This is a genomic window from Streptomyces sp. NPDC002754, assembly GCF_053592315.1.
The window spans coordinates 1-56,139 of sequence record NZ_JBSFVM010000039.1; the positions used below are offsets into that span (position 1 = coordinate 1).

The 56,139-nt window shown below is 71.3% G+C and carries 52 protein-coding genes (1 of these 52 only partly in view); 15 read left to right on the top strand and 37 right to left on the bottom strand.

The genetic code is table 11. The features are described from left to right. Window positions 1–144 precede the first annotated feature (144 nt). The 8 genes from ACWD2L_RS37155 to fes form a co-directional block, all read right to left on the bottom strand. Entirely contained in the window at window positions 145–4,041 is a 3,897-nt protein-coding gene (locus ACWD2L_RS37155; protein WP_351345561.1) for an amino acid adenylation domain-containing protein, read from the bottom strand. Further along, a complete protein-coding gene (locus ACWD2L_RS37160; RefSeq protein ID WP_351345558.1) occupies window positions 4,038–4,274 on the bottom strand; it encodes a phosphopantetheine-binding protein in 237 nt (78 codons plus the stop codon). The genes ACWD2L_RS37155 and ACWD2L_RS37160 overlap by 4 nt, the downstream gene beginning before the upstream one ends. Beyond that, window positions 4,271–4,912 (bottom strand): isochorismatase family protein, encoded by a 642-nt coding sequence (locus ACWD2L_RS37165; RefSeq protein ID WP_351345555.1) that lies wholly within the window; start codon window positions 4,910–4,912, stop codon window positions 4,271–4,273. Before ACWD2L_RS37165 ends, ACWD2L_RS37160 begins: the two co-directional genes overlap by 4 nt. 15 nt (window positions 4,913–4,927) lie before the next feature. Then, window positions 4,928–6,562, bottom strand: coding sequence for a (2,3-dihydroxybenzoyl)adenylate synthase (locus ACWD2L_RS37170; protein ID WP_351345552.1), 1,635 nt, complete (start codon window positions 6,560–6,562; stop codon window positions 4,928–4,930). Next, window positions 6,559–7,749, bottom strand: coding sequence for an isochorismate synthase (locus ACWD2L_RS37175; RefSeq protein ID WP_351345549.1), 1,191 nt, complete (start codon window positions 7,747–7,749; stop codon window positions 6,559–6,561). The genes ACWD2L_RS37170 and ACWD2L_RS37175 overlap by 4 nt, the downstream gene beginning before the upstream one ends. A gap of 181 nt (window positions 7,750–7,930) precedes the next feature. After that, a complete protein-coding gene (locus tag ACWD2L_RS37180) occupies window positions 7,931–8,740 on the bottom strand; it encodes a 2,3-dihydro-2,3-dihydroxybenzoate dehydrogenase (protein ID WP_351342408.1) in 810 nt (269 codons plus the stop codon). Then, complete coding sequence (locus ACWD2L_RS37185) at window positions 8,737–9,720, bottom strand: ABC transporter substrate-binding protein (RefSeq protein WP_351342406.1); 984 nt, start codon at window positions 9,718–9,720, stop codon at window positions 8,737–8,739. Before ACWD2L_RS37185 ends, ACWD2L_RS37180 begins: the two co-directional genes overlap by 4 nt. Before the next feature lie 68 nt (window positions 9,721–9,788). Then, on the bottom strand, window positions 9,789–11,129 hold the full coding sequence (gene fes / locus ACWD2L_RS37190; protein WP_351342404.1) for an enterochelin esterase: 1,341 nt from the start codon (window positions 11,127–11,129) through the stop codon (window positions 9,789–9,791). A 72-nt stretch (window positions 11,130–11,201) separates the two neighbouring features. On the opposite strand from fes, the gene ACWD2L_RS37195 reads away from it, so the two are divergent. After that, window positions 11,202–12,254, top strand: coding sequence for a FecCD family ABC transporter permease (locus tag ACWD2L_RS37195; RefSeq protein WP_351342403.1), 1,053 nt, complete (start codon window positions 11,202–11,204; stop codon window positions 12,252–12,254). 2 nt (window positions 12,255–12,256) lie between these two features. Next, window positions 12,257–13,336, top strand: a complete 1,080-nt coding sequence (locus ACWD2L_RS37200; RefSeq protein WP_351342412.1) for a FecCD family ABC transporter permease — start codon at window positions 12,257–12,259, stop codon at window positions 13,334–13,336. Between the two features lie 67 nt (window positions 13,337–13,403). Here the strand turns inward: ACWD2L_RS37200 and ACWD2L_RS37205 are convergent, their stop codons facing one another. Together ACWD2L_RS37205 and ACWD2L_RS37210 are read right to left on the bottom strand one after the other, a co-directional pair. Further along, entirely contained in the window at window positions 13,404–17,045 is a 3,642-nt protein-coding gene (locus ACWD2L_RS37205) for an ABC transporter ATP-binding protein (protein WP_351342401.1), read from the bottom strand. A 6-nt stretch (window positions 17,046–17,051) separates the two neighbouring features. Beyond that, window positions 17,052–18,203: a glycosyltransferase gene (locus ACWD2L_RS37210; protein ID WP_351342399.1), complete on the bottom strand. Its 1,152-nt coding sequence runs from the start codon at window positions 18,201–18,203 to the stop codon at window positions 17,052–17,054. A gap of 202 nt (window positions 18,204–18,405) precedes the next feature. Between ACWD2L_RS37210 and ACWD2L_RS37215 the strand changes: the two genes are divergently transcribed. Continuing rightward, window positions 18,406–19,536 carry an alpha/beta hydrolase-fold protein gene (locus tag ACWD2L_RS37215; protein ID WP_351342397.1) on the top strand — a complete coding sequence of 377 codons (1,131 nt, stop codon included), beginning with the start codon at window positions 18,406–18,408 and terminating at the stop codon, window positions 19,534–19,536. 4 nt (window positions 19,537–19,540) lie between these two features. Here the strand turns inward: ACWD2L_RS37215 and ACWD2L_RS37220 are convergent, their stop codons facing one another. The 4 genes from ACWD2L_RS37220 to ACWD2L_RS37235 all read right to left on the bottom strand — a co-directional run bounded on the left by ACWD2L_RS37220 (window position 19,541) and on the right by ACWD2L_RS37235 (window position 24,897). Beyond that, on the bottom strand, window positions 19,541–21,598 hold the full coding sequence (locus ACWD2L_RS37220; protein ID WP_351342395.1) for a beta-galactosidase: 2,058 nt from the start codon (window positions 21,596–21,598) through the stop codon (window positions 19,541–19,543). 39 nt (window positions 21,599–21,637) lie between these two features. Further along, window positions 21,638–22,984, bottom strand: coding sequence for an ABC transporter substrate-binding protein (locus tag ACWD2L_RS37225; protein ID WP_351342410.1), 1,347 nt, complete (start codon window positions 22,982–22,984; stop codon window positions 21,638–21,640). A gap of 75 nt (window positions 22,985–23,059) precedes the next feature. After that, on the bottom strand, window positions 23,060–23,995 hold the full coding sequence (locus ACWD2L_RS37230; protein ID WP_351342393.1) for a carbohydrate ABC transporter permease: 936 nt from the start codon (window positions 23,993–23,995) through the stop codon (window positions 23,060–23,062). 5 nt (window positions 23,996–24,000) lie between these two features. Beyond that, complete coding sequence (locus tag ACWD2L_RS37235) at window positions 24,001–24,897, bottom strand: carbohydrate ABC transporter permease (protein WP_351342391.1); 897 nt, start codon at window positions 24,895–24,897, stop codon at window positions 24,001–24,003. A 227-nt stretch (window positions 24,898–25,124) separates the two neighbouring features. Between ACWD2L_RS37235 and ACWD2L_RS37240 the strand changes: the two genes are divergently transcribed. Beyond that, window positions 25,125–26,114, top strand: coding sequence for a LacI family DNA-binding transcriptional regulator (locus tag ACWD2L_RS37240; RefSeq protein ID WP_351342389.1), 990 nt, complete (start codon window positions 25,125–25,127; stop codon window positions 26,112–26,114). Between the two features lie 15 nt (window positions 26,115–26,129). Here the strand turns inward: ACWD2L_RS37240 and ACWD2L_RS37245 are convergent, their stop codons facing one another. The 4 genes from ACWD2L_RS37245 to ACWD2L_RS37260 all read right to left on the bottom strand — a co-directional run bounded on the left by ACWD2L_RS37245 (window position 26,130) and on the right by ACWD2L_RS37260 (window position 29,651). Further along, window positions 26,130–26,690 (bottom strand): YbaK/EbsC family protein, encoded by a 561-nt coding sequence (locus tag ACWD2L_RS37245; protein WP_351342387.1) that lies wholly within the window; start codon window positions 26,688–26,690, stop codon window positions 26,130–26,132. Window positions 26,691–26,733: 43 nt separating this feature from the next. Next, window positions 26,734–27,306 carry a helix-turn-helix domain-containing protein gene (locus ACWD2L_RS37250; protein ID WP_351342385.1) on the bottom strand — a complete coding sequence of 191 codons (573 nt, stop codon included), beginning with the start codon at window positions 27,304–27,306 and terminating at the stop codon, window positions 26,734–26,736. Between the two features lie 275 nt (window positions 27,307–27,581). Then, the gene (locus tag ACWD2L_RS37255; protein WP_351342383.1) at window positions 27,582–28,883 is read right to left on the bottom strand and encodes an MFS transporter; all 1,302 of its coding nucleotides are present in this window, start codon (window positions 28,881–28,883) and stop codon (window positions 27,582–27,584) included. 24 nt (window positions 28,884–28,907) lie between these two features. Next, a complete protein-coding gene (locus tag ACWD2L_RS37260; protein WP_351342382.1) occupies window positions 28,908–29,651 on the bottom strand; it encodes an acyltransferase in 744 nt (247 codons plus the stop codon). 140 nt (window positions 29,652–29,791) lie between these two features. Between ACWD2L_RS37260 and ACWD2L_RS37265 the strand changes: the two genes are divergently transcribed. Next, on the top strand, window positions 29,792–30,319 hold the full coding sequence (locus tag ACWD2L_RS37265) for a gamma carbonic anhydrase family protein (RefSeq protein WP_351342380.1): 528 nt from the start codon (window positions 29,792–29,794) through the stop codon (window positions 30,317–30,319). A 113-nt stretch (window positions 30,320–30,432) separates the two neighbouring features. Here the strand turns inward: ACWD2L_RS37265 and ACWD2L_RS37270 are convergent, their stop codons facing one another. After that, window positions 30,433–31,083 (bottom strand): DedA family protein, encoded by a 651-nt coding sequence (locus ACWD2L_RS37270; protein ID WP_351342378.1) that lies wholly within the window; start codon window positions 31,081–31,083, stop codon window positions 30,433–30,435. A 196-nt stretch (window positions 31,084–31,279) separates the two neighbouring features. Next, a complete protein-coding gene (locus ACWD2L_RS37275) occupies window positions 31,280–31,732 on the bottom strand; it encodes a DUF4442 domain-containing protein (RefSeq protein ID WP_351342376.1) in 453 nt (150 codons plus the stop codon). A 147-nt stretch (window positions 31,733–31,879) separates the two neighbouring features. Between ACWD2L_RS37275 and ACWD2L_RS37280 the strand changes: the two genes are divergently transcribed. Next, window positions 31,880–33,175, top strand: coding sequence for an MFS transporter (locus ACWD2L_RS37280; protein ID WP_351342374.1), 1,296 nt, complete (start codon window positions 31,880–31,882; stop codon window positions 33,173–33,175). Here the strand turns inward: ACWD2L_RS37280 and ACWD2L_RS37285 are convergent. The 3 genes from ACWD2L_RS37285 to ACWD2L_RS37295 form a co-directional block, all read right to left on the bottom strand. Continuing rightward, window positions 33,162–34,013: a spermidine synthase gene (locus tag ACWD2L_RS37285; protein WP_351342372.1), complete on the bottom strand. Its 852-nt coding sequence runs from the start codon at window positions 34,011–34,013 to the stop codon at window positions 33,162–33,164. The genes ACWD2L_RS37280 and ACWD2L_RS37285 overlap by 14 nt on opposite strands. An 89-nt stretch (window positions 34,014–34,102) precedes the next feature. Beyond that, on the bottom strand, window positions 34,103–35,275 hold the full coding sequence (gene tuf / locus ACWD2L_RS37290) for an elongation factor Tu (RefSeq protein ID WP_351342782.1): 1,173 nt from the start codon (window positions 35,273–35,275) through the stop codon (window positions 34,103–34,105). A gap of 280 nt (window positions 35,276–35,555) precedes the next feature. Further along, window positions 35,556–36,263: a DNA alkylation repair protein gene (locus ACWD2L_RS37295; protein WP_351342784.1), complete on the bottom strand. Its 708-nt coding sequence runs from the start codon at window positions 36,261–36,263 to the stop codon at window positions 35,556–35,558. 87 nt (window positions 36,264–36,350) lie between these two features. On the opposite strand from ACWD2L_RS37295, the gene ACWD2L_RS37300 reads away from it, so the two are divergent. After that, on the top strand, window positions 36,351–37,064 hold the full coding sequence (locus ACWD2L_RS37300; protein WP_351342786.1) for a TVP38/TMEM64 family protein: 714 nt from the start codon (window positions 36,351–36,353) through the stop codon (window positions 37,062–37,064). On the opposite strand, the gene ACWD2L_RS37305 is transcribed toward ACWD2L_RS37300, so the two are convergent. After that, complete coding sequence (locus ACWD2L_RS37305; protein WP_351342788.1) at window positions 36,994–38,223, bottom strand: MFS transporter; 1,230 nt, start codon at window positions 38,221–38,223, stop codon at window positions 36,994–36,996. The genes ACWD2L_RS37300 and ACWD2L_RS37305 overlap by 71 nt on opposite strands. A 181-nt stretch (window positions 38,224–38,404) precedes the next feature. On the opposite strand from ACWD2L_RS37305, the gene ACWD2L_RS37310 reads away from it, so the two are divergent. The 3 genes from ACWD2L_RS37310 (at window position 38,405) to ACWD2L_RS37320 (ending at window position 41,467) form a co-directional block, all read left to right on the top strand. After that, complete coding sequence (locus ACWD2L_RS37310) at window positions 38,405–39,394, top strand: ArsR/SmtB family transcription factor (protein WP_351342790.1); 990 nt, start codon at window positions 38,405–38,407, stop codon at window positions 39,392–39,394. 156 nt (window positions 39,395–39,550) lie between these two features. Continuing rightward, window positions 39,551–40,426, top strand: a complete 876-nt coding sequence (locus ACWD2L_RS37315) for an undecaprenyl-diphosphate phosphatase (protein WP_351342792.1) — start codon at window positions 39,551–39,553, stop codon at window positions 40,424–40,426. A 120-nt stretch (window positions 40,427–40,546) separates the two neighbouring features. Further along, window positions 40,547–41,467: an NADP-dependent oxidoreductase gene (locus ACWD2L_RS37320; protein WP_351342794.1), complete on the top strand. Its 921-nt coding sequence runs from the start codon at window positions 40,547–40,549 to the stop codon at window positions 41,465–41,467. A gap of 12 nt (window positions 41,468–41,479) precedes the next feature. Here ACWD2L_RS37320 and ACWD2L_RS37325 read toward each other — a convergent pair whose 3' ends face one another. After that, a complete protein-coding gene (locus ACWD2L_RS37325) occupies window positions 41,480–42,187 on the bottom strand; it encodes an SDR family NAD(P)-dependent oxidoreductase (protein WP_351342796.1) in 708 nt (235 codons plus the stop codon). Between the two features lie 101 nt (window positions 42,188–42,288). Between ACWD2L_RS37325 and ACWD2L_RS37330 the strand changes: the two genes are divergently transcribed. Both ACWD2L_RS37330 and ACWD2L_RS37335 read left to right on the top strand, forming a co-directional pair. Continuing rightward, on the top strand, window positions 42,289–43,140 hold the full coding sequence (locus ACWD2L_RS37330) for a helix-turn-helix transcriptional regulator (RefSeq protein WP_351342798.1): 852 nt from the start codon (window positions 42,289–42,291) through the stop codon (window positions 43,138–43,140). A 128-nt stretch (window positions 43,141–43,268) separates the two neighbouring features. Beyond that, entirely contained in the window at window positions 43,269–43,442 is a 174-nt protein-coding gene (locus ACWD2L_RS37335; protein ID WP_351342799.1) for a hypothetical protein, read from the top strand. A 23-nt stretch (window positions 43,443–43,465) separates the two neighbouring features. On the opposite strand, the gene ACWD2L_RS37340 is transcribed toward ACWD2L_RS37335, so the two are convergent. Both ACWD2L_RS37340 and ACWD2L_RS37345 read right to left on the bottom strand, forming a co-directional pair. Next, on the bottom strand, window positions 43,466–44,206 hold the full coding sequence (locus tag ACWD2L_RS37340; protein ID WP_351342801.1) for an SDR family NAD(P)-dependent oxidoreductase: 741 nt from the start codon (window positions 44,204–44,206) through the stop codon (window positions 43,466–43,468). 69 nt (window positions 44,207–44,275) lie between these two features. After that, window positions 44,276–44,944, bottom strand: coding sequence for a hypothetical protein (locus ACWD2L_RS37345; RefSeq protein ID WP_351342803.1), 669 nt, complete (start codon window positions 44,942–44,944; stop codon window positions 44,276–44,278). A gap of 100 nt (window positions 44,945–45,044) precedes the next feature. On the opposite strand from ACWD2L_RS37345, the gene ACWD2L_RS37350 reads away from it, so the two are divergent. After that, complete coding sequence (locus ACWD2L_RS37350; protein WP_351342805.1) at window positions 45,045–45,521, top strand: nuclear transport factor 2 family protein; 477 nt, start codon at window positions 45,045–45,047, stop codon at window positions 45,519–45,521. 107 nt (window positions 45,522–45,628) lie between these two features. After that, window positions 45,629–47,197, top strand: a complete 1,569-nt coding sequence (lnt, locus tag ACWD2L_RS37355; RefSeq protein WP_351342807.1) for an apolipoprotein N-acyltransferase — start codon at window positions 45,629–45,631, stop codon at window positions 47,195–47,197. A 101-nt stretch (window positions 47,198–47,298) separates the two neighbouring features. Here the strand turns inward: lnt and ACWD2L_RS37360 are convergent, their stop codons facing one another. Then, window positions 47,299–48,201, bottom strand: coding sequence for a Gfo/Idh/MocA family protein (locus ACWD2L_RS37360; protein ID WP_351342809.1), 903 nt, complete (start codon window positions 48,199–48,201; stop codon window positions 47,299–47,301). Beyond that, the gene (locus ACWD2L_RS37365) at window positions 48,198–48,641 is read right to left on the bottom strand and encodes an FAD-dependent monooxygenase (protein WP_451193321.1); all 444 of its coding nucleotides are present in this window, start codon (window positions 48,639–48,641) and stop codon (window positions 48,198–48,200) included. The genes ACWD2L_RS37360 and ACWD2L_RS37365 overlap by 4 nt, the downstream gene beginning before the upstream one ends. On the opposite strand from ACWD2L_RS37365, the gene ACWD2L_RS37370 reads away from it, so the two are divergent. Beyond that, window positions 48,640–49,239: a TetR/AcrR family transcriptional regulator gene (locus tag ACWD2L_RS37370; RefSeq protein ID WP_351342811.1), complete on the top strand. Its 600-nt coding sequence runs from the start codon at window positions 48,640–48,642 to the stop codon at window positions 49,237–49,239. The genes ACWD2L_RS37365 and ACWD2L_RS37370 overlap by 2 nt on opposite strands. Window positions 49,240–49,422: 183 nt before the next feature. Here the strand turns inward: ACWD2L_RS37370 and ACWD2L_RS37375 are convergent, their stop codons facing one another. The 8 genes from ACWD2L_RS37375 to ACWD2L_RS37410 form a co-directional block, all read right to left on the bottom strand. After that, on the bottom strand, window positions 49,423–49,968 hold the full coding sequence (locus tag ACWD2L_RS37375) for a hypothetical protein (protein ID WP_351342813.1): 546 nt from the start codon (window positions 49,966–49,968) through the stop codon (window positions 49,423–49,425). 141 nt (window positions 49,969–50,109) lie between these two features. After that, on the bottom strand, window positions 50,110–50,793 hold the full coding sequence (ung, locus tag ACWD2L_RS37380; RefSeq protein ID WP_351342815.1) for a uracil-DNA glycosylase: 684 nt from the start codon (window positions 50,791–50,793) through the stop codon (window positions 50,110–50,112). Between the two features lie 94 nt (window positions 50,794–50,887). After that, a complete protein-coding gene (locus tag ACWD2L_RS37385) occupies window positions 50,888–52,465 on the bottom strand; it encodes an ABC transporter substrate-binding protein (RefSeq protein WP_451193324.1) in 1,578 nt (525 codons plus the stop codon). Between the two features lie 162 nt (window positions 52,466–52,627). Continuing rightward, window positions 52,628–53,395 (bottom strand): SDR family oxidoreductase, encoded by a 768-nt coding sequence (locus ACWD2L_RS37390; RefSeq protein ID WP_351342817.1) that lies wholly within the window; start codon window positions 53,393–53,395, stop codon window positions 52,628–52,630. A gap of 17 nt (window positions 53,396–53,412) precedes the next feature. Next, entirely contained in the window at window positions 53,413–54,174 is a 762-nt protein-coding gene (fabG, locus tag ACWD2L_RS37395; RefSeq protein ID WP_351342819.1) for a 3-oxoacyl-ACP reductase FabG, read from the bottom strand. 158 nt (window positions 54,175–54,332) lie between these two features. Next, a complete protein-coding gene (locus tag ACWD2L_RS37400) occupies window positions 54,333–54,716 on the bottom strand; it encodes a DUF3037 domain-containing protein (RefSeq protein ID WP_351342821.1) in 384 nt (127 codons plus the stop codon). Beyond that, window positions 54,713–55,522 (bottom strand): HipA family kinase, encoded by an 810-nt coding sequence (locus tag ACWD2L_RS37405; RefSeq protein ID WP_351342823.1) that lies wholly within the window; start codon window positions 55,520–55,522, stop codon window positions 54,713–54,715. Before ACWD2L_RS37405 ends, ACWD2L_RS37400 begins: the two co-directional genes overlap by 4 nt. 487 nt (window positions 55,523–56,009) lie before the next feature. Continuing rightward, window positions 56,010–56,139: the end of an SDR family NAD(P)-dependent oxidoreductase gene (locus tag ACWD2L_RS37410; RefSeq protein ID WP_351342827.1), read on the bottom strand. Its footprint extends 608 nt past the window's final position; the window shows 130 of its 738 coding nt (coding positions 609–738); the start codon falls outside the window, past its right edge; the stop codon is at window positions 56,010–56,012.

Genomic DNA, 56,139 nt, shown 5'->3' on the forward strand with positions numbered 1-56,139 from the left:
TGTTTCACCGGTGGCGAGGATGACGGTGTAGCCGGTCACCAGGTCTTCGATGCCGCCGTAGTACGAGGAGAACTGGCCGGTCGCGAGTGTCGCAGTTATACGTATGACTGCGACACCATTCCGAGCAGACACCCCTCTGCGCGGTCAGTCCCCCAGTTCCTTCAGGCGCAGCGCGAGCGCCTCCGCGATCCGCTCCACGTGCTCCTCCTTGAGCAGCTCCGGGTGGGTGCAGGGCAGGTCGTGGTTGGTGATGCGGCCCGTGATGTGCGGGCGCCAGGCCTCGCGGGTGAGCCAGTTCTCCGGGCGCGGGGCGGCTGCCGTGAAGAACAGGATGTCGCCCTCGTAGCGGCGGTGTTGGTGGGCGCGCATCATGCGGGCGTGGTTGGGGACGATGTCGACGATCCGGGAGAGCGTGCTGTCGTCGAGGCCGGCGAGGGGGCTGCCGGCCTTGCGCAGGGTGGCCAGGACGTCCTCGCGGGTGGCCTCGTCGGTGCGCTCGAAGCCGGCCATCCGCAGGACGGCGGTGAGGGCGTCGCCCTCCTCCGGGGCGGGACGTTCGCGCCACTGTTCGGCGGGGAACGCGTCGAGCAGGGCGAGGAGTTCGACCTGTTCGCCCGCTTCCTGGAGCAGTACGGCGACCGTGTGCGCGAGGATGCCGCCGACGGACCAGCCGATGAGCCGGTACGGGCCGTGCGGCCGGATCCGGCGGATCTCGTGCACGTAGTCCGCCGCCTGCTCCCACAGGGTGCCCGGCAGCGGGTCGTCCGAGGTCAGTCCGCGCGCCTGGAGGCCGTGCACCGGCTGGTCCCGGTCGAGGCGTGCGGTCAGGCCCGCGTAGCACCAGGAGATGCCGCCTGCGGGGTGGATCGCGAAGAGCGGCGGAAGGTCGCCCTCGCGGCGCAGTGGGAGTACGACACCGAGGGCGTCCGTGGACGCCGGTGAGGCGTCGTCGATGCGGGCCGCGAGCGCCGCCGGTGTCGGGGATGCGAAGAGTGAGCCGATGGTCAGCTCCGCGCCCAGTTCCTCGCGGACCCGGTTGACGAGGCGCACGGCGAGCAGTGAGGTGCCGCCCAGGTCGAAGAAGGCGTCGTCGGGGCCCGCCCCTTCGGCGTCGAGCACTTCGGCGAAGAGGCGGGTGAGCGTCTCCTCGCGCGGGTCCGCGGGGGGCCGGGCGCCGCCGCCTCCGGTGAACACGGGTGCCGGGAGTTCGCGGCGGTCCAGCTTGCCGTTGGGGCTGAGCGGGAACGCGTCGAGCGGCACGATCGCCGAAGGCACCATGTGCTCGGGCAGGGTGTGGGCGAGCGCGGCGCGAATCTTGGCGGGGTCGGGCGCGGCTCCGGTCACGTATCCGACGAGGCGGTCGTCGAGGACGAGCGCGCACGAACCGTCGACGCCCTCCTGTGCCGCCAACTCGGCCTCGATCTCGCCGAGTTCGATGCGCTGGCCGCGCAGTTTGACCTGGTGGTCGGTGCGGCCGAGGTATTCGACCTCGCCGTGTTCGGTCCAGCGTGCGAGGTCGCCGGTGCGGTACATGCGAAGGCCCTCGTACGGCGTGAAGGGGTCCGGCACGAAGCGTTCGTCGGTCAGCTCGGGGCGGTTCAGGTAGCCGTCCGCCAACTGGCGTCCAGCGAGGTGCAGTTCGCCGATGATGCCGGGTGGGCACGGTTGCCCGGCCGGGTCGAGGACGTACAGGCGGGTGTTCCACACGGGGCGGCCGATGGGCACGGGGCCCGCGCCGGACGGCTCGCACGCGTGGTACGTGACGTCGACGGCGGCCTCCGTCGGACCGTACAGGTTGTGCAGTGCCACGCCGGGGAGCGTCCGCGCGAAGGCGTTCGCCGTCTCGCGGGGCAGGGCCTCGCCGCTGCAGAAGACGCGGCGCAGCGAGCCCGCGCAGGAGCCGGCGTCGGCTTCCGCGAGGAACACCTGGAGCATCGACGGCACGAAGTGGCAGGTGGTGACGGCCTGTTGGCGGATGATGCGGGCCAGATAGGCCGGGTCCTTGTGGCCGCCGGGTTCGGCGACGACGAGCGTCGCGCCCTCGCGCAGTGGCCAGAAGAACTCCCACACCGACACGTCGAACGAGGACGGTGTCTTCTGCAGGACGACGTCCGCCGCTCCGATGCCGTACTCGTGCTGCATCCAGCGCAGCCGGTTGTCGATCGCGGAGTGCGGTACGACGACACCCTTGGGCCGGCCGGTCGAGCCGGAGGTGTAGATGACGTACGCGGGGTGGGCGGGTGTGAGCGCGCGGGCCGGGTCGACGGTGGCGTACGCGGAGAGGTCGAGCCCTTCGAAAACAACCAGCGGGGTGCCCGCGTCGGCCGGGAGGCGGTCCGCGACGTCGGTGACGGCGCAGACGGGTTCGGCGTCCCGCAGCATGTACGTGAGGCGCTGCTCGGGATAGTCGGGGTCGAGCGGCAGATACGCGGCGCCGGACTTGAGGACGGCGAGGAGTGTCACGATCAGCTCGGCCGAGCGCGGGACGGAGACCGCGACGAGACGGCCGGGGGCGGCGCCCAGCGCTTGCAGGTGGCGTGCCAACCGGTTGGCTCGCGCGCTCAGTTGCGCGTAGGTGAGGACCGTGCCGTCGTAGATGAGCGCGGTCGCGTCGGGGGTGCGGGCGGCCTGTGCCTCGATGGGGCCGATGAGGGTAGTGGGCGGCAGGGCACGTTCGGTGCGGTTGAACTCGTCGAGGACGAGGGCGAGTTCGGCGGTCGTGGCGATGGTGTGGGTGGCGAGCGGAGCCTGCGGGTCGGTTTCGGCGAGGCGGCCGAGCAGGTCGAGGAACCTGGTCTGGTGCGCGGCGAGATCCTCGTCCTCGTAGAGGGCCGGGTTGCCGTCGTGGTCGATGCGCAGGCCGCGGCCGTCGGCACGGTCGTAGATGTTGACCGTGAGGTCGTCGACGGGCCCTGCCGACAGGTTGTGGGCGCGGGCCGGGACGCCCGCGAACTCGGCGCCGTAGTCGAACGGCATGACGTTGACGAGGGGCCCGACGAGGCCGCGGCTCTCGCCGAGCAGGCCGAGGTCGCGGCGGATGTCCTCGTAGCGGTAGCGCTGGTGGCGGCGCACCTCCCTGACGCCCAGGACCACTTGGCGTACGAGCTGCGCGAAGGTGGCGTCGGGGGTGACGGTCAGGCGCAGTGGCAGCACGTTCATCACCATGCCGGGGACGCGCAGCGCGACCGAGCCCATGCGGCCCATCATCGGCAGGCCGAGGACGACGTCCGCGCGGCCGGTCGCGCGCGACGTGTAGAGGGCTTGTGCGGCGATGAGGACGTCGGGCCAGGTGGCGCGGGTGCTCGCGGCGAGTTCCTTCAGCCGCTCGGTCGTCTCCGGCGCGATCCGTGTCGTACGGCGGTGGAAGGAACGGGACGGCAGCGCGCCGCGCCCCGCGAGCCGGGGCACCTCCGGGCGGTCGGCGAAGGCCGCTCCCCAGTGCGCGCGGTCGGCGGCGAAGGTGTCGGACGCGCGGTACTCGGCGTCGACGGCCAGCAGGTCGGCGAGCGTTTCGAAGGCGCGGGGGCCGGGGTCCTCGCCGCGTACGAGTGCCGTGTAGATCGCGGCGGTCCGGCCGACGAGGAGGGAGTAGCCGAAGCCGTCGATGACGAGGTGGTGGATGCGCTGGTACCAGAGCCAGCGCCGCTCCCCCACGCGGAACAGGGCGTGCCCGAACAGTGGCCCCTTCGCCAGGTCGCAGGGTTCGGCGAGGTCGGCGCGCATCCAGGCCAGGGCCTCGTCCTCGCTCAGGTCCTCGCGCACCGTCAGCGGCAACTCGACGCTGCCGCACACCCGTTGGCGCGGCCCGTCGGCGGTGTCCTCGACGCGGACGCGCAGCGCGTCGGCCTCGGCGACGACCCGGCGCAGCGCCTCCGCGAAGACCTCGGGGTCGATGTCGCCGTCGATCTCCAGGTACTCGGCGGTGTTCTGCGCGGGGCTGAGCGGGTCGAGGGCCTGCGCGAACCACATGCCGGACTGGGCGGAGGTGAGCGGCAGGACCAGGTCGGGGGCCCGGGTGGGCTCGCTGATCAGTGCGGTCATGAGGCGGCCACCCCCAGGAGCTTCGCCCAGGCCTCGATGGCCGGCTGCTCGGCGAGGTCGACGAACGAGGCCTCGGCGCCGTGGTCCCTGCGCCAGCGCTCGAGGAGGGTCATGACGCGGACGGAGTCGAGCCCGTAGTCGACGAGGTTCTCGTCGAGGGGGATCTCGGCGGGGTCCTCGCCCAGGCAGTCGGCGACGTCCTCGCGGATCTTCCGAACGGTGAGGGTGGTCATGCGGCCCGTACCTCCTCGATGAACGTGTCCGTGGTGGTGACGACGGCGCAGCGGCCCGCGGCCCAGCGCAGCGCCATGTCGTGGTCCTCGCGGGTGAAGTCGGCGACGGCGTCGGCGACGACGAAGGCCTGGATGTCCCGCATCCACGCGTCGGCGGCGCTGATCATGACGCCGATGTGCGCGTACACGCCGACGATCACCAGCTGGTCGCGGCCCGACTCCCGCATCAGTTCCTCGAGTTCGGTGCGGACGAACGCGCTGTACTTCCACTTGGTGAGGACCGTGTCGCCGTCCTCGGGTGCCACGGCCGCGGGCATGGCGAGGGCAGTGGGGTCGTCTGCGGCGCCGGGTCCCCAGAAGTCGAGTTGCAGCCCGCGCTCCTCGGGGGTCTGGCCGCCGCGCTGCGCGGAGTAGTACACGGGGATGCCGAGGCCGCGGCTCTCCTTGAGCAGCCGGGCGATGTTGTCGAGCATGCCGGTCAACGGCTGTTCGGCTTGCGGGTACTTGGCGAGGAAGTGGTGCTGGAGGTCGTGGACGAGCAGCACGGCGCGGGCCGGGTCGACGGTCCAGCGGACCCGGTTCTCGGGGAGTTCTGCGGGGGTCGGGAGCGGGTAGGCGGCGATGGCGGGCAGGGCCATGGTGGGGGGAACCTCTCAGTGCTGCTCGGCGGCGGACCGCTGGTGCTTCTTGCTGATCTTGCCGATGCCGGTCTGCGGGAAGGCGTCGACGAATTCGACGAGGTCGGGCACCTTGTACGCGGCCACGCCCCGTTCCCGTACGAAGCGCTTCACGGCGACGGACCTCAGGGATCCGGCGTCCGCGCGCAGGATGACGTAGGCGAGGGAGCGTTCGCCGAGGAACTCGTCGGGGACGCCGACGACGGAGACGTCGTGCACGGCGGGGTGGGCGAGGAGGATGTTCTCGATCTCTTCCGGGGCGATCTTCTCGCCGCCCCGGTTGATCTGGTCCTTCGCCCGGCCCTCGACGACGATGTGCCCGGTCGGGGTGCGCCGCACGATGTCGCCTGTGCGGTAGAAACCGTCGGCGGTGAAGGAGCGGGCGTTGTGCTCGGGGGCGCGCCAGTAGCCGCGGATGGTGTACGGGCCGCGGGTGAGCAGGTGCCCGAAGCCGCCGTCGGGGACGTCCTGGTCGGCGTCGTCGACGACGCGTACCTCGTCGTCCGGGGAGATGGGCAGCCCCTGCGTGGCGACGATCGTCTCCGGATCGTCGTCCAGACGCGTGTAGTTGACGAGGCCTTCCGCCATGCCGAAGACCTGCATCAGGCGGCAGCCGAGGGCGGGTTCGAGGCGGCGGGCTGCCTGTTCGCTGTATTTGGCGCCGCCGACGAGGACGAGTTCCAGGGTGGAGAGGTCGTGTGCGGTGTCGGCCGCGGAGTCGGTCCAGACGAGGGCGAGCGGCGGGACGAGCCCGGTCATGGTGATCCGCTCGCTCGCGACGAGCGGGAACGCGGTGTCCGGGTCGGGCGCGGGCGCGAGCACGACGGTGCCGCCGGCGTACAGGACGCCGAGCCAACCCGGGCTGCTCATCGGGTAGTTGTGGGCGGCTGGCAGCACGACGAGGAAGCGGGTATCGGCGTCGACGCCGCAGATCTCGTTCGAGCCCCACAGCGAGTACATGTAGTCGTCGTGGGTGCGCGGGATGAGCTTGGGCCGGCCGGTGGTGCCGCCGGACAGCTGGAGGAAGGCGAGCTCGTGCGGCTGCGGCCCGTCCAACTCCCCCGGCTCGTGCGGTACTTCGGCGAGTGAGGTGTGCTCGCCGGGGTTCTCCCCGACCACGAACACGTGCTTCAGGCTCGGGGCTCCGGCCCGGACCTTGCTCGCGAGCGCCCGGTGGTCGAAGCCGGCGTGCCGTTCCGGGATCACGTAGGCGACGGCCTCGGTGAAGGTGCAGAAGTACGCGATCTCGCTTTCGCGGTGCGCGGGCAGCGCGTACACGGGGAGCGCGCCGATGCGGAACAGGGCGAAGACGACCTCGAAGAACTCGCCGACGTTCGGCAGCTGGACGACGACGCGGTCGCCCTTGCGTATGCCGCGCTCCACGAAGCCCGCGGCCAACCGGTCGGCCCTGTCGTCGAGTTGGCGGTAGGTCCAGGTGCGCCTGGACGGGGCCGGGTCCACGAGGGCGATCCGGTCGGGGTGGTCGGCGGCACGCTCGCGCAGCACCCCGCCGAAGGTCTCGCCGCGCCAGTAACCGGCCGAACGGTACCGCTCGGCGTACTCGGCGGGCCAGGTGGGGGCGTCGACACCGGGGCTGAGGGGGCTGGTCACAGGGCGGCTCCCACGGCGCTCAGGAACGTACGGAACTTCGCGCCGGTCTCGGCGGTCTCGGCCTCGGGCGAGGAGGCGGCGACGACTCCCGCGCCCGCGAACAGGCGCAGCAGATTGCCCTCTGCCTCGGCGCAGCGGATGGTGACGACCCACTCGCCGTCGCCGTCGGCGTTCTGCCAGCCGACCATGCCGGTGTAGGCGCCGCGGTCGAACGGCTCGGACTCGGCGATGACTTGGCGCGCGAGGCCGGTCGGGGTGCCGCACACCGCGGGGGTGGGGTGCAGGGCGGTGGCGAGGTCGAGGGCGGTGGTGCGCTCGGGGTCGGCGAGTTCGCCGCTCACGGTGGTGGACAGGTGCCACATGGCGGCCGTCCGTACGAGGGTGGGGCGGGCGGGGATGTCGATGGTCCGGCAGAACGGGGCGAGGGCCGCGCGCACCGCGTCCACCACGACGGCGTGCTCGTGCAGGTCCTTCGCCGACTCGAGGAGCGCGGCGGCGCGGCGCACGTCCTCGGCGAGGTCGGCGGAGCGGGGCGCGGAGCCCGCGAGGGGGTTGGCGGTGAGGGTGGATCCGGTGCGGGACACGAGGAGTTCGGGGCTCGCGCCGATGAGCGTACGGCCGGGGGCGCTGGGCACGGCGAAGGTGTAGCCGGCGGGGTCGCGGCGGGCCAGACGGCGCAGCATCGTGGACAGGTCCGGGGCCTGCGCGGCGGTCAGTTCGAGGGTGCGGGCGAGGACGACCTTGTCGAACTCGCCGGCCTTCATGCGCTCGACGGCCGCGGCGACGGCCGCGCCGTACACCTCCGGCTCCGGCACCTCGCGCACGGACCACTGGGCGTCGACCTGTGGCACGGGCAACGCGATGAGCGGATCCTCACGCAGCGGCGGCGCCCATCGCACGGACTCCGGCACGGCGAGGGCGGGCGCCGCGCCGGGGTCGAACGGCAGGGCCCCCATCACGACGGGATTCGCATCCCCGGCACGCCGCCGCGCGTCGAGCAACGCCTGCACGCGAGGACTCAACGGCCCTTCTCTGTGCGGAAGTTCGGCCACCACTCCACGCCCGAGGAGCGTACGGTGCGGCGTGGCGACGAACCGGTCGGTAACGGGGGCGTACTCCTCCAGAAGCGCGGTGGCGGACCCGGGCGAGACGAACTCGGACACGCTGGGACTGGCAACCGTGGTCATGGGTGTCTCCAAGGTGGGGCGGGGCAAATCAAGCCCCTGCGGGATCGGGCAGCGGGCCAACTCAAGCCCCTGCGGCGTTTGAGCAGCGGGGTTCGGGGCGGAGCCCCGATCTTTTGAGCCCCGCCGGCGATTGAGGCGCGGGGTCCGGGGCGGAGCCCCGTGGCGTAGGAACGGCTCCCGGTCACCCCCGGAGCGTGGCGCCACCATCGACGTACAGGTCCTGCATCGTGATGTGCCGGGCCCGGTCGGACGCGAGGAAGGCAACCGCCTCCGCGACGTCCTCGGGATCGGCGATGCGCCCGAGAGGAATACCCGTGCGGTGGACCGCAAGATCCCCCTCGATGACGGACCGCGCACCCGCCTCCACGTCCCCTCCGGGCGCCGCCTCCCACATGCCACGCTGCATGTCGGTGAGCGTCGACCCGGGACACACGTTGTTGCACCGCACCCCGTGCGCGGCGACCTCGAGGCCAAGGCATTTGGTGAACATCGCGGTGGCCGCCTTCGACGCGGCGTACGCCGCCATGCCGTGCCGCGGAATGCCGGCGGCGTTGGACGCGACGGTGACGATGCTGCCGCGCCCCCGCCCGGTCATCCGGCGTGCGGCCGCACGGGAGACGTGCATGACGCCGTTGGTGTTGACTCCGAAGCAGGCCGCCCAGTCCTCGTCGGTGAGGTCCACGACGGGTGAACCGCGCAGGATTCCGGCGACGTTGACGGCGATGTCGAGGGGGCCGAGGGTGTCCTCGGCGTCGGCGACGAGCGCCTCGACGGCCGCCGCGTCGGTGACATCGAGGGCACGGCCGACGACCTGCCCTTCGGCGTAGGGGGCGACCGCCTTCTCGACGGCTTCGGCGTCCAGGTCCGTGGCGAGCACACGCGCGCCGCGACCGGCGAGCGCGGCGACGACCGCCTCGCCGATCCCCCGGCCCGCCCCCGTGACGAGGGCGAGCCGGCCGGCCAGGTCCTGACCAGATATCGCGGGAATCACTTGGCGAGCGCCCCCTTGATGTCGTCGAGGACGGTCTGCGCGGCGAGCGGGCCGCCCGAGCTGTTCCACGCCGAGCCGTCGATGACGACGACGTGGCTGTCCTTCTCGGCCTTCAACTTGCCGAAGTTGGTGACCTTCTGGGCCTCTGCGTAGGCCTTCTTGCTGTCGTCCTCGCTGCCGAGGGCGCCGAAGAACATCCAGTCACCGTCGATCGTCGCGAGCTTCTCCAGGGAGACCGGCTCGCTGTGGCCGGAGCTCGCGCCCTGCTGGTCCTTGGGGCGGTCCATGCCGAGCGCCTTGAGCGTCGAGCCGACGTGGCCCTCGCCCTTGCCGACGACGGAGGGCGCGCCGTCCTGCCAGCGGATGACGGAGACGGACTTGCCCGCGTTGTCGCCGAGCTTCTTCTTGGTGTCGGCGACCTGCGTGTCGAAGTCGGCGAGCCACTTCTCGGCGTCGGACTTCTTGTTGAGGGCGTCCGCGGTGTCGGTGAAGGCGGTCTTCCAGTTCTCGTTGAGCTTCGCGGTGACGACGGTCGGCGCGATCTCCTGGAGCTTGTCGACGGTCTTCTTCGCGCCGGTCGTCTCGTCGAGGAGGATCAGGTCGGGCTGGAGCGCGGCGAGCTTCTCCATGTCGGCCTCGGCGACGGAGGCGACGACCTGAGCCTTGGACGCCTTGTCGGCGAGGTACGACGACACGCCCTTCTGGCCGCGGCCCGCGGTGGTGCCGACCGGCTCGATGCCCAGGGCGAGCGCCGCGTCGAGGGTCGGCTCGCTGAGCGCGACGACCTTCTTGGGGTCGCTCGGCACCTTGACCTTGCGGCCCTGGGCGTCGGTGAGCTGCCGTGTCTTCGACGCGGATCCGGCCTTCGCGGCGTTGTCGGCGTCGTCTCCGCCGTCACTGCCGCAGGCACTCAGGAGCAGGGCGCCGGCGGCGGCGACGGCCGGTATGAGGGCGGCGCGGCGGAATCTCGGGGAGGACATGTGCGTAGGGCTCCTTAGGGCGATGAGATGAGAGAGGTGGTGCGTGGGGGGAAGTCGGGGGCGCCGTGCTAGGCGGGGGCGGTTCCGAGCAGTCGGACCAGCGAGTCGGCGAGGGCGACGTGCCAACAGGCGTAGTCGTGCCCGCCGTTAAACTCGTTGCGGGTGACCTGGTAGCGGGCCGAGTGCAGCGTGTCGTAGAGCGTGCGGCAGTGGTCGACCATCGGGCCCTCGTGCAGCCCGGCGTCGACGTGGACGGTGATCGGCGCGGGGTCGGTCTCCGCGTAGCGGGCGACGAGCCACGGCACACCGAAGATGTGTTTCTGCACCACACCCGGCGACAGGCTCGGCCGCCACCACAGGGAGGGCGACTGGGCGACAACATGGCCGAAACGGTCCGGTCGCAGCCGTCCCGCGTGCAGGGCGGCGAGTCCGCCGAGACTCTGTCCCGCGATGACCGTGCGCGCCGGGTCCGTGGCGAGGGGCCAGCGGCCCGCAGCCCACGGCAGCAGCTCGTCCGCGAGGAACTCCACGAAGGCGTCCCGCGCGCCGAGTTCACGGTTGCGGGTGTCCCGGTCGACGGCGTCCGGCGCGAGCACGGCCAGCGGCGGCAGCTGCCCGTCGGCGATCAGCGCGTCGAGGGTGTGCTGCAGGCCGACGCGGCCGAACCACATGTCGCCGTCGCAGAGCACGAGGACGGGCATCCGCTCCGTGTCACCGCGAGAACCGTCGCCTCGAGAACCGGGCGGCAGATACACCCATACGTCGCGTTCGCTGCTTGCGTCACGTTCACCGCCCAGCGCCGCGGCGCCGACCCGGTGCCGTTCGACGCGCCCGGCGGGCACGGTGCCGCGCCGCTCGGTCCAGGCCGGGGCGGGAGCCTCGGGCAGGGCGAAGACGGAGCTGTCGCCGGCGCCCCACCGGGTGGGGAGGCGGCGGGGGTTGAGCGGGTCGTGCGCCGCGTGGACGGCGAGGGAACGCAGCCGGGCCTGCAGTACCTCGGCGTCCTCGGGCGGCTCCTTCGCCGAGACGTCGGCGGCGATCCGGTACGAGGCGCGGTGGTCCGCGCGCAGCCGCAGGCCGAAGTGCCAGATGTCGGTGCCGGGGATCCGCTCCATGAGGGAGCCCGCGAGGTGGGCGCGGTCGCCGAGGTGGCTGACCATGAGCAGCACCTGCCGGGTGGCGCGGTGGCCGCGCCACAGGAAGGTGACCGCCCGGTGGTCGGGTTCGCCGTCGAGCTCCTCGACGAACGGCGTGCCGCGGACGGCGGCCTCGCGCCAGAACTCCGCGGCGATGTGCGCACGCTGAGCGTCGTCGGCCGCGGCGATGCGCTCCTTGAGGCGCGCGACGCGGACACCGGTGACGCGGTCCGGCCGGTGGTCCGGCAGGGCGGCAACGGACTGGACGCTCATGTCTCCTCGTTCCTGGCTTTTCTGTCGACGTAATTGTTAGCAGATGAAGTTAGGTTAGCCTAAGCTAATCACATGCCCGCAGGAATACGACTCCGCCCCGGCGGAACACGACAACTCCCGGCCACCGAGCCGCGAAGCCGCCCACCCCGCACCGCGGGACTGCTGATCGGCCTGGCGCTGCTCGTCGCCGCGGCCGCCCTCTCGCTCGCGGTGGGCACCGAACACCTCGCGCTCGGCCAGGTGTGGAGCGGGCTCTTCTCGCCGAACGGGTCCGCGAACGACAACATCGTTCGTGAACTGCGGCTGCCTCGAACGCTCATCGGCATCGCCGTGGGCGCGGCGCTCGGGCTCGCGGGCGGCGTGATGCAGGTACTGACCCGCAACCCCCTCGCCGACCCCGGGCTGCTCGGGGTGAACGCGGGCTCCTCGGCCGCCGTCGTCACCGCGATCAGTGTGTTCGGCATCACGTCGTTCACGGGATACCTGTGGTTCGCGCTGCTCGGCGCCGCCGTCGCCGCCATCGTCGTCAACGCCCTGGGCGGCACCCGCTCGGCGACGCCGGTGCGCCTCGCGCTCGCCGGCACGGCCGTCAACGCGGCCCTGTTCGGCTACGTCAACGGCTTGCAGCAGTGGGACCTGAGCACGCTCGACTCGATGCGCTTCTGGTCCGTCGGCACGCTGGAGAAGCGGGACCCCGAACTCCTGCTCACCGCCCTGCCGTTGCTGATCGCCGGTGCGCTCCTCGCGTTCGCGCTCGCCCGGCCGCTCGGCTCCCTGTCGCTCGGCGAGGACCACGCCCGCGCGCTCGGCACCTCCGTGCGGCGCACCCGGGTCCTGTCGATCGTGGCCATCACGCTGCTGTGCGGCAGCGCCACCGCCGTGTGCGGGCCGATCGGCTTCATCGGCCTGATGATCCCGCACGCGGTCCGCGCGTTCACGGGCCCCGACCCGCGGTGGATGCTGCCCTTCTGCGCGCTCTTCGCGCCCACTCTGCTGCTCGTGGCGGATGTCATCGGCCGGGTCGTGGTGGCGCCGTCGGAGATCCAGGCGGACATCGTCACGTCGTTCATCGGCGGGCTCATCTTCGTCCACCTCGTACGTCAGCGGAAGGTGGCCCAGCTGTGACCATGGCGTCCTCGTTGAAGAAGCAGGAACCCCCGGCCTTCAAGGCCGAGTTGCGCCGCGGGAGGCTGCGGGCGGGCCGGTTCTCGGTCCGCTTCGACCCGCGTACGGTGCTCGTCTGCCTGGCGCTGATCGTCGTCACGGCATGCCTGGTGGTGCTGTCCGTCGGCACCGGCACGTACGAGCTGTCGCCGATGGAGGTGCTGCGGACGTTCGCGGGGAACGGGCCGCCGGGCGCCGAGTTCATCGTGCTCGACCTGCGGCTGCCGCGCGCCGTCGTGGCGGTTCTCGTCGGCTTCGGGACGGGCATGGCGGGCGCCGTCTTCCAGTCGCTCACCCGCAATCCGCTGGGCAGCCCGGACATCATCGGGTTCGGCAACGGCGCGTCGGCGGGGGCGCTCGTCGCGATCATCTTCTTCAACGCGGGGGCCGCGCAGACCGCCCTCGGCGCACTCGTCGGCGGCTTCGCCACGGCCACGGCCGTCTATCTGCTCGCCTGGCGCCGCGGCGTGCACGGCTACCGGCTCGTACTCGTCGGCATCGGGGTCTCCGCGGTGCTCGGGGCGGCGACGAGCTTCCTCTACATCCGCGCCGACATCGGCAAGGCGGCCCAGGCCGCGAGCTGGACGATCGGCTCGCTCAACGACCGCGGCTGGACCGAGGCCAGGACGGCCGCGCTCGGCCTGATCGCCTGCGTCCCCGTGGTCATGGTGTTCGGACGCCGCCTCACGATGCTGGAGATGGGCGACGACACGGCGGGCGCCCTCGGTGTGCCGCCGGAGCGCAGCCGCCTGATCCTGCTGTGCGCGGGCACGGGACTGACCGCGATGGCGGTCGCCGCGGCGGGCCCCATCCCGTTCCTCGCCATGGCCTCCCCCCAACTGGCCCGCCGCGTCACCCGCGCCGCGGGACCGAACGTCGTGCCCTCAGCGTGGATGGGCGCCCTTCTTGTGACGGCCGCCGATCTGCTGACGCAGCGGGTGACCGGTTCGGCGCTGATGCCGGTGGGCGTGGTGACGGGCGTGGCGGGCGGACTGTTCCTGGCGTGGCTGCTGCTGCGGGAGCGCAGGGCGCAGCACGTCTGACCGAACCCGTACGACGCCGCCCCCGCCATGTGTGACGTGGCGGGGGCGGCGTCGTACGCAAGGTGGGTCAGGCCGGCGTGCCGGCCGCTTCCTTGGCGGGTTCCTTCGGGCGTCCGCTGTTCCACAGGCGGGCGTACGCGCCGTCCGCCGCGAGGAGTTCGGCGTGCGGGCCGTACTCGACGGGCCGTCCCGCGTCCATCACCAGGACACGGTCGCAGCGGGCGGCCGTCGTCAGGCGGTGGGCGACCAGCAGGGCCGTCTTGTCGCGGGCCGCCTTGAACATGCCGTCGAGCACGGCGCTCTCCGTGCCGGCGTCGAGCATCGCGGTGGCCTCGTCGAGCAGCAGCACGTCCGGGTCGACGAGCGCCACCCGTGCCAGGGCGACGAGTTGGCGCTCGCTGGCCGACAGATTGCCGCCGGCCTGGCGCACGGCGTGCCGGAAGCCTCCTGGCAGCCGGGCGATGGTCGCGGTGGCACCCACCGCGTCGGCCGCCGCGGCGACCTCGGCATCGCTCGCGTCGGGGCGGCCGTAGCGGATGTTCTCCGCGATGTCGCCCTCGAACAGATGGGCCTCCTGCGGGACGATGCCGACCCGCTGCCGGTAGCCCGCGAGTTCGTAGCGGCCGATGTCGACCCCGTCGAGCCGCACCGTCCCGGACCCCGGGTCGTAGAACCGCGCGAGGAGTTTCACCAGGGTCGACTTGCCCGCCCCGGTGGCCCCCACGACGGCGACGCTCTTCCCGGCCTCCAGCGTGAGGTCATCGACGGTGACGGTGTCCTCGGCCGCCCCTTCGTAGCGGAAGGTCACGTCCCGCAGCGCGATGTGCCCGGTGAACCGCCCGGAGACCGCGACGGGTTCGGCGACGGTGCGCTGCGAGGGCTCGGTGCCGAGGAGTTGGGTGACCTTGCGCACGCTGGTGCGGGTCTGCAGATACGCGTCGTAGATGTTCGACAGCTGCTGGATCGGCCCGTAGAACTGCCCCAGCAGCAGCAGGAAGGCGGCGAGTACACCGGTCGTGACCGTGCCGTTCGCGACGAGGTATCCGCCTGCCAGCACGACGAGGGCCATCGACAGCTCCGAGCAGAACGCCAGGAACGGGAAGTACAGCGAGATGTACCGCTGCCCCTTCACCTGGATCAGCCGGTTCAGGTTCGACAGGGAGCTGAAGTGCTTGGCCGTGCTGTTCTGCTTGCCGTGGGACTGGGCGACGCGCAGACCCGCGACGTTCTCCCGCAGCGAGCTGTTGACCTTGCCGAGCTGGTCGCGCGCCTCGTTGTACGCACTCGAACTCAGGCGCCGGAAGACCGGTGTGATCAGGGCGATGACCGGGAACGGCGCGAGCGCGGCGAGTGCGAGCCGCCAGTCGAGGACGAACATGGCGACGGCGATGCCGCCCATCGTCAGGACGCTCACCATGCCCTGCACCATGCCCTGTTGCAGGAACTTCGACAGGGAGTCGATGTCCACGGTCATCCGGGTGAGCAGGCTGCCCGCGCTCTCCTTCTCGTAGTGGTCGAGCCCGAGCAGGTTGAGGTGCCGGTAGCTGCGCAGCCGGAGCCCGTACTGGACGGACTCGGAGGCGCGGGCGCTGGTCAGGGTCTGGTACGTGTAGACGAACCAGTTGGCCGCGCACAGCGCGAGGGCGATGCCCGCGATCCACCAGACCGTGCTCATGGTTTTGGGCGAGATGCCCTCGTCGATGCCGCGCTGGAGCAGGACCGGTACGAGCACGCGGGCCAGCGCGTCGAAGGCGATCAGGGCGAGGGCGACGGTGAGCAGTCCTCGCACCGGGCTCAGAATCGCGCGCAACGTGGGCGGGGTCTGCCGGGCGACGTCCGCGAGCACGTTCGGCGGGATCTCGGCGAACCGGTCGCGGGGCGCCGGGGCCTCGGGCCTGCTCTCGGCTTCCCGTTCGGGCCACAACTCGGCCGGTGTGCGGGCCGTGCGCGCGTCGATCTCATCGGTGTCGCCCGCGAGCAACTCCTGGAAGACGACGCTGCGTTCGGCGAGTTCGGCGTACGTACCGCTGTCGGCGACGCGACCGTCGTCGAGCACCACGATCCGGTCGGCGAGCTCCAGGGTGGAGCGGCGCCGGGCGATGAGCACGGTGACGCGGTCGCCGCCGACGTAGCTCTCCAGGGCGCGGTGGATGGCGGCCTCGGTCGTGGCGTCGACGGCGGAGGTCGCGTCGTCGACGATCAGCACCTGCGGCCGCTTCAGCAACGCCCGTGCCAGTGCCAGGCGTTGGCGCTGGCCTCCGGAGAGGTTCTGGCCGCGCTCGGTCAGCTCGGTGTCGTAGCCGGCGGGCAGGGCGGTGATGAACGCGTGCGCGCCCGCCGCCTCGGCCGCGGTGACGATCTCCTCGTCGGTGGCGTCCTCGTGCCCGTAGGCGATGTTCTCGCGGACGCTGCGCGCGAAGAGGAAGGGCTCCTCGAAGACGACGCCGACGTGCGAGCGCAGCGATTCCAGACGCAGGTTGCGGATGTCGGTGCGGCCGTCGGCGGTACCCAGGGCGACGGTTCCGGAGGTGGCGTCGTAGAACCTCGGGATGAGCAGCGACAGTGTCGACTTGCCCGATCCGGAGGGGCCGACGACGGCGACGGTCTCCCCGGCGCCGACGCGCAGGGAGACGTCGCTCAGGACCGGGTCGTCGTGCGTGTAACCGAAGCCGACGTTCTCGAACACCAACTCCGTGGGCGCGTCGGCGAGTTCACTGTCGCCGTCGTGGATCTCGGGCCGCGAGTCGATGAGCTCGAAGATGCGCTCGGCGGAGGCGCGGGTGCGCTGGGCGATCACCAGGTACGAGGCGAACACGCGGGTGGGGCCGGTGAGCATCGTCAGATAGGCGGCGAAGGCGATGAACGTGCCGATGTCGATACGGGCGTCCATGACCATGCTGCCGCCGTACACCAGCACGGCGATCTGGCCGAGGACGGGCAGCGCGAGCATGGTCGCGCCGGGCGCGGCGTGCACGCGCATCATCCGCATACGGCGGCCGAAGAGGCCCCGGGTGGCCCTGTCGAGCCAGCGGATCTCCCGCTCCTCCTGGCCGAAGCCCTTGACGACGCGGACGCCGTCGATGGCCTCCTTGATGTGCTCGGTCACCTCGGCCGCGTCGTTGGCGGCCCGCGCGGAGGTCTCGAAGACCCGGCGCCTGGTCCACATCGCGACGGCGCCGAGCGCGAGGACCACGAGCACGGTGACGACGGTCAGCCGGGGCGAGAGCCAGAGCATCGCGGCGATGCCGAAGAGGTAGTACGTGACGACCGTGAGCGGCACCGGAAGCATGGTCAGCATCTGCTGGATCTGCTGGAGGTCGCTGTTGGTGCGGGAGATGACCTGCCCGGTGCGCAGCTTGTCCTGGCCGGGACCGTCGAGCCGCTGGATGCTGTTGAACACGTCCTCGCGCAGGCTGTGCTGCACGTCGAGGGCGAGCTTTCCGCCGGTGAAGCGGCGTACGTAGTTGCCGACGAAGTCGATCGCGGCGATGAGCGCGAGTCCGGCGGCGACCCAGCCGATGCCGCTGCTGTCACCGGCGACGGCCTGGTTGACGCCGTCCTTGGTGAGGAGCGGGCCGAGGGTCACCAGGACGATGCTCAGGATGGAGGAGAAGACGATCGCGGCCATGAGCCGCCTTCGGCTCAGGCAGATGCCCATCAGGCGCCGCAGCCAGCCGGGTCCTGTCGTGGGGAACAGTGAATTCGGCATGTCTCCTCAGACGTCCTCGAGTGCGGGTGCGGCCGTCGGACCGGGGCGGAAGCCCGACCCGACGAGGTCGGCGAGGCGCCTGGCGACGACGGTCGGCGGGTCCTGCGCGCGCATCTCGTCGCGTACGGCGTCGGCGGCGGTTTGCAGCGAGGCGTCGGTCAGCAGCCGGTCGATGTCCTCCTTGACGAGGCCGTGCTCGCCCGGCACGAAACCGCAGCCGCGCTCCTCGACGGTCCGCGCGTTGACGGGCCGGTCGGCGCCCTGGCCGAAGACGATCTGCGGGACCCCCGAGGACAGCGCGGTGAGCGTGTTGCCCGCTCCGCCGTGGTGGATGAATCCGGCGGCGCGGCCGAGCAGCGGCCCCGCCGGGATCCAGGACACGAGGCGAACGTTGTCGGGCAGTTCTTCGATCTCCTGCTGCCCGTGCACACCGAGCGAGAGCACGAACTCCGCCTCCGATTCATGGGCGGACTCGACGACCCACTTGACCAGGTCGATGCCGTCGACCATCGGCTTGAGGGTGCCGAGGCTGACGACGATGCGGGGCCGTCCGGAGTCGGTGCTCCACCAGTCCTCCAGGACGGTGCCGCCGTTGTAGGGGACGTACCGCATCGACCACAGGTCCGGCTCGTCGAGGACCTTCATGCTGGGCGGGGCGACGTCCAGCCACAGCAGGTCCGGCTGCGGCGCGGCCACGCCGTGCCGGGCGTAGGCCTCGTCCATGGACCTGGTCACGCCCTCGACGTGCCAGCGCTGATGACCGAAGCCGACGGTCTGCATGACGACGGGCAGGTCGTACTTGGCCGCCACCAGCGGACCCGCGACCCCGAGCGGCGGGTAGATCACGAGGTCCGGCCGCCACATGCCGGCGAAGTCGACCAGCGCGTCGGCCATTTCGTCGCCGAAGAAGGAGAACCTTCCCATCTTGGTGCCCATGTTGAGCCGCTTGCGGCGGCCCTCCCCCTGCCGGTACTCGGCCTCCGAGTCCAGGTCCGGCGCGGCGTCGAAGCCGACGAGACCGGCCTCGGCGACGCGCTTGGTGAAGTCCCCGGCGCTGGCCACTACGACGTCGTGCCCTTCGGCGCGGAAGGCCTGCGCCAGCGACAGGACCGGATACAGCAGTCCGTAGAGCGGAGGGCCGACGAACAGCACACGCATAAACAACTCCCGTGTTCTTAGGTTAGGCTTACCTAAGTTCGTATCACAAGTTTCTTGGAGGCTCGGACACACGATGGGGAACATGACTTCGTCCGCGGAACCCGAAAGTCCGCATCTGGCCCGGCTGTTGGGCGAGGTGCGGACGCACGGGCCGGAAGCGCTGGATCGGTTTTGGCGAGAACTCGCCCATACCGGGAGCCCGTTGATCGAACCCGTCCAGGACGCGTCGGGAGTACGCCTGGTCACGGTGGTGTGGCGCGAGGACAGGCCCGTCGAGGGGGTCTACCTCCTGGCCAACCGCATCACCGACAAACACCGCTTCCGCGCGGGCATGATGCGCCGCCTCGACGGCACCGACGTCTGGTACGTCAGCCTGCGGCTGCCGTTGGGGCTGCGCTGCGGCTACCGCATCCACCCCTTCGGCACCGACGATCCCCACATGACGCCGGACGGACCGCGCAGCGGCGCCTCCCGTGGGCTGCCGGACGACCGCATGGACCCGCTGAACCGGTATGCGGACGGCCCGTTCGGCTCACTGATCGAGCTCGACGGGGCGCCCTCACTTGCGGAGTGGCCCGCCTGCTCGCCCTCCGACGCGGGCCGCGGCGAGGCCTTCGACTTCGCTGCCGCCGACGGATCGGTGTATCGCGTACGGCAGTTCGTCCCGGAGCTCTGCGACACCGGTCCCCCGCCGGGGCTGCTCGTCGTGTTCGACGGCGAGCGGTGGTTCGACCGGTACGGCATCACGGCCGCGGTCACCGCCGCCGCCGAGGCGGGCCGGATCCCGCCCATGGCCGTCGTCGGGATCGAGGCGGGGGCCGATCCGGCGGCCCGCATGCGGCAGCTCGGCGCCGATCCGCGCTTCATCGACATGCTCGCCGACGAGCTGCTGCCCGCCGTGACGAAGGACGTGCCCGGACCCCGGCACACCGTGCTGAGCGGACAGAGTCTCGGCGGCCTGACCGCCCTCGCGGCCGCCCTGCGCCGCCCCGACACCTTCGGCACGGTGCTCGCCCACTCGGCCTCCACCTGGTGGCGCCCCGGCATGACGGCACGCCCGGGACCGTCCGCCGATGGGGCGGAGACCTGGCTGTACGAACAGGCCGCCGCGGCACCGGTCGGTGACGTCCGCGTCCGCATGGACGTCGGTTCCAACGAGGGCACGATGCTCGACGACCTGTACCGGCTGCACACACTGATGGCGGACCGCGGGTTCGACGTCTCCCTCAACGTCTACGAGGGCGGCCACGATCACTCCTGCTGGGCGGCCGCCCTCATCGACGGCCTCGCAGAGGAGTACGCGCCGCACGCGTTCACGACGTCACATCGGTGACCCTTCACCGTTGGCCGAAACCGGAGTTGGGCTGCCGCAGGACGGCGACCTGACGGGGCGCGAGGACCAACTCGTCACCGGGAGGACCGACGAGGACCTCGCCGGTCAGGCCCGGCAGCGGCACCCGCTCGTCGCTCCGGTTGACCAGGAAGACGTAGCGGTGCTCGGCGTCGCGCCGCACGACCTCCTCGACCAACCCACGGGCCTGCTCCGGGAGTTCACTGCGCACCCCGGCGGGCGCGAGCAGCTCGGGCAGCAGCACAGCGAGGCCGTCGACGCCGAGGCGGGTGGAGACGTACGCCGCCGAACCGCGGCCGGTGCCGCGCCGGGTGACGGCCGGGCGGGACGCGTACGTGCCGGTCCGGTAGCCGGCGAGCACCTCGACGTCCGTGCCGGTGACGGAGATCCGGTCGGTCCACAGGCTGCCGGTGGTGCCGTTGTCCAGGTCGACGGTGTCCCCGTCGAGGAGCGGCCCGAACTCCTCGATACGGATGCCGAGGACGTCACGCAGCGCGCCCGGATAGCCGCCGAGCCACACGTGGTCGTTCTCGTCGACGATCGCGGAGAAGTACGTGGTGACGAGGTGGCCGCCACCCTCGACGTACCGGGTGAGTTCCTTGGCGAGCGGCTGCGGCACCACGTGCAGGACGGACGCGATGACGACGTCGTACGCGGACAGGTCGGTGTGGTGTGCGGGCACCACGTCGGCGCGGATGCCGAGGCGCAGCAGCGCCGAGTACCAGTCGAGGGCCTCGCGGTGGTAGTCGAGGCGGGAGGTGGGGTGGGAGTCCTGCTCGCCGGCCCACCACGAGTCCCAGTCGAAGAGGATCGCCACGCGAGCGGTTTCGCGCCCGCTGCCCGCGATCGGGGCGAGCGCCTCAAGCGTGCCGCCCAACTCGACGACGGAGCGGAAGAGTTCACTGTCGGCCCCGGCGTGCGGGAGCATCGCCGAGTGGTACTTCTCGGCGCCCGCAGCCGACTGCCGCCACTGGAAGAAGCAGACGGCGTCGGCGCCGTGCGCGACGTGCAGCAGCGAGTCGCGGGCCAACTCCCCCGGCCTCTTCGGCAGGTTGACGGGCTGCCAGTTCACGGCGCTGGTGGAGTGCTCCATCAGGAACCAGGGCCGGTGGCCCGCGATGCCGCTGGTGAGGTTGGCGGAGAAGGAGAGCTCGTCGCGGTCCTGCGGACCGGGGATGACGTAGTGGTCGTTGGCGACGAAGTCCACCTCGCCCGCCCAGTCCGCGTAGTCCATTCCCTTGGTGCCCGGCATCACCATGAAGTTGGTGGTGACGGGCGTGTCCGGGGTCAGCTCCCGCAGGATCGCGCGCTCGGCCAGCAGATGGTTCTTGAGCGCGTCGGAGGAGAACCGTTTGAAGTCGAGCTGCTGCGTCGGGTTGGGGTGCGAGGCGGCGAGCCGCGGCGGCAGGAGCTGCTCCCAGTCGCTGTAGCGCTGGGACCAGAACGCCGTGCCCCAGGCGTCGTTGAGGGCGTCGAGCGTGGTGTAGCGGCGGCGCAGCCAGAGCCGGAAGGCGCGGGCCGCGTCGTCGGAGTGGTCGTAGACGTTGTGGCAGCCCAGCTCGTTGTTGACGTGCCAGGCGACCAGGGCGGGGTGGTCGGCGTACCGGGACGCGAGCCTGCGGACCAGCGCGAGTGCGTGCTCGCGGAAGACGGGCGACGTGGGCCGCCAGTGCTGGCGGGCGCCCGGCCACAGCGTCTCGCCGCTCGCGGTCACCGGCAGGATCTCCGGGTGCGCGGCGGTCAGCCACGGTGGCGGCGACGCGGTGGCGGTGGCCAGGTCGACACCGATGCCGCCCGCGTGCAGCAGGTCCATGATCTCGTCGAGCCAGCCGAAGTCCCAGGTGTCGGCCGTGGGCTGGAGCCGCGCCCAGGAGAAGATGGCGAGGGACACGACGTTCACCCCGGCCTCGCGCATCAGCCGGATGTCGTCCGCCCACACCTCCCGCGACCACTGCTCGGGGTTGTAGTCGGCTCCGTAGCCGAGGCGCCGGGCGCCGTCCGAGCTCTGCGCGTACGGGAATCGGGAGGCGAGGGGGGCGACCATGAATGTCCTTCCAGACATGCGGAGTTGAAGCAGCGCGCGCTACTTGGTGACGGTGAAGCCCTGCTCGGTGCCGTACTTGACGGACGCGTCCTGCCAGGACTTCAGCCCGGCCGTGAGCTTGGTCGGGGACACGTACGCCTTGCCGACGGTGTCGTTGAAGATCGAGTTGGCGTACACCTGGAACGGCAGGTACTTCCAGTCGGTGGGCACGCTCTTCGCGGACTCTGCGAAGATCTTGTTGGCCTTCTGGCCGCCGAAGTAGGGGAACTCGGTGTTCTGGAACGACGACGAGTTCAGGTCCTTCGTCGTCGCGGGGAACGCGCCGTTCTTGATGCGGGTTTGCACGCCCGCGCCGGAGTTGGCGTACTCGACGAAGGCGTAGGCGAGTTCCTTGTTCTTGCCGAGCTCGGGCAGTGCGAGCGAACTGCCGCCGTTCTCCGAGCTCGCGTTCGCGCCCTTCTCCCACTGCGGCATGGGGGCGACACGCCAGTCGCCGGACGCGCCCTTCACGCCGGACGCGAAGTTGGCGGGCATCCAGGCGCCGGTGGGCAGCGTGGCGATGGTGCCGTCGCCGAGGCCCTTGTACCAGTCGTCGGTCCAGCCGGTGACGGGCGAGACGAGCTTGTCGTCGATCAGCTTCTGCCAGGTGGCGGTGTACTTCTTCGCGCCCGCGTCGGTGAAGTCGATGCCGACCTTGGTGCCGTCGACCTTGTACGGGTGCGAACCGGACTGCCACAGCAGGCTGGTGGTCAGGCCCGCGTCGCCGGCGTCGCTGGTGATGTACGCCTTCGGGTTCGCCTTGTGCAGCTTGCGGGCGGCCTCGACGTACTCGTCCCAGGTCGTCGGGACGGCGATCTTGTACTTGTCGAAGACCTTCTTGTTGTAGAAGAGCGCCATCGGGCCCGAGTCCATGGGCAGTCCGTAGACACCGCCACCGTCGCCGGACTTCACCGAGTTCCACGGCCCCGGCGAGTACGAGTCCGCCAGCTTCTCGGCGCCGTAGGCCTTGAGGTCGGTGATCTGCTTGGTCAAGGCGTACTGACCGAGGGCGTAGTACTCGATCTGCGCGACGTCCGGGACGCCCTTCTTCGCCGAGATCGCGTTCGACAGGGCCTTGTACTGGTCGTTATTGGTGCCCGCGTTGACCAGCTTGACGTCGACCTTCGGGTACTTCTTCTCGAAGTCGGCGGCGACCTGCTTGAGGGTGGGCTCCCACGCCCACACGGTGACGGTGCCGCCCTTCTTCAGGGCGGACCGAAGGTCGGCCGACCCGACCTTCTTGTCGGCGGAGCCGCCGTCGTCGGAGCCGCCGCAGGCGGTGGCCCCGAGGGCGAGGGCGCAGAGGAGACCTATGCCGCGCAGGACGCGGCGGGAGTGCTGGGGCAACTGGCGCATGGCGATGGCTTCCACTTCTTCGTGGTCCTACGGAGGGTGTGCAGGGTGCGAACTGCGGTGCCGCGCCTACTCCTTGACGCTTCCGGCGGAGAGACCCGACTGCCAGTACTTCTGGAGCAGCAGGAACGCGGCGATCAGCGGCACGATGGTGAGCAGCGAGCCGGTGAGCACGAGATGGGGGATGGCCTCGCCGCCGGCCGTCTGCGCCTGCTTGTTCCAGGAGTCGAGGCCTAGCGTGAGCGGATACCAGTCGGGGTCCTTCAGCATGATCAGCGGCAGGAAGTAGTTGTTCCAGGTCGCGACGGTGGTGAAGAGCAGCACGGTGACGGTGCCGGGCGCGAGCAGCGGCAGGGCGACCCGGAAGAAGGTGCGCAGCTCGCTCGCACCGTCGATGCGGGCGGCCTCCATCAGCTCGGTGGGGATCGCCTCGGTGGCGAACACCCACATCAGATACAGGCCGAACGGCGAGACCAGCGACGGGATGACGACGGCCCACGGGGTGTCGGTGAGCCCCATCTCGCTGAACATCAGGAACGTGGGGACGGCGAGCGCCGTGCCGGGCACCGCGACCGCTCCGATGACGACGGCGAACACGGCACGCTTGCCCGGGAAGGCGAACTTGGCGAGCGCGTACCCGCCGAGGACCGCGAGGAAGGTGGCGCCGCCCGCGCCCACCACCACGTACAGGAGGGTGTTGAGGAGCCAGCGGCCGAAGACGCCGTCCTGGTACGTGAAGGTGGCGCCGATGTTGTGCCAGAGGTCGAAGTCCGAGTCGAACCAGAGGCCGAACGAACGGGCCAGCCCTTGCTGGGACTTGGTGGCGCTGATCAGGAGCCACACCAGCGGCAGCAGGCTGTAGACGAGGACGATGCCGGTGAGCACGGTCAGCAGGACGCTGCGCCGGGAGCGCCCGGACCTCGCCCGGCGGCGCGGTGAACGCAGGCGCGGGGCGGCGGACCCCCGCGAGGTACTCGGCCGGACGGGCCCGGTGGTGGTGGTCATCGCGCTCACGCTCCCTTGCGCATGCCGCGCAGCTGGACCACGTAGGCGACGATCATCGTGATCACGCCCATGACGATGGCGACCGTCGCGGAGTAGTTCTGCTGCTGGCCCGCGAAGGACAGCGAGTACGTGTAGTAGTTCGGCGTGTAGTCGGTGGTGATGGCGTTCGGCGCGAGCTTCTGGAGGATGGCGGGCTCGTTGAAGAGCTGGAAGCTGCCGATGATCGAGAAGATCGTGGCGATGACGAGGGCGCCGCGGATCGCCGGGAGCTTGATGGCGGTGATGACGCGCCACTGCCCGGCGCCGTCGATCTCGGCCGCCTCGTACAGGGAGTGCGGTACGACGCGCAGCGCGGCGAAGAAGATCAGCATGTTGTAGCCGACGAACTCCCAGGTCACGATGTTGCCGAGGGATGCGAGGACCAGGTCGGCGGAGAGCGGGTCGGGCATCTTCGTGCCGAACGCGTCGCCCAGGTCGCCGACCAGTCCGTAGCGGGTGCCGTACATGAAGCCCCACATGAGGGTCGCGACGACGGCGGGGACCGCGTAGGGCAGGAAGACGGTGATCCGGAAGAAGTCCTTGCCGTAGAGGCGGCCGCTGTCGATCGCGAGGGCGACGAGCAGGGCGATGCCCAGCATGACCGGCACCTGGATCAGCAGGAACAGGCCGACGCGGGCGACGCCCTCCCAGAACTGGCCGTCCTGGAGGGCCTGTTGGTAGTTGTCGAGGCCTACGAAGGTGGTGCCGCCGATGAGTTGCGTACGGAACAGGCTCAGGTAGACGGAGTAGGCGAGCGGCGCGAGGAAGACCAGTGCGAAGACGAGCACGAAGGGGCCGATGAACCCCCAGCCCGTCCACGAGCGGCGCCGCCTCAAGGCGACCGGCGGTTGCAGCGTGGTCATCTCGCCCCTCACTGGTCCATGCGTCATGGTCCATGCGTCACGGTCCCCGATGTTTGCGTAAACATCCCTGGCCGCAAGGGGCTCGACAGCTGTTATGTTTGCGTAAACATTCGGTGGCGGCATGTCTACACTGCACCGAGGACGAGGGTCAAGAGTCGGTGAGGGAGACGGTGACAACCAAGGAGAACGCCCCGCGGCGCGGCAGGGGTCGTACACAGAACGCGTCGATGGCCGACGTCGCCCGGGTCGCGGGTGTCTCGTCCCAGACGGTCTCCCGCGTCTCGAACGGCTTCCCCGGCGTCAACGAGGAGACCCGCGAGCGGGTCCGCGCCGCGATGAAGGAGCTCGGCTACCGCCCCAACAGTGCGGCGCGGGCGCTGAAGCGGGGCGACTTCCGCACCATCGGCGTCATCACGTTCACGCTGTCCACGACGGGCAACATGCGCACGCTGGAGGCGATCGCCACCTCGGCCGCGCAGGAGGGTTACGCGGTCACGCTGCTGCCGGTCGCGGTGCCCACGCAGGACGAGGTGCGCGGCGCGTTCTCCCGCCTCGGTGAGCTGGCGGTGGACGCCGTCATCGTCATCATGGAGGTCCACCTGCTCGACTCGGCGCGCCTGTCGCTGCCGCCGCACGTCAAGGTCGTGGTCGCGGACTCGGACGCCGGCGACCGTTACGCGGTGGTGGACACGGACCAGGCGGGCGGCACCCGCGACGCGGTGCGCCACCTCCTCGACCTCGGCCACCGCACGGTCTGGCACCTGGCGGGGCCCTCCGAGTCGTACGCCGCCCAGCGCCGAACGGACGCCTGGCGTGCGGCACTTGAGGCCGCGGGCCGCGCCGTCCCGCCGCTGGCACGGGGCGACTGGTCGGCCGAGTCCGGCTACCGTGCGGGCCTGCGCCTCGCCGAACAGGCCGACTGCACCGCGGTGTTCGCGGCGAACGACCAGATGGCGCTCGGCCTGCTGCGGGCCCTGGAGGAACGCGGCCGCAAGGTCCCCGAGGACGTCTCGGTCATCGGCTTCGACGACATCCCGGACTCGGGCTCGTACCAGCCCCCGCTCACCACGGTCCACCAGGACTTCGCCGAGGTCGGCCGGCGCTGTGTGGAGAGCGCGCTGCGCCAGGTACGCGAGAGCGAGACGGAACACGGCACGACGCTGGTGCCGACGCGGCTGGTGGTGCGGGAGAGCACAGGGGCGGCACGGCGGGGGTGACCTCCGGCAGGCACGTCAGACAGTGACGCCGAGCCCCTCCACCACGACCGCGCCCGGCAGCTCGGACAGCGCCTTGCCCGGCACGATCAGCTTGCCGCGGCGGGTGCCGCTGCCGATGAGGACGTGCGGGAGGTCGACGACGGCGGCGTCCACGAGGACCGGCCAGTCGGCGGGCAGGCCGATCGGGGTGATGCCGCCGTACTCCATGCCGGTCTCACCGGTGGCGCGGCCCATCGGGGCGAACGAGGCCTTGCGGGCGCCGAGTTGGCGCCGCACCGCCCCATTGACGTCGACCTTCGTCGCGGACAGCACGACGCAGGCCGCGAGGGTGGTCTCGCCACCGCGCTTGCCCGCGACGACGACGCAGTTCGCGGACGTGGCGAGCAGGTCGGGGCCGTAGTGCTCGACAAACGTCGCCGTGTCGGCCCACTCGGGGTCGGTGTCGACGTGGATCAGGTCCTGCGCGGGCACGGTGCCGCGCCAGTTCCGGACGGCGTCGGCGACGGGCCGGGTGAGCAGGTCGAGGGCCTCGGGGGCGGCGAGTACGTGGTCGAAGGTGCCGATGGGTGCGCGCATGGCGGCACGCTAACAGCCGCCGCGCGCCCGGCCGCCGGGTGTCTCAACGTACGAAAGGCACCGACACAGCCATGATCATCTCCACGTCCCCGGTCCCGTCGTTTCGGTAGGAGTGCGGGCTGCTCGCCTCGAACGAGACGCTCGCACCCTCGGGCACTACATGCGCGGCCCCGTCCACGACGAGGGTCAGTTCACCCGCCGTGACATGGACCAGTTCGACCGTTCCCTGCGGGTGCGGGTCGGAGTCGCTGCCGTCACCGGGCACGAGGTGCCAGTCCCACATCTCCAGCGGGCCCTCGGACTCGGTTCCGGCGAGCAGCCGGTTGTAGCTGCCGGCCTCCGTGTGCCACAGGCGCACGGCCTGATCCTCCGTCACGATGCGGACGTCGGGGCCCTGTTCGTAGTCGAGCAGCGTGGTGATGCTGACGCCGAGCGCGTCGCCGATCTTGACGACGGTGCCGATGCTGGGGTTCGTGCGAGCCTGCTCGATCTGGATGAGCATGCCGCGGCTGACGCCCGCGCGGGCGGCGAGCGCGTCGAGCGTGAAGCCGCGCTCGGACCGCCAGTGCTTGACGTTGCGCGCGAGCGCCTGATTCAGGAGATCGAGATCCGCCACGTTCCGTCCAGAGTCGGGGCCCAGCAGCCTGGGGAACCTTTGGACCAATATTTTAGACGACAGTGTTCAGTGCAGTGGCGTCGGCAGGGCTTGATAGCTCAAGCCCCGCGCCGGGCGAATCAATTCAAGCCCGTGCGGCGGGCGAGCAAATCAAGCCCCTGCGGCGATTGAGCAGCGGGGTGCGGGGCGGAGCCCCGGTCTTTGGGCCGGTGCCGCGGAACCATTGCCTCGGGCGTCGACCACGGCACCCGCCCCGGCCACGCCACCCGCCCCGGTCAGACGCGGTAGCGGCGGAGCGCCGGGACGGTGAAGGCCAGGAGGAGCATCGCCAGGACCACCAGGAGGCCGCCCCCGGCGACCGCCGGCTGCGCGCCGAAGGCGGAGCCGCCCGAGCCGTGGAGAACGTCCGCAAGCCGGGGGCCGCCCGCGACGACGACCGTGAACACGCCCTGCATACGGCCCCGCATCTCGTCCGTCGCGGCGGAGAGCAGGATCGCCCCGCGGAACACCATGGACACCATGTCGGCGATTCCGGCCACGGCGAGGAAGACGACCGCCCACCACAGGCTCCCGCTCAGCCCGAACCCGGCGATGGCGAGGCCCCACGCGACGATCGCCCCGATCACCATCCACCCGTGCCGCTTCGCCCGCGAGAACGTGCCGGAGAAGAGGCCCCCGAGCACCGCGCCGATGGGGATCGCCGCGAACAGCAGCCCCAGCGCGAGCCCCTCCCCGTACGGCGCGTACGTCTCCGCGGCGAGCTGCGGGAACAGGGCACGCGGCATGCCGAACACCATCGCGATGATGTCCGCGAGGAAGGACAGCAGCAGCACCTTGTGCGTGGACATGTACCGGAAGCCGTCGACGATCTCGCGCACGCCCGCCCGCTTCTTCACCGACGCGACGAGCGGCGGCAGGGACGGCAGCCGGTACACCGCCCACACGGTGACGCACAGCGCGACGGCGTCGATCAGGTACAGCTCCGGCAGCCCGATCACCGGGATGAGCACACCGGCGAGGAGCGGGCCGACGACCTGGCCGGTCTGCATGACCGTCGAGCCGAGCGCGTTGGCCGCGGCCAGTTGGCTCTCGGGCACGAGCCGCGCGATGGACGCGTTGCGGGCCGGTGCGTTGAGGCCCCAGAACGCCTGCTGCATCGCGAGCAGCACCATCAGCACGGCCACCGAGTTCAGCCCGGATATCGCCTGCAGCCAGAAGAGGACCGAGGTCACCGCGATGCCGCTGTTGGTGACAAGGAGCAGCTTGCGCCGGTCCATGTGGTCGGCGATCGCCCCGCCCCACAGCGCGAACACCACGAGCGGCACGAGCCCCGCCATGCTCGCGGCACCGACCCAGGCCGAGGACCCGGTGATGTCGAAGATCTGCTTGGGCACGGCGACCGCCGTGAGCTGGCTGCCGACGGCCGTGACGATGGTCGACGACCACAGGCGGCGGTAGGCGGGGATGCGCAGGGGCCGGGTGTCCATGGCCCATCGGCGCCAGCCGCGTGGCGTGGCCTCCGCCGCCGTCTTCTCCTCGGCGGCCCTGCTGTCGTCGCTCGTCTCGCTCGTGTCCACGGCTTCCCTGATTGCTCGCTACATCTATCTGGTCCGGTGGTCAGTGTCCCAGGCTTCGTCCGTCAGTTCGGACAGAGCGAGCAGTTGGTCCGGCGTGACCCCTTCGGGGATCGCCCGCGGCGCCGGGGTCCTGAGCGGCGGCTGCCAGCCGGACTCCGCGTCCCAACTCCGTACGACGCGTGCGGGCGCGCCCGCGACCACGGCGTGGTCGGGTACGTCGCCGCGCACCACGGCCCCGGCCGCGACCACCACGTTCCGGCCGAGGCGGGCGCCCGGCAGGATCACGGCGCCGGTGCCGATCCAGCAGCCGGGGCCGATCTCGACCGGTTCCATCCGGGGCCACTGCTTGCCGATGGGCTCGTGCGGATCGTCGTACGAGTGGTTGGTGGAGGTGATGTAGACGTACGGGCCCATGTAGACGTCGCTGCCGATCCGCACCGTCGTATCGGCGATGACATGGCTGCCGCGGCCGATCACGACGCCGTCGCCGAGGGTCAGGATCGGGTCCTGGCCGAGGTCCAGATCCGGCATCAGGCCCGCGGTCAGGGTCACTTGCTCCCCGATGATGCAGTGCGCGCCCAGCCGGATCCACGGCTCGCCGAACACCGTGCCCTGGGGGAACGCGAGCTTCGTGCCGTGCCCGATCGCGCCGAACCGGTGCCCGCCGGACTGCCGTGCGGTGACCGCGCCCTTGCGCTGCACCCAGCGCCATCCGGCCTGTACGAGCCGGTGTCCCGGCCCACCCTTGTCGTTCCGCTGTTTCGGCACGGCGTCACGTTACCCACGCGTATCGTCCGCCCCCACCTCGCCGACCTGTGATCTTCACCCCACAGGTACCTTTCCCTTGGCGCGACGTATGCAGGACACACACCGCACGACACGTACGACACGTAGGGAGCACAGACCTCATGTCCCACGAGGCACTCGTCACCGGCATCGGCGACAAGGAACCGAAGGTGGACCCGGAGGCGTTCACCGCCCCGACGTCCGTGGTGGTCGGCGACGTCACGCTGAGCGCGGGCGCGAGCCTCTGGTACGGGGCGGTGCTGCGGGCCGAGTTCGAGCCGATCACGCTCGGCGCCGACAGCAACATCCAGGACAACTGCACGGTGCACGTGGACCTCGGGTTCCCGGCGACGATCGGCGAGCGGGTCTCCGTCGGCCACAACGCGGTGCTGCACGGCTGCACGATCGAGGACGACGTCCTGATCGGGATGGGGGCGACCGTGCTCAACGGCGCGGTGATCGGGGCGGGTTCGCTGGTCGCGGCGCAGGCGTTGGTGCCGCAGGGGATGGTGGTTCCGCCCGGATCACTGGTCGCCGGTGTTCCCGCGAAGGTGCGGAGGGAGCTTTCCGCGGAGGAGCGGGAGATGGTGACGCTGAACGGGACGCATTATGTGGAGCTGGCGAAGGTGCATCGGGCGGCGCACCAGTAGCGCTGACCTGCGGCGGGGTTGCGGTCGCGGGGCTCTGCCCCGGACCCCGCTGGCTCTCGTCCGACGGCGGGGCTTGAAAAGACCCGGCGTCGCCACCGCCGCAGGGGCTTGAATCAAGCGGATTGCGGCTCGGTCGCCGTTTCCTTCGCCTCGTGGTCCGCCACCATCTTCGCTGCACGGCGCTTCACGAAGAGCATGGAGCCCAGGCCGATCAGGACGGCCACGCCGAGGCCCACGTAGGAGAACCTCTTGAGCCAGTCCTCCGCGACCACGCCGACGTAGTAGATGACGGCCGTCGTGCCGCCGGCCCAGACGACGCCGCCCAGGACGTTCGCGATGAGGAACTTCCAGTACGGCATGTGCAGGACGCCCGCGAGCGGTCCGGCGAAGATGCGGAGCAGGGCGATGAAGCGGCCGAAGAAGACGGCCCACATGCCCCACTTCTCGAAGGACCGCTCGGCGGTGCCGACATGTCCGGGGCCGAAGTGCTTGGGGAACTTGCGGCCCATTTTGGCGAGCAGCGGGCGCCCGCCCTTGCGGCCGATCGCGTACCCGATGGAGTCACCGACGACGGCGCCCGCGCTGGCGCAGGCCCCGAGGATGAACGGGTTGACATCGCCGTGCTGCGAGGAGAGCAGGGCCGCGGAGACGAGCACGATCTCGCCGGGCAGCGGGATGCCGAGGCTCTCGACGCCGATCACCCCGGCCACCAGGGCATAGACGGCGACCGCCGGAATCGTGTCGAGCCATGCCTGGACGTGCATCGACGTCGCCTCCCGTACCCACCAAAGTTGCCCTGTGCCCGGCGCGCGCTCCCCTCCGGTACGCGCACGCCGGGCAGCCTACCTGCTCCCTATGACGCCGCCGCGTCCCACAAGGTGCAGTGCTGCACGCGATGAACGTCCGTGGGGAGTGTGATCCCGCGCACACTGGAGGGCCTCAGGTGGTGGGGCGCGGCGTTCAGCTGTTGGGGCGCAGCGTCCAGAGAACCGTCATCTCGCCGGTCACGGCGCCGTCCTCACGTGTGATCGCGATGCTCACCGGGAACTCGGGGCGCTCGCCCGCGTCGAGTTCGGCGACGACGTCGGCGACCGGACGGCCGAGCGTCGCGGTGGCGGTGACCGGGCCCATCGCCAGCTTCTTGTACGCGATGTCGGCACTCACGGCGAGCGGCACCGCGCGCGAGAGCTGGTCGCCGAAGGCGGCGAGGACGATGGCGCCGCTCGCGGACTCGCCGAGCGTGAACATCGCTCCGGCGTGCGGTCCGCCGACGTGGTTGTGGTAGTCGGCCTGGTCGGGCAGCGAGACGACCGCCTTCTCCGGCGTGGTCTCGTGGAACTCGAGGTTCAGGGTGCGGGCCATCGGCACCGTGGCGGCGAGCATCTCGCCGATGGACATCTGATCTGCGGTCATGCCCGAATGTTACCCGTCGGTAGCAAGCTTGACCATCCCTCCGAGTGCGTGCGAGCAACTGGGATATATCAGGCATCTGCCGACCAATCGCCCGATGCCCGGGGAAGCGGTTTGTCGATTCAGTGGCATGGCGGCGATAGTCCCTCCGTGACCTCTGCCGCCGCCCCCGACCCGAAGCCTCGACGCCTGCGCCCCGCGTGGGCCGGACGGAACTACACGCTGCTCTCCGTCTCGGCGGTCGTCACGACTCTGGGGGCGCACGGCGCGCTGATCGCCTCGGCGTTCGCCGTGCTCGACGCGGGCGGCGACGGTGGCGACGTGGGCCTGGTGGCCGCGTCCCGCACGCTGTTCCTCGTGGTCTTCCTGCTCGTCGGCGGCGCGGTCGCCGACCGGCTGCCGCGGCACCACGTGATGGTCGCGGCGAACGCTCTCAACTTCCTCTCCCAGGGCGCCTTCGCGCTGCTCGTCCTCCAGGGCGATCCGAAGCTGTGGCAGATGATGGCGCTCAGCGCGCTCGGCGGGACGGGGCAGGCGTTCTTCAACCCGGCGGCCGAGGGCATGCTGATGGCCTCCGTCTCCGGGGAGCAGGCAAGCCGCGCCTTCGCGCTGTTCCGGATGGGGATGTCCGGGGCGGGGGTGGGCGGCGCCGCGCTCGGCGGGGCGATGGTCGCGGCGCTCGGGCCCGGCTGGGTGCTCGCCGTGGACGCGGTGGCGTTCCTGGTCGCGGGCGGGCTGCGGATGTTCCTCCAGGTGCGCGACATACCGCCGCGGGAGCCGGGCAGCGGACTGCTCGCCGATATGCGGGACGGGTGGCGCGAGGTCATCGGCCGGCCGTGGCTGTGGACGATCGTCGCCCAGTTCGCGGTCGTGGTCGCGGTGGTGGGCGCGGCCGAGGCGGTGTTCGGGCCGCTGGTGGCGCGCGACGAACTGGGCGGGGCCGGGCCCTGGGGCATCGCGCTCGGCGCGTTCGGCGTGGGCACGATCCTCGGCGGACTGCTGATGATGCGGTGGAAGCCGCAGCGGCTGCTGTTCGCGGCGACGCTCTCCGTCTTCTCGCTCGCCCTGCCGTCGGCGGCGCTCGCGGTGCCCGTACCGCTCGGCTGGCTGGTCGCCGTGATGTTCGTCAGCGGCGTCACCATCGAGATCTTCGGCGTCTCCTGGATCACCGCGCTGCACCAGGAGATCCCCGAGGAGAAACTCTCCCGCGTCTCGGCCTACGACTGGTTCGGCTCGGTCGCGATGGTGCCGCTGGCCACCGCGCTCGCAGGACCCGCGGAGTCGGCCTTCGGACGGACGGCCTCGCTGTGGGGGTGCGCGGCACTCGTCGTCGTGGCGACGTCCGCGGTGCTGTTCGTGCCGGACGTACGGCACCTGAAGCGGCGCGGGACGACGGGGCCCAAGGCCTCCGGGAGCCCCGCGGCGGACCCGGTCACCCCACGCTGAACGAGCCGCCCGGTGGCTCCGGCGACGGCACCGCGTCCGCGTCGGCGACCGGTTTCGTGGCGCCGACGAAGCGGCGCAGCGCGGCGCCGTGCTCCACCCGCGCGGGGAACGCGTCGCGGGCGGTGCGCCGAGCCAGCTCCGCCACCTCCAGCTCTTCGCGCGAGGCGAGCAGCACGGCGTTGCCGAACCGCCGCCCCCGCAGCACCGCCGGCTCGGCGATGAGCGCGACATGCGGGAACACGGCCGCGAAAGTGGCCAGTTGGGACCGCAGGAACGAGAAGGGCGCGCCGTCCGCGAGATTGGCCGCGTACGTCCCGCCGGGCCGCAGCACGCGCGCCGCCTCACGCGCGTAGGCCAGTGTCGTCAGGTGCGCGGGCACCCGTGAGCCGCCGAACACGTCCCCCACGAGCACGTCCACGCACGCCTCGGGAGCCGCCTCCAGCCAGGTCCGCGCGTCGCCGCCGTGCACCACGATGCCCGCGCCGTCCGGCACCGGCAGATGTTCGGCGACCATCTCGAGCAGCCCCCGGTCCGCTTCGACGACGTCCTGCCGCGAGCCGGGCCGGGTGGCGGCGACGTACCGAGGCAGGGTCAGCGCGCCGCCGCCCAGGTGCAGGACGTCGAGCGGCGCGCTCTCGTCGCCGAGGCAGTCGAGGACGTGGCCGAGCCGGCGCGCGTACTCGAACTCCAGGTGGGCGGGCTCGTCCAGGTCGACGTACGACTGGGGCGAGCCGTCCACCGTGAGCAACCAGGCCCGCGCCCGGTCGACGTCGGGCAGCAGCTTGGCGGTGCCGTGGTCGACGTCGCGGGTGACGGGTATCGGCTCGGGTGCGTTCACGCCCCTATTTAAGCCCCTGCGGCGTTTGAGCAGCGGGGTCCGGGGCAGAGCCCCGGCCTTTTCGGCCCGACCCCGGCCCCCGCTCACTCTCACAGCACCGCTGAAACCGTCCCCGCCCCCACGGTCCGCCCACCCTCACGGATCGCGAACCCGAGCCCGGCCTCCAGCGGCACGTCCCGCCCCAGCTCCACCGTCATGGCGACGGTCTCACCGGGCCGAGCAATCGCCGCCTCCCCGAGGTCGACATCCCCGACGACGTCCGCCGTACGCAGGTAGAACTGCGGCCGATACCCGGTGACGACAGGCGTCGAGCGGCCACCCTCCGCCGCCGACAACACGTACACCTGCGCGGTGAAGCGCCGCGCGGGCTCGACCGTGCCGGGCTCGGCGACGACGTGCCCGCGCCGCACCGCGTCCCGCGGCACACCACGGAGCAGCAGCGCCACGTTGTCCCCCGCCTGCGCCTCCTCCATCGGCTTGCCGAAGGTCTCGACGCCGGTGACGACGGTCTCGACGTCACCGGCCCCGTAGACCCGCACCCGGTCACCGACCCGCACGCGGCCGCGCTCGACCGCGCCGGTCACCACCGTGCCGCGCCCGCTGATGGTCATCACGTTCTCGACGGACAGCAGGAACGCCGCGTCCACGTACCGCTCCGGCATCGGAACGTACGTGTCCACCGCGTCGAGCAGCGCCTCGATCGACGCCGTCCAACGCGGGTCCCCCTCAAGGGCCTTGAGCCCGGAGACCCGTACGACGGGCACGGAGTCGCCGCCGTACCCGTGCGTGGACAGCAGCTCGCGCACTTCGAGCTCGACCAGGTCGGTGAGCTCCTCGTCTCCCGCGTCCGCCTTGTTGATCGCTACGACGATGTGGTCGACGCCCACCTGCCGGGCGAGCAGCACGTGCTCGGCGGTCTGCGGCATGATCCCGTCGAGCGCCGAGACGACGAGGATCGCCCCGTCGAGCTGGGCGGCGCCCGTGACCATGTTCTTGACGTAATCGGCATGGCCCGGCATATCCACGTGCGCGTAGTGCCGGGTGTCGGTCTCGTACTCGACGTGCGCGATGTTGATGGTGATGCCGCGCTGCGCCTCCTCGGGCGCCTTGTCGATCCGGTCGAACGGTACGAACGTGCCCGCCCCGCGCTCGGCGAGGACCTTGGTGATGGCGGCGGTGAGGGTGGTCTTGCCGTGGTCGACGTGTCCCATGGTGCCGATGTTGAGGTGCGGCTTGGTGCGCACGTATGCCGTCTTGGGCATGGCGATGAGGTCCCTTCGGGAACTTCAGAAAAGCACTGGCCTCCAAGCGGGAGGCGGGGACCCCTGAACCGGACCGACCCTCCCCCTGCGGGGTCCGCCGGAATATCCGGAGAGGGTCAGCTTCGCGCGCCGTCTGCTGCGGCGGCAGCCAGGAGAACGGCAGCCAGAGCTGCGTCCGCGACTGCGGACGTAGCTGCGAGGGTGGCGTGCCGGAACATGAGACAGATCATCGCCGACCGGACGTCGCGGGTCGAATGGTTTTCCGTGCCCCGAGCGGGAGTTATCCGCCTACGTTCTTCAGTGCCTCGCGCACCGAGAGCGGCGCCAGGACGTCCCGGTGGGCGGCGACGAAGGACCGTACGGCGTCGGGGTCGGTCTTGGCGTATTCGCGCAGCGCCCAGCCGATCGCCTTGCGGATGAAGAAGTCGGGGTGTCCGGACTGCCGAAGGCAATACGCGAAGAGCCGGCCGGTGTCGGTGGCGTCCTTGTGGCGGAGCTGGTGCAGGAGCGCGGTCCTCGCCACCCAGAGGTTCTCGTCCTCGATCCAGGCGTCCATGTCGGCGCGCAGCTTCGGGTCGGCCGCGACGAGGCCGCCGACGATGTGCGCCGCCAGGTGATCGACCGTGTCCCACCACGGCACGGTCGTGACCAGTTCGCGTGTGACAGGCAGGAAGCCGGACGTGAGGTGTCGCACGTGGCGGCGCAGGTAGTCGATCGCGAAGTAGGCGTACTCGCGCTCGGGCAGGGCCCAGGAGCGCAGTGCGACGGCGGTGAGGTCGCTCTCGTCGGGGCGCGGCGTCCCGTCGAGCGCGGCCTTGGTCAGCTCCCGGCGCACGGGGGACGTGAGGCCGAGGAAGGGGGCCACATCCTTCATGTACGCGCGCATCTGCGCCGCCCGCTCGGGATCGGCGGCGGCCCCGTACACCTCCGGAAGCCGGGCGAGGAGGGTGTCCGCGAGAACGCTCGGCGGCGGCGCGTTGACGATCACGTGACGCTCCTCGCAACTGGGGCAAGAGTCGAGAAAGTGAGACACAACCTACGGCGATCTTATGTGGGGTTCGGTTAGTCTCCCCGGATGTTCGAGACCGTCCCCGCCCGTCCCGCCGGGCTCGCCGCCCGCCTGGGCCAGGCCGTGCTGTCGCCCTGGTCGCGGCTTTCGCTGCTGGTGCTGCTGCTGGCCGCGGGCGCGACGTGCGTGCTGCTCTTCGAGCCGCAGCAGCTGATCACGCAGGGCTGGCCGCCGCAGGTGAACGGGGCGGCGGCGGTCGTCCTGTTCGCGGTGGCGTACGGGGTGTGCACGGTCGCGTTCGTTCCGAGACCGCTGCTCAACCTGGCGGCGGGCGCCCTGTTCGGCTCCCAGCTGGGGCTGCTCGGCGCGATCGGCGGGACGGTGCTCGGCGCCGGGCTCGCCTTCCTGCTCGGCCGGCTGCTCGGCCAGGACGCACTGCGGCCGCTGGTGCGCGGGCGCTGGCTGAAGGCGGCGGACGGGCAGCTCAGCGAGCACGCCTTCCGGTCGATGCTGGCGGCGCGGCTCTTCCCCGGCGTCCCGTTCTGGGCGGCGAACTACTGCGCGTCGATCTCCAAGATGAGCATCGTGCCGTTCCTGCTCGCCACGGCGCTCGGCTCGATCCCGAACACGGCGGCGTACGTGGTGGCGGGCGCCCGCGCCTCGACGCCGACGTCGCCCATCTTCCTGATCGCTATGGGCTTCATCGTCGTCACGGGGTGCGCGGGCGCGGTCGTGGCGTGGTGCAAGCGTCACCACCTGGGGAAGCAGAAGTCGGACTGACCGGCTCCCCCTTGAGCCCCCTGCCGAGGCGCAGCGTCACCGCGACGGAGGCCACGGCGAGCACGGTCATCGCGGTCGCGGGAGAGGTCGCCTGGGCCAGCGCGCCCGCGAGCACCGCGCCCACTCCCTGCATGGTCAGCATGCCCGCGGTGTGCAGCCCGAGGGCGTGTCCACTCAGGTGCTCCGGGGTCAGCGCCACCAGCCGCTCCTGCAGCAGCAGGCTCGCCGAGAATCCGACGGAGGCGAGGGCGACCGCTGCCGCGGCGAACGGCAGGGCGGGGCGCAGGGCGAACACCAGGTACGGGGCGGCGAGCAGCAGTCGCAGCGGTGCGGCGAGCCTGGCCCGCCATCGGGGCGGCAGGAAGCGGCCGGTGAGGATGTCCCCGGCGAGCATGCCCAGGGCGGCGCTCGCGAGCAGCACGCCCGCGTGCCCGGTGTCGTACGGGACGAACAGGGCCTCGCAGCCGACGATCAGCCCGTTGGGCACCCACAGCGCGAGATAGACGTAGCGGCGCGGGACGGAGGACCACAGGGCGGTGTTGCCGCGCATGGTCTCCCGCAGGGACGGACGCCCGGCGGCGCGCGCCGGACGCCGGGACAGCCCGCACCGCGCGACGACCGCGGCGAGCACGTAGAGCCCGGCGGCGACGAGGAGCGTGCCGCGCGCCGACAGCACGGCGACGAGCAGCCCGCCCAGCGCGTACCCGAGGATCTGGCAGACACCGGCGCTCATGTTGAGCACCGACCGGCCGAGCAGGTAACCGTCGCGGGCGAGGATGTCGGTGAGCAGGCCGTAGCGGACGCCGCCGCCGAGCGCCGAAGGCACGCCCTGGACGAGGACGAGCGCGAGGGCCGCCGCCGTCGGTAGACCGGGCGCCGCCTGCGCCGCCGTGGCGAGTCCGAGGAACAGCGCGAGCCCGACGAGGGCGGCGCGCGGCGGCACCCGGTCCGCGGCGGACAGCAGCGTGAGCGCGCCCATGACCTGGGCCAACGAGGGCCCGAACATGGCGAGCGCGGACAGCAGCGGCGACCCGGTCGAGGCATAGACGAGCGACCCGAGGGCCAGCCCACTGACCGTCTGCCCGGCGACCTGAAGCGAGACGGTGGCGAAGAGGGCGGGGTATTCGGGCGCACGGAACAGATCCCGGTAGGTGTCCATGCGGGGAGGCTGCGGGGCGCGGCGAGCCGGGCGTTAATCTTTCGCGCACCAGCGAAACCAGCACTCCCGAAACAGGGACTCCCGAAACGGGGACTCGCGACACAGGGACTCTCGACACAGGGACTCGCGACACAGGGACTCGCGAAGCCTGCGGAGACAACTGGAGACGAGGGGCGGAGTCATGGGGATCTGGCAGGTGGATGCCGACACCCTCGCGGGGAGTAGGTTCGTCGTGTCGCGGCTCGCCGAGGTGACCGCGAGCCTCAGGAAGCTGGCGGCTCCCGTCGCCGCGCACCCCGGCGAGCGGCGCTGGCTGGACACCCACCTGCCCGCCTACCGCACACGGCTCGCCGCCGAGCCGACGACCGCGCTGCTGCTGGACGCCGCGTTCGGGGCGCGCTGGATCGCCGACTTCATGACGCCCACGCCGGACGGCGTCCACGAGGACGATCTGGCGGACGGCCTCGCGCGGATCCGCGCCACGCCGCCGGCGGCCGTCCGCGCCGACCTCGCGGTCTCCTCACCGGGCCCGCTGCCCGACCCACTCGCCCACGCCGACGACCTCGCGGAGCGCGCCGCGGACCTGCTCGCATGGGTGTGGCGGGAGACGGTTCTGCCGGAGTGGCCGCGCCGCCGCCGGATCATCGAGGCCGATCTCCTCGCCCGGACAAGGGAGTTGACGCGTGGTGGCTGGGCGGCGGCCTTCGGCGGGATGCGCCCCACGATGGGCTGGCTCGGTGAGGGCCGACTCCGCATCAACGCCCACGACCACCCGCCACGGAACATCGCCGGCACCCAACTCCTGTTCGTCCCGGTCACCCCGAAGCAGGGCTGGGTGTCATGGCCGGAACCGGATCCCACGGTCGACCGGTACGCCGTGATCTACCCCTGCGCGGGCGCCCTCGCGGATGCGGACAGGTCGACCCCGCCCGGCGGACTCGCGGCGCTGCTCGGCACGGCCCGCGCCCAGGTCCTCGTCCTCCTCGAACAGCCCCTGACGACCAGCCAGTTGGTGGCCCTCACCGGCCAGGGCCTCGGCTCGGTGGGCCGCCACCTGAAGGTGCTGCACGAAGCCGGCCTCGTACAGCGGCGCAGGGCGGGCCGCTCGGTGCTCTACGTTCGTACGCCGCCGGGGGACACGCTCCTTCGGGCCGGGCGGCCGGGCCTGTAAAGGCTCTGCTCACTCCGTTGTGGCGCTCCCGTCACTTTCGAACGCTACTCTGCCCGACGCGACCCCCCGGGCCCGATGTGACGGGAGTTCGCGCCGCCCCGCCCGGCCCGCGTTCGCGGCCGGTTCCGTCGAGCACCTGGATCGCGTACCCACCTCATGTCCTGGTTCGAATCATTCATCCTCGGGCTCGTCCAGGGGCTCACGGAGTTCCTGCCGGTCTCGTCGAGCGCCCATCTGCGTCTCACGGCCGCGTTCGCGGGCTGGCACGATCCCGGCGCCGCCTTCACGGCGATCACCCAGCTCGGTACCGAGACCGCGGTCGTCATCTACTTCCGCAAGGACATCGCGCGGATCGTCTCGGCATGGTTCAAGTCCCTCACCGACAAGGCGAGTCGGGGCGACCACGACGCGCAAATGGGCTGGCTGGTGATCGTCGGCTCGATCCCGATCGGGGTGCTCGGCGTGACGCTCAAGGACCAGATCGAGGGCCCGTTCCGCGATCTGCGGCTCACCGCGACGACGCTGATCGTCATGGGCGTCGTCCTCGGCATCGCCGACCGGCTCGCGGCCCGCGACGAGACGGGCGGCCGACACCGCGTGGCCCACACCCGCAAGGAACTGAAGGACCTCTCGGTCAAGGACGGCCTGATCTACGGCCTGTGCCAGGCACTCGCCCTCGTCCCGGGCGTCTCCCGCTCGGGCGCCACCATCAGCGGCGGCCTGTTCCTCGGCTACACCCGCGAGTCCGCGGCCCGCTACTCCTTCCTCCTGGCGATCCCGGCGGTCCTGGCCTCCGGCGTCTTCGAGTTGAAGGACGCGAGCGAGGGCGGCCATGTCTCCTGGGGGCCGACGGTCTTCGCGACCCTGATCGCCTTCGGCGTCGGCTACGCGGTGATCGCCTGGCTGATGCGGTTCATCTCGACGCGCAGCTTCATGCCGTTCGTGTACTACCGGATCGCGCTGGGCATCGCCCTGTTCGTGCTGGTGAGCATGGGCGTGCTGAGCCCGCACGCGGCGGAGTCGGCGGGCTGAGCGGGTCCCGGTAAGAAGCTGAGCTGGTCCCGGTAAGAAACAGACCCCGGGAAGAGACCGAGCGCCCCAAGTGTTGTGCCCCACATCACAGTTGGGCCGATTCGGACGGGTGGACGCGGGATGCGAGCGGTGCGGTTTCACGAGTACGGCGGGATCGATGTGCTCCGGGTCGAGGACGTGCCGCGGCCCGTACCGGCCGCCGACCAGGTGCTGGTCGAGGTGCGGGCGGCCGGGATCCAGCCCGGTGAGGTGAGCATTCGGACGGGGTTCCTGCACGAGCGCTGGCCCGCCACGTTCCCGTCCGGGCAGGGCAGCGATCTGGCGGGGGTCGTCGTCGAAGTCGGCTCGCACGTACGGGACTTCGGGGTCGGTGACGAGGTCGTCGGGTTCACGCACCGGCGGGCCAGCCACGCCGAGTACGTCGTCGTCGACGACGTGCACCTCGTGCACCGGCCGGCCGGGCTCTCCTGGGACGTGGCCGGATCCCTGTCCGTCGCCGGGGCCACCGCGTACGCCTGCGTATGGGCCGTGGACCTGCGCCCCGGCGACACGGTCGCGGTGTCCGGCGCGGCGGGCGGCGTCGGGTCGATCGCCGTCCAGCTCGCGCGGCGGCACGGCGTCACCGTCATCGGCCTCGCGAGCGAGTCGAACCACGGCTGGCTGAAGGAGAAGGGCGTGGTCCCGGTCGCGTACGGGGACGGGGTGCGGGAGCGGATCCGGGAGGCCGCGGGCGGCCGGGGCGTCGACGCGTTCATCGACACGTACGGCACCGGATACGTCGAGCTCGCCGTGGAGTTGGGGGTGCGGCCCGAACGCATCAACACGATCCGCGACTGGGCGGTCGCGGGCCGGGTCGGCGCCCGGACCTACGGGGAGGGCGCGGCGGCGAGCGCGGTCGTCCTCGGCGAACTGGCCCGGCTGGCCGCGCGCGACGAACTCGAGGTGCCGATCGCCCGCACCTACCCGCTGGAGCAAGTACAGGACGCTTTCCGCGAGTTGGAGCGACGGCACACCCACGGAAAGATCACGCTCCGGCCATAGGGGTACACGGGTTCACCAGGGCAGGGGCCCCTCCGCGGAGACGTACGTACCCGTCGGCCCGTCGACCCCGACCCGCGCCATCCGCACGATGATCTCGGCGCCCTGCTCGACGCTCTGGACGCCCGTGTTGCCGTTCAGGTCGGTCCTGGTGAAGCCGGGCTCAACGGCGTTGATCCGGATCTCCGGGAAGGCCTTCGCGTACTGCACGGTCAGCATGTTCACGGCGGTCTTGGAGGCCGGGTAGGCGAGGCCGGGGTAACCGGCCGCCGGGTTCCCCGCGTCGGTGGCACCGGCCAGCGAGGCGAGGCCGCTGCTGACGTTGACGACGACGGGGGCGGCGGAGCGGCGCAGCAGCGGCAGGAACGCGTGGGTGACACGGACGGTGCCGAAGACGTTCGTCTCGAACAGCGGGCGCAGGGTGTCGACGGTCTCGTCGGCCGGGAGCACGATGCCGTTGCCGTCGGTGCGGCCCTCGATGCCGGCGTTGTTGATCAGTACGTCGAGGCCGCCCTCGGCCTCGACCGTCTTCGCGGCGGCCGCGACGGAGACATCGTCGGTGATGTCGATGACGACGTGCAGTGCGCCGAGCTCCTCCGCCGTGCGGCGCCCGCGCTCGGGGTCGCGGGCGCCGACGTAGACGGTGTGGCCGGCCTCGACGAGACGGCGGGCGGTTTCGCGGCCGAGGCCCTTGTTGGCGCCGGTGATCAGTGTGGTGGTCATGCGTCCAGGCTGCGCCGGTGGCGGCCCCGCGACCAGCCGTCCCGTCTTCCTGGGACCGGCGATACCAGGAAGATCCGGGCCGGACGCGGCACAGTGGTGGCATGGCACATGCGGAGCTCGGCGCTTTCGGTGACACGGTACGGCGCTGGCGGGACCGGGTCCCGCCGGAGGCCGCGGGGATCGCCGCCGTGGGGCCGCGGCGGGCCGCGGGACTGCGCCGCGAGGAGCTGGCGCTGCTCGCGGGGATCTCGGCGGACTACGTCACCCGGCTCGAACAGGGCCGCGCCACCCACCCCTCCGACCAGGTCGTGGAGGCGCTGGCCCGCGCGCTGCGGCTGACGGACACCGAGCGTGAGCACCTCTTCCGCCTCGCGGGCCTCGCGCCGCCGGGGCTCGAGACGGTGCCGGGCCGGCTCACCCCCAGCGTGCGGCGGCTCCTGGACCGGCTGTCCGGGACACCGGCCGCCGTGTTCGACGCGGCGTGGACGCTGCTGCTCGCGAACCCGTTGTACACGGCGCTGCTCGGCGAGCGCCCTGAGTGGGGCGGCTTCGGGCGCAACGCGGTGTGGTGGACGTTCCTCGGGCCGACGAGCCGGGTCCGCCTGACCTCCGATGAGCGGCAGGCCATGGAGACGGCCGTGGTGTCGGACCTGCGTACGACCGCGAGCCGCTACCCGCTGGACCCGCGCCTGCACACGCTCGTCGACGAACTCCGCACACGCAGCCCGCGCTTCGCCGAACTGTGGGACTCGGGCGCGGTCGGCCGGCACGCCGCCGCACGCAAGACGGTCGACCACCCGGAGATCGGCCCGCTGACGCTGGACTGCGACATTCTCACGGTGGCGGGCGACGATCTGCGCGTCATGCTCTACACGGCCGAGCCCGGCACCGCGGACGCGGACCGCCTGACGCTGCTCGCCACGACGGCGCTGCCGACGCCGGTGGACGCGTGACCCGGCACACGTGACGAGGGACGCGCGACCAGGAGCTCCACCGACTCCTTTACAGCATTGGTCACTTGGTGCTCAGTAACGCTCGCTCAGGGTTCCCAACCGGGCGGCCCGCACGTAGCCTTTGGCACATGCCGTCCGTCAATTCTGGTCCTGTGCGGTCTGCCTCGGAAGTCAACGAGCAGATCCGCGGATTGTGGCTGCGCACCGGTGGCCGGCTCACCGGAGAGCAGCGCGCCGAGTACGCGCTGCTGGTCACGGAGTGGGCCGAAGCGGTGCGCGCGGAGATCGTGGAAGCGGCCTGAACCGCCTCCACACCCCGGCCCGCTCAGCGGCCCCCTGCCACCCGTACCACGGTCCCCGTCGCGTACGACGCGTCCGGTGACAGCAGCCAGGCGATCGCCCCCGCGATCTCCTCGGCCGTCCCCGGGCGCCGCAGCGGGATACCGGGAGCCGCCTCGCGCGCGATGTCGGGCATCCCGCTGGTGGCGTGGATCTCGGTGTCGATGATGCCGGGCGCGACGCCGTTGACCCGCACCCCCACCGGGCCGAGTTCCTGGGCGAGGCCGAGGGTGATCGTGTCCACGGCCGCCTTGGACGCGGCGTAGTGCACGTACTGGCCGGGGCTGCCGAGGGTGGCGGCTCCGGAGGACACGTTCACGATGGCGCCCGCGCCCGCCTCCGTCATGTCGCGCGCGGCGCGGCGGCAGCACAGCAGGACGCCGAGGACGTTGACGTCGAGGACGCGGCGGAAGTCCTCGGTGCGCGCCTCGGCGAAGGGGCCGACCGGCGCGGTGACGCCCGCGTTGTTCACCAGGCCGGTGAGCGGCCCGAGGTGCGCACCCGCCTCGTCGAACATCCGCTCCACGTCCGCCTCTTGCGAGGTGTCGGCCCGCACGACGACACAGCGGGCGCCTGCCTCGCGCACGGCCTCGGCGGTGTGCTCGGCGGCGTCCTTGTCGCTCACGTAGGACAGCGCGACGTCGTGGCCTTCCCGCGCGAGTCGCACGGACGTGGCGGCACCGATGCCCCGGCTGCCGCCGGTGACGAGCGTGATGGGGCGGTTCAAGGGAGCCTCCTGGTCAGAAGTACGGGCCCCCTGACCAGGCAGGCCGGGATGTGGCCACGCGGACGAAGATCATGCCGCGTCGGGGGCACCGTACCAACGCCACTTCCCGCGCCGCTCCATGCCCTCCAGGTCGCCCCGGCCCGTGGCCCACAGCAGCGTCGCCCAGGGCTCGGTGTCAGCGGGGACGTCGGGGAAGAGGCGGTGCAGCGTGCGCGCGCACAGGTCGGCCGGCGGCTCGAACGCGATGCCGAGTCCGAGCGCCAGGTCGTGCGCGTGCACCAGCGTCTCGACGACGCCCATCGCGGCGAAGCCCTCGGGGTCGGAGGCGCCGAAGACGTGGAACCCACGGGCGGTCGCCGGGGTCGAGCGCACCACCGCCGCGAGGATGCCGCCGCCCGCCTCCAGGGCGCCGAGCATGGCGCACGGGCCCGCTTCGAGATCGACGGTAAGGGTGTTCTCCGGCCCTTCGGGCCGGCGCCGGCCGCCGCCCCAGCGCACGTAGTCGTCCGCCAGGGGGCGCAGCGAGCCGATCTGCGCGGCGTAGAAGAAGAGGTCGTCGGCGAGGTGCTCGCCGGTCTCCCAGCACGTCCACGCGAGCGGGCCCGCCGGGGCGTTCCAGTCGGCTTCGGGCGCGGTGCGCAGTGCGGAGACCGCGAGCTCGACGGCCTGGACGACGTCGTCCGCCGTGACGGGGCCTGGCGCCCCGGCCGGGAGTTGCGTGTTCGGGTCAGCAGGCATGGCGCGACGGTAACAGCGCACGCGGCGCACGCCCCAGGAGTTTTCGACCCGGCGGCGCACGCCTCTTGGTTCCGTGCGCCCCGGGCCCGAGACTGAGCCGATGACGCAGCGTGTGGAACTCGCGACCGTCCTCGACCGCCTCGCCGTCGACGAGTTGGTGACGGACTACGCCGCGGCCGTGGACGACGGCGACTGGCCGGCGTACCGCGGCCTGTTCGAACCGGAGGGCCGTGCCGACTACCGGGAGGCGGGCGGGGTGGAGGGCAGCGCCGCGGAGATCGCGCAGTGGCTGTCGACGACGATGGAGCTGTTCCCGATGCGCCAGCACCTGATCGTGAACCGCCGGGTCCGCTTCGACACCGTCGACCGCGACATCGGCGACACGGGCCGCGTCCGGGCCGACTACTTCAACCCGATGCGCTTCGCGGGCGACGGCGACTCGACGGCCCCCGACTTCATCTGCGGCGGCCGGTACGCCTTCGACCTCGTGCGTACGTCCGTCGGTTGGCGGCTGCGCCGGGTGACGGTCTACGAGAAGTGGCGCCGCGTTCCCGAGCGGGCCGCCGCGGGCAGTTGACCCGCCGCCGCCCCCTGCCCGGCGCCCACTGTCGTTGATCGTCGTCGGCGCGCACACTGTAGGCGCGAGGCGATGGCCGTACCAGTACGAGGCGGGAGGCGCGGCGCATGGAGGGGTGGCGGCAGCGGCTCGACACGTCACGGTGGTGGCGCGGCGCCGCGGCGGCCGGCGCGGGCGCCCTGCCCGCGCTCGCGTTCCCGGCGCCCTCCCTGTGGTGGTTCGCGTACGTCGCGCTCGTCCCGTGGATGCTGCTCGCTCGCTCGTCCTGCACGCCGCGCCGGGCGGCGCTGGACGGCTGGCTCGGCGGGCTCGGGTTCATGCTCGCGGTGCATCACTGGCTGCTGCCGAGCCTGCATGTGTTCACGCTCGTCCTCGCGGCGCTGCTCGGCGCGCTGTGGGCGCCGTGGGGCTGGCTGCTGCGCCGCCTTCTGCACGGCCGGCCGACGCCGGGGCAGTCGGCGATCGCGCTCCTCGCCATCCCTTCGGGATGGCTGATGGTCGAACTGGTCCGCTCCTGGGAGGGGTTGGGCGGCCCGTGGGGTCTGCTCGGCTCCAGCCAGTGGCAGGTGCCGCCCGCGCTGCGGCTCGCGTCGGTGGGCGGCGTCTGGCTGCTCAGCCTGCTCGTGGTGGCCGTGAACACCGGCGTGACGCTCCTCCTCGTCGCGCGCGGCGCCCGCGCTCCGGCGGTGGCGGGGCTTGTCGCGACGGTCACGGTCACCGGGGTCGCGTGGGTGTGGGCGCCGCGCCCCGAGACGGACGGGCGGGCCCGGGTCGCGGTGGTGCAGCCGGGCGTGGTCGACGGCCTCGGCAGCATCAAGTCCCGCTTCGACCGGGAGGTGCGGCTGACCCGTCAACTGACGGACCGGGACGTCGATCTCGTGGTGTGGGGCGAGAGCAGCGTCGGCTACGACCTGCCGCGCCGCCCCGACCTCGCCCGCCGGCTCGCCGCGCTCTCCCGCGAGGTGGACGCGGAGATCCTCGTCAACGTCGACGCACGACGCCGAGCCGCCGACGGCTCCGGCCAAGGCATATACAAAACTTCCGTACTCGTCGGCAGGAACGGCCTCACCGGCGACCACTACGACAAAATGCGGCTCGTCCCCTTCGGCGAGTACGTGCCCGCGCGCGAGCTCCTCGGCTGGGCCACCTCGGTCGGCAAGGCGGCGGGCGAGGACCGGATGCGGGGCACGCGGCAGGTCGTGATGGACGTGCGCCACGGTGAGCGAACGCTGCGCGTCGGGCCGCTGGTCTGCTTCGAGTCGGCGTTCCCCGACATGACGCGACAGCTGACGCGGGACGGGGCGCAGGTACTGCTCGCGCAGTCCTCGACGTCGACGTTCCAGCACAGTTGGGCCCCCGAACAACACGCCTCGCTCGCCGCGGTCCGCGCCGCGGAAACGGGCCGCCCGATGGTGCACGCGACCCTGACCGGAGTCTCCGCGGTATACGGCCCGGACGGGACCCGCGCCGGCGCCTGGCTCGCCACCTCGGCAAACACGGCCCACGTCTACGACATACCAACCGCACAGGGCACGACGCTGTACGTCCGCTTCGGCGCCTGGCCGGTACACGGGGCGGTCACGGTGCTGACACTGCTCGCGGCAACCGAAGCCACACGGCGCCTGTCTCTCAAGCCCCTCCGGCGGGTGAGCCGATCAACCCCCTACGGCGGGTGAGCCAATCAAGCCCCTGCGGCGATTGAGCAGCGGGGTCCGGGGCGGAGCCCCGAGTCCGCAACGCCGTCGCCGCCTGGACGATGCGCTCGAGCCCCGCTGAATCACACCCGCCGCGACACCTCACGCACGACCTGCTCACACAACTCATGCGTGGCGAGCGCGTCCCGCGCGCTCAGCACCTTGCCCGCCCGCACCGCGTCAAGGAACCCGAGCACGGCCTGCTCGATCCCCCGCTGGCGAGCGACCGGCACCCAGTCCCCACGCCGCCGCACCGTGGGCTGCCCCTTGTGATCGACCACATCAGAGAGGTTCAACACCTGCCGCTTGGAATCCTGCCCCGACACCTCGAGGATCTCCTCGGTGGAGCCGCTCAACCGGTTCATGACGCCGAGCGCGGTGAAACCGTCACCCGCGAGCTGGAGGACGACATGCTCCAGCAGACCGCCCTCGACGCGGGCACGCACGGTGACATCGTCGACCGGCCCCGGCACGAGGAAGCGCAGGGTATCGACGACGTGGATGAAGTCGTCGAGGACCATCGCACGCGGCTCCTCGGGGAGCCCGACACGGTTCTTCTGCATCAGGATCAGCTCGCGCGGGTGCTCGACGCACTGCGCGTACCCGGGCGCGTAACGGCGGTTGAAGCCGACGGCAAGGCTCACACAGCGCTCCTCGGCGAGCCGTACGAGCCGCTTGGACTCGGCGAGTTCGTAGGCGAGCGGCTTGTCGACGTACGTCGCGACGCCCGCCTCCAGGAGCCGCGTGACGATCTCCGGGTGGGCGACGGTCGGCGCGTGCACGAACGCCGCGTCGAGGCCCTGCGCGAGGAGCGCGTCGAGGTCGGCGTGGCGCTGCGACGCGGGCACGCGGAGCTGGTCCGCGACCTCGGTCAGCGTCGCGGGCGTCCGCGTCTGCAGGTGCAGTTCGAGCGCGGGCTGCGCGCCGAGCACCGGCAGGTACGCCTTCTTGGCGATGTCTCCGAGTCCGATGACGCCGACTTTCACGTCTGTGTGCTCCTGTCCTGTTCCCGCGACGGCCGGGCTGCCGTGCCGGTGCCCTTCCGGGTCCGGGCAGCATACGGGGACGCACTGACACCGGGCTCCCGCCGGGGCGGGCACCAGTCCGCGATGCCGTCCATGCCGCGCAGCAGGAAGCCCGGACCGAGCGCGCCGACGGCGCGGATCACCGAGTTGCGCAGGGCGATCAGGGGCCGGTTCGCGGTGAGGTTGATCCGGCTGACGGTGATCGCCTTGCGCGCGATCGCCGTCGTACGGGGCAGCCGCGCCGCCGTGTAGTCGGACAGATCGAGCGGGGCGTCGGGCGCGGCACGGTGGGCGAGGACGACCGCGTCCTCGATGGCCTGGTTGCCACCCTGGCCGAGGGTCGGCGCCATGGCGTGCGCGGCGTCGCCGAGCAGGGCGACGCGGCCGTAGATTGCCGCCATGGACCTCCCCCTCTCCCGCGCCGACCGAATCGCCGACGCCGCCCTGGCGCTGCTCGCGGAGCGCGGCATGCGCGGGCTGACCCACCGCGCGGTCGACGAGGCGGCGGGGCTGCCCCAGGGCTCGACCTCCAACCACGCGCGCACCCGCCTCGCCCTCCTGGAATCGGCGGTGCGGCGGCTCGCCGTGCACGAGGGACGAGTACTCTCGATCGACGAACTACCGCCCCCCTCGGACGACCTCGCCTCCCTGGTCGACGGCATGGCACTCGCCCTGCACCGCTACCTCACCCGCCACCCGCAGATGCTCGTCTGCCGCTACGAATTGGCCCTGGAGGCGACCCGCAGGCCCGAGCTGCGCACCTTCTTCGACGAGACGGGCCGCCAGTTCCGCGCCCCCCTCACCAACCTGCTCCGAGCGGCGGGCTCACCCTCCCCCGAACGACACACCCTGTCCCTGGTGGCATGGACGGAAGGCATCATGTTCTCCTGCGTGGCAGGCTCCTTCCACACAACCACCCCGACCTTGCCCCAACTACGCCAAGGTTACCGGGAGTTGCTCCAAGGAATGCTCCCCCAATCAAGCCCCTGCGGCGGGTGAGCCGATCAAGCTCCTGCGGCGATTGAGCAGACCTTTCAAGCCCCTGCGGGGCTTCGCCTTTCAAGCCCCCGCGGGGCTTGGTATTTCAAGCCCCTGCGACGATTGAGCAGGCATTTCAAGCCCCTGCGGCGATTGAGCAGCGGGGTCCGGGGCAGAGCCCCGCGACGTGTGCGAACCTCCCGCCTACGCCCCACTCCGCTGCGGCCCCAACGGCTCCCCACCGCCCCCCTCCCCCGGCTCCACCACACCCGCCCCCATCAACCCCACCCGCTCCTCCAACCGCGCAAGCGCCGCCCGCACCCCATCCCCATACCCGTCATCCCCCAACGCCCCCGCCACCGCACGCGCCCGCGCCAGGTGACTGCGAGCCGCCCCGGGCCGATCCAACTTCACATAGTCCGCCGCCAAGTTGAGATGCAGCGACGGATAGAACGCCTGCAAGGCCAGCGACGACTCGTGCTCCGCGAGCCGCTCCTGCGTGAGCGAATCCGCGGCGGACAACGCCCGCAGGTCCCAGGCCAGCTCGTCCGACGGCTCGTCCTGCGTGTCGGCCATGTAGTGCGCGAGCGTGCAGCGGTGCAGCGGGTCGCCGGCCTCCCCGATCTCCGCCCACAGGCCGAGGAAGCGCTCCTGCGCCTCCTCGCGGTCACCGCCGTGATGCAGCATGACCGCCTGCCCGATGCGGCTCATCATGGCGTCGTCCGACGCCTGTTCACGCTGCTGTGCCACTGTCTCCTCCAAGCCCGGCCGCCCGGCACGCCCCGCGCGCGCCCGACCACGATGTCCGATCCGACGACGCTAACCGGCGGCACTGACAATCCAGCTCAAGCGCGTCCCCCGCGAGCCGGGCCGGGCCGGGCCCGCCCGGGCTCAGCCCAGGTCCGGAACGGTCCAGTCGATCGGCGGGTGGCCCTGCGCGGCGATCGCCTCGTTGATCTGCGTGAACGGCTGCGAGCCGAAGAACTTCCGCGCCGACAGCGGCGAGGGGTGCGCGCCCTTCACCACCGCGTGCCGCCCGGTGTCGATGAGCGGCAGCTTCTTCTGCGCGTAGTTCCCCCACAGCACGAACACCGCCGGGTCCGCCCGCTGGACGACGGCGTGGATCACCGCGTCCGTGAACTTCTCCCAGCCCTTGCCCTTGTGCGAGTTGGCCTCACCGGCCCGCACCGTGAGCACCGCGTTGAGCAGCAGCACGCCCTGCTCGGCCCACGGCATCAGATACCCGTTGTCGGGGATCGGGGTGCCGAGCTCGGCCTGCATCTCCTTGTAGATGTTGCGCAGCGAGGGCGGCGTCTTCACGCCGGGCCGCACCGAGAAGCACAGTCCGTGCCCCTGCCCCTCGCCGTGGTACGGGTCCTGGCCGAGGACGAGCACCTTCACCTTGTCGTAGGGCGTCGCGTCGAGCGCGGCGAAGACCTGCTCGCGCGGCGGGTAGACGGGACCTCTCGCGCGCTCCTCCTCGACGAACTCGGTGAGCTCCTTGAAGTAGGGCTTCTGCAGTTCGCCGCCGAGGACGCCGCGCCAGGATTCGGGCAGCATCGCGGTGTCGGTCACGTCAACAACCTCCGGGGTACGGGCCTGTGCTTCAACACCCAGAAACCTACCGGCGCCCACTGACAATCCGCGCCCGCCCCAGCACGGACGGGGGTCACCAGCTCGTCTTGCGGTGCAGCTCCCACATCATCATGATCGTCGACGGGTCGAGGGCCCGCTCGCCGCCCGAGATCTCCTCGCTCGCGGCGATGAACTGCTTGCCCTGCCACAGCGGCAGCAGCCGCGCGTCCCGCACCATGATGTGCTGGGCCTGCTCGAACTGCCGCACCACGACGCCCCGGTCGCGCTGCTTGCGGGACTGCGGAAGCAGCTTGTCGGTGATCTCGGGCGAGACGTACGGCGTGCTCAGGGCGTTCTTCTCGCCCACGAAGGGTGCGATGAAGTTGTCCGCGTCGGGGAAGTCGGGGAACCAGCCGCGCCCGAACACCGGATACTCGCCCTTCTTGTATCCCTGTTCGAACGACTTCCAGGGACGACTCTTGAGCGTGACCTTGAAGAGCTTCGACGCCTCCAACTGCCGCTTGATCTCGGCGAATTCGGGCGCGGTCGCGGAGCCGTAGCGGTCGGAGGCGTACCAGAGCGTGAGCGGGACAGGAGCGTTGATGCCCGCCTTCGTAAGGATCCCGGCCGCTTTCGCGGAGCTCGGGTCGTTGAACTCGTCGAAGTAGTCCGTGGTGTGGCCCGCGAGGCCCCTGGGAACCATCGAGTACAGCGGTTCCACGGTGTTCGCGTACACCTTCTCCGCGATCGCCCCGCGGTCGACGATCTGGGCGACCGCCCGGCGCACCGCGCTCTTGCCCGCCCACGGGTCCTTGGGGTTGAACACGAGATAGCTGATCTCCATGCCCGCGCCCTCGACGAGCTGCAGGTCGCCCGCGCCCTGCTTGTCCTGGAGGTCCACGATGTCGTCGGCCGCGAGACCACGGAAGGTCGCGTCGATCTTCTTCGTCTTCAGGGCGCCGACCATCGCGGACGACGTCTTGAAGTAGCGGATCGTCACCGCGTCGTTCTTGCGGTCCGCGAAGCCCTGGTAGTTGTCGTTGCGCACGAGTTCGGCCTTGCGGCCGTCGGCGTACGACGTGAGCGTGTACGGCCCCGAACCCATCACCTTGCCGTCCGTGCGCCCGGACTTCGCGGGATACGAGGAGGGGTCGACGATCGACATGGCGGGAGTGGAGAGCACGAACGGGAAGGTGGCGTCCGGCTTGGTGAGCCGGAACGTTACGCCACGATCACCCTGCGTCTCCACGCGGTCGAGGCTGCCCAGCAGCCCCGCGGGCCCGCCGCCCCCACCGACCCTGCGGACCCGGTCGATGGAGTACTTCACGGCTTTCGCGTCGAGCGCCTCCCCGTTGGAGAACTTCATGTCCTCGCGCAGCTCGCAGTGGTAGACGCGGTTGGCGGAGTCCTCGAATCGGCACTCGGCCGCGTCCGCCTGCGGTTCGGCGGCGCCCGAAGGCAACGACACCAGCGTCTGGTAGACGTTGCGGAACAGTTCCCACGAGCCGTCCCAGGACATCGCGGGGTCCAGCGTGCTCGGCACACTGGTGGTGCCCACGACGATGGGCCGCTCGTCGGAATCCTCGCCCGAATTCATCAGCCCGCATCCGGTGAGCAGGGTCATCGACGCGAATGCCGCCCACACACGAGGGGCAGGGAAACGGTTGAACACGCGCTCGCTCCTCGATCAGCCGTGCCAGGTCGGCAGACAATATCGCAGCGCCCCGCCGGTTCAACTGCTTGAAACGACGGGGCACTTCACGAGCGGGGCCCTTTGTGGAACGTTGTCGCGCAACGCCCGGAATCTCACCCAGGGGCGGGCCGGCCCCGGGGCCTATTCGACGCCGGCGTTGAGGAACTTGCCGCCGTCCACCACGAGGTTCTGTCCGGTGATCCAGCCGGACTGCTCGGAGGTGAGGAACGCGGCGGCGCCCCCGATGTCCGCCGGCACACCGAGCCGGCCCATCGGGTACGTGGCCGCGACCTCGGCCTCCCGGCCCTCGTACAGGGCGGACGCGAACTTGGTCTTCACCACCGCCGGGGCGATCGAGTTGACCCGCACCACCGGCGCGAACTCGTGCGCCAGCTGGAGCGTCAGGTTGACCATGGCGGCCTTGCTGATGCCGTACGCGCCGATGAACGGCGAGGCGGAGACGCCCGCCACGGACGCGATGTTGACGATCGCGCCGCCGTTCTCCTTCTGCCACGCCTTCCACGTCTGCTGCGCGAAGCCGAGCGCGGAGACGACGTTGGTCTCGAAGACCTTGCGCGCCACGTTCAGGTCGAGCTCGGCGATCGGGCCGAACACCGGGTTCGTACCGGCGTTGTTGACGAGGAAGTCGACGCGGCCGAACGCCTCCATGGTGCGCTCGACGGCGGCGGCCTGGTGCGCCTCGTCGTGCGCCTTGCCCGCTACGTAGATGGCGCGGTCGGAACCGAGCTGCTCGACGGCCTCCTTGAGGGCGTCCTCGCCGCGTCCGGTGACGCAGACGCGGTCGCCGCGCGCGATCAGGGCCTCGGCGATGCCGTAGCCGATGCCGCGGCTCGCGCCCGTGACGAGCGCGACCCTGCCGGAGGGCTCCGGGAGTTCAGAAGTGGTCATGTCCGTGTCCCCCGGCCTCAGTTGAGCGGGCCGCCGGCCACGTACATGACCTGGCCCGAGACGAAGCCGGCCGCCTCACCGGTGAAGAAGGCGATGGCGTTGGCGATGTCCTCCGGACGGCCCACGCGCTGCACCGGGATCTGGGTGGCGGCCGCGGCCTGGAAGTCCTCGAAGCCCATGCCGACGCGCTCGGCGGTGGCCGCCGTCATGTCGGTGACGATGAAGCCGGGCGCCACGGAGTTGGCGGTGACGCCGAACTTGCCGAGCTCCTTGGCGAGGGTCTTCGTGAAGCCCTGCAGGCCGGCCTTGGCGGCCGAGTAGTTGACCTGGCCGCGGTTGCCGAGCGCCGAGGACGACGACAGGTTCACGATGCGGCCGAACTTGGCGTCCACCATGTGCTTCTGGACGGCCTTGGACATCAGGAACGCACCGCGCAGGTGCACGTTCATGACCGTGTCCCAGTCATTGGCGCTCATCTTGAACAGCAGGTTGTCGCGCAGCACGCCCGCGTTGTTCACGAGGATCGTGGGGGCGCCGAGCTCCTCGGCGATGCGCGCGACGGCGGCCTCGGTCTGCGCCTCGTCGGAGACGTCGCAGCCGACGGCAAGGGCCTTGCCACCGGCGGCGGTGATCTTCTCGACGGTGTCCTTGCAGGCGGCCTCGTCGAGGTCGATCACGGCTACGGCGCGGCCCTCTTCGGCCAGACGGATCGCGGTGGCGGCGCCGATGCCGCGCGCGGCTCCCGTGACGATCGCTACGCGCTGCTCAGTGGTGGACATGCTCTTCGGTCTCCTCGCCCTAGAGGTGCGGCCGCTCCGCCCGGTGCGGGTGAGCAACCGCTTAGTACCCTGTGCGTGTGACGCTAGAAGCCCTGACACCCGGTGTCAACGTGCCCACCAGGTGCCGCTGATCACTAGCGAGCCCTGACCCCGCGCGTTCAGCGCACCAGCAGGTCGAGCAGGCGCTCCGCCTCGGCGGCCGGGTCCGCGGTCAGTCCGGTGTGCACGGGGCCGGGCTGCACCACGGTCGAGCGCGGCGCGACGAGCCAGCGGTAGCGCCGCCCGGCGTCGTCCTCGGCCGCCTGCCCCGCGCCGTCTCCCCCGCGGCAGTGCCGCTCCACGGCGGCAAGGACGGCGCGCACGCCGGTCACGTCCGCCTCGGGGTCGAGCGCGAGCAGCCGCTTCTCGTCGAGGTGGGTGAGGGCCGTGACGAAGGACTTGGCGCGGCAGTACACGACGACACCGGCGTTGATCTGCTCCCCGCGTTCGATGCTGGGCACGATGCGCAGCAGGGCGTACTCGAAGACGTCGCGCTCGCTCACTGGTCCGCTCCTTCGGTCACCCAGCCGGTCGTTGGCGCGGTCCGGGCTGCGCCGCGCGGCAGGTCGATGCGCTCGTGGACGGTGGCGGCACGCTCCGCCAGCAGCTCGACGTACGCCCGCCGCACCGCGTCGGGGTCGTCGAACCCCGGCTCGTCGGCGAGCCACACGTCGGGCACGTCGGCGGCGGCCCGCGCGAGCAGTTCCTCCGTGACGCGCGGGGCGAGTTCGGCGGCGGCCGCGGCGACATCGGGTCCGAACGGGGCGAGGGCGTGGTCGGTGGCGTCGTACCGCTTGGCCGCCCAGGCCGCCGCGCCGCGCCAGTTGTGGTGCCAGATCATGCTCGCGCCATGGTCGATGAGCCACAGCTCGCCGCCCTGGACCAGCATGTTGGGGTTGCGCCAGGACCGGTCGACGTTGTTGATCAGCGCGTCGAACCAGACGATCCGGCCCGCCTCCACCGAATCGACGACGTACGCGAGGGGGTCGAAGCCGAGCGCCCGCGGCAGGAACCGCATGCCGAGGTTGGTGCCGCCGCTCCGCTTGAGCAGCTCCTGCACCTCCTGGTCGGGCTCGCCGAGGCCGATCACCGGGTCCAGGTCGAGCGTGACGAGCCCCGGTACACGAAAGCCGAGCGCGCGCGCCAACTGGCCGCAGATCACCTCGGCGACGAGCGTCTTTCGCCCCTGCCCCGCGCCGGTGAACTTCATGGCGTACGGGACGAGATCGTCACCCTCGACGAGACCGGGAAGCGACCCGCCTTCCCGCAATGGGGTGACGTAGCGGGTCGCGGCGACCTGTGTCAACACTTTCGAAGGCTCCATGGTTCGATTGCCTTACATTCCATGACAGGCTCAAGTTTGGCGCGCCCCCGACAGAGGCCCCCAGATCAGCCCTGGGGAGAATCTGGGGAGTTCCGTCCGGCATCCTCGTGCCCCAAACTCCCCAGCAGCCCATCGATGGCGGCATGCCCCTTACTCCCCGCCTTCGGCATCAAGTGAGCATAGTAACGAAGCGTGACACCAGGGGACGAGTGTCCGAGCCATCGCGCCAGCGTCACCACGGACTCCCCCACCTCCGACATGGCCGAAGCCTAGGTGTGCCGCAGCACACGGAAGCCGTCCTTCGGCGCAGCCACCCACTCCCATTGCTTCGCACCCTTCGCGCGCAGCGGGATGACGCCAGCCTCAGCGGTCGCCGCTGGAAGCTCTTCGAGGTGACCCATGCGTTGCAGGGACAACGAGCCGACCAGGGCCTAGAGGGTCTCGGAGTCCGGCCCTTCCATGAAGAGAGCACTCACACCTGCGCGTAACCACCGTCGGCGAAGAACTCGGCACCATTGACGAAACTCGACGCGTCCGAGGCAAGGAACGTCGTCACGGCGGCGATCTCCTCGGGTTCGGCGAGCCTGCCAAGAGGGACTTCA

What these genes read in the sequence shown, in the direction of transcription:
- ACWD2L_RS37220 (WP_351342395.1), bottom strand. Translation starts at nt 21,598, where the DNA reads ATGGTCGCCCCCCTCGCCTCCCGATTCCCGTACGCGCAGAGCTCGGAC.
- ACWD2L_RS37205 (WP_351342401.1), bottom strand. Translation starts at nt 17,045, where the DNA reads ATGCCGAATTCACTGTTCCCCACGACAGGACCCGGCTGGCTGCGGCGC.
- ACWD2L_RS37320 (WP_351342794.1), top strand. Translation starts at nt 40,547, where the DNA reads ATGCGAGCGGTGCGGTTTCACGAGTACGGCGGGATCGATGTGCTCCGG.
- ACWD2L_RS37330 (WP_351342798.1), top strand. Translation starts at nt 42,289, where the DNA reads ATGGCACATGCGGAGCTCGGCGCTTTCGGTGACACGGTACGGCGCTGG.
- ACWD2L_RS37335 (WP_351342799.1), top strand. Translation starts at nt 43,269, where the DNA reads ATGCCGTCCGTCAATTCTGGTCCTGTGCGGTCTGCCTCGGAAGTCAAC.
- ACWD2L_RS37370 (WP_351342811.1), top strand. Translation starts at nt 48,640, where the DNA reads ATGGACCTCCCCCTCTCCCGCGCCGACCGAATCGCCGACGCCGCCCTG.
- ACWD2L_RS37315 (WP_351342792.1), top strand. Translation starts at nt 39,551, where the DNA reads ATGTCCTGGTTCGAATCATTCATCCTCGGGCTCGTCCAGGGGCTCACG.
- ACWD2L_RS37240 (WP_351342389.1), top strand. Translation starts at nt 25,125, where the DNA reads ATGGCCGACGTCGCCCGGGTCGCGGGTGTCTCGTCCCAGACGGTCTCC.
- ACWD2L_RS37185 (WP_351342406.1), bottom strand. Translation starts at nt 9,720, where the DNA reads ATGTCCTCCCCGAGATTCCGCCGCGCCGCCCTCATACCGGCCGTCGCC.
- ACWD2L_RS37165 (WP_351345555.1), bottom strand. Translation starts at nt 4,912, where the DNA reads ATGGCCCTGCCCGCCATCGCCGCCTACCCGCTCCCGACCCCCGCAGAA.
- ACWD2L_RS37350 (WP_351342805.1), top strand. Translation starts at nt 45,045, where the DNA reads ATGACGCAGCGTGTGGAACTCGCGACCGTCCTCGACCGCCTCGCCGTC.
- ACWD2L_RS37160 (WP_351345558.1), bottom strand. Translation starts at nt 4,274, where the DNA reads ATGACCACCCTCACCGTTCGGAAGATCCGCGAGGACGTCGCCGACTGC.
- ACWD2L_RS37155 (WP_351345561.1), bottom strand. Translation starts at nt 4,041, where the DNA reads ATGACCGCACTGATCAGCGAGCCCACCCGGGCCCCCGACCTGGTCCTG.
- ACWD2L_RS37210 (WP_351342399.1), bottom strand. Translation starts at nt 18,203, where the DNA reads ATGCGTGTGCTGTTCGTCGGCCCTCCGCTCTACGGACTGCTGTATCCG.
- ACWD2L_RS37200 (WP_351342412.1), top strand. Translation starts at nt 12,257, where the DNA reads ATGGCGTCCTCGTTGAAGAAGCAGGAACCCCCGGCCTTCAAGGCCGAG.
- ACWD2L_RS37390 (WP_351342817.1), bottom strand. Translation starts at nt 53,395, where the DNA reads ATGACCACTTCTGAACTCCCGGAGCCCTCCGGCAGGGTCGCGCTCGTC.
- tuf (WP_351342782.1), bottom strand. Translation starts at nt 35,275, where the DNA reads ATGCCCAAGACGGCATACGTGCGCACCAAGCCGCACCTCAACATCGGC.
- ACWD2L_RS37275 (WP_351342376.1), bottom strand. Translation starts at nt 31,732, where the DNA reads ATGACCGCAGATCAGATGTCCATCGGCGAGATGCTCGCCGCCACGGTG.
- lnt (WP_351342807.1), top strand. Translation starts at nt 45,629, where the DNA reads ATGGAGGGGTGGCGGCAGCGGCTCGACACGTCACGGTGGTGGCGCGGC.
- ACWD2L_RS37310 (WP_351342790.1), top strand. Translation starts at nt 38,405, where the DNA reads ATGGGGATCTGGCAGGTGGATGCCGACACCCTCGCGGGGAGTAGGTTC.
- ACWD2L_RS37195 (WP_351342403.1), top strand. Translation starts at nt 11,202, where the DNA reads ATGCCCGCAGGAATACGACTCCGCCCCGGCGGAACACGACAACTCCCG.
- ACWD2L_RS37230 (WP_351342393.1), bottom strand. Translation starts at nt 23,995, where the DNA reads ATGACCACCACCACCGGGCCCGTCCGGCCGAGTACCTCGCGGGGGTCC.
- ACWD2L_RS37345 (WP_351342803.1), bottom strand. Translation starts at nt 44,944, where the DNA reads ATGCCTGCTGACCCGAACACGCAACTCCCGGCCGGGGCGCCAGGCCCC.
- ACWD2L_RS37365 (WP_451193321.1), bottom strand. Translation starts at nt 48,641, where the DNA reads ATGGCGGCAATCTACGGCCGCGTCGCCCTGCTCGGCGACGCCGCGCAC.
- fabG (WP_351342819.1), bottom strand. Translation starts at nt 54,174, where the DNA reads ATGTCCACCACTGAGCAGCGCGTAGCGATCGTCACGGGAGCCGCGCGC.
- ACWD2L_RS37325 (WP_351342796.1), bottom strand. Translation starts at nt 42,187, where the DNA reads ATGACCACCACACTGATCACCGGCGCCAACAAGGGCCTCGGCCGCGAA.
- ACWD2L_RS37265 (WP_351342380.1), top strand. Translation starts at nt 29,792, where the DNA reads ATGTCCCACGAGGCACTCGTCACCGGCATCGGCGACAAGGAACCGAAG.
- fes (WP_351342404.1), bottom strand. Translation starts at nt 11,129, where the DNA reads ATGAGCGTCCAGTCCGTTGCCGCCCTGCCGGACCACCGGCCGGACCGC.
- ACWD2L_RS37300 (WP_351342786.1), top strand. Translation starts at nt 36,351, where the DNA reads ATGTTCGAGACCGTCCCCGCCCGTCCCGCCGGGCTCGCCGCCCGCCTG.
- ACWD2L_RS37235 (WP_351342391.1), bottom strand. Translation starts at nt 24,897, where the DNA reads ATGACCACGCTGCAACCGCCGGTCGCCTTGAGGCGGCGCCGCTCGTGG.
- ACWD2L_RS37270 (WP_351342378.1), bottom strand. Translation starts at nt 31,083, where the DNA reads ATGCACGTCCAGGCATGGCTCGACACGATTCCGGCGGTCGCCGTCTAT.
- ACWD2L_RS37175 (WP_351345549.1), bottom strand. Translation starts at nt 7,749, where the DNA reads ATGACCACGGTTGCCAGTCCCAGCGTGTCCGAGTTCGTCTCGCCCGGG.
- ACWD2L_RS37305 (WP_351342788.1), bottom strand. Translation starts at nt 38,223, where the DNA reads ATGGACACCTACCGGGATCTGTTCCGTGCGCCCGAATACCCCGCCCTC.
- ACWD2L_RS37245 (WP_351342387.1), bottom strand. Translation starts at nt 26,690, where the DNA reads ATGCGCGCACCCATCGGCACCTTCGACCACGTACTCGCCGCCCCCGAG.